This window comes from Microbacterium sp. BG28 (assembly GCF_034044005.1).
Classification (GTDB): domain Bacteria; phylum Actinomycetota; class Actinomycetes; order Actinomycetales; family Microbacteriaceae; genus Microbacterium.
The window spans coordinates 726,928-783,983 of the sequence record NZ_JAXCHA010000002.1 but is presented as its reverse complement, the minus strand read 5'-3'; the positions used below and the strand labels follow the sequence as shown (position 1 = coordinate 783,983).

53 protein-coding genes, 4 tRNA genes and 1 pseudogene (2 of these 58 only partly in view) are annotated in these 57,056 nt (G+C 68.1%); 37 read left to right on the top strand and 21 right to left on the bottom strand.

The genetic code is table 11. The annotated features are described in order from the left end of the window. The 3 genes in view from SK224_RS09695 to SK224_RS09685 are tightly spaced (at most 5 nt apart) and all read left to right on the top strand, a layout consistent with a single transcriptional unit that may run on beyond the window. On the top strand, nt 1-506 hold the 3' portion of the coding sequence (locus SK224_RS09695) for a glutamine amidotransferase (RefSeq protein WP_320434486.1). The gene continues 241 nt to the left of window position 1, outside the view; 506 of the gene's 747 nt are visible here — the last part of the coding sequence; the start codon falls outside the window, past its left edge; the stop codon is at nt 504-506. A 5-nt stretch (nt 507-511) separates the two neighbouring features. Continuing rightward, nucleotides 512-1,165: an alanine racemase gene (locus tag SK224_RS09690; RefSeq protein ID WP_320434485.1), complete on the top strand. Its 654-nt coding sequence runs from the start codon at nt 512-514 to the stop codon at nt 1,163-1,165. A 5-nt stretch (nt 1,166-1,170) separates the two neighbouring features. Continuing rightward, the gene (locus SK224_RS09685) at nt 1,171-2,196 is read left to right on the top strand and encodes an alanine racemase (RefSeq protein ID WP_320434747.1); all 1,026 of its coding nucleotides are present in this window, start codon (nt 1,171-1,173) and stop codon (nt 2,194-2,196) included. Nucleotides 2,197-2,202: 6 nt separating this feature from the next. Here SK224_RS09685 and SK224_RS09680 read toward each other — a convergent pair whose 3' ends face one another. Next, nucleotides 2,203-2,427: a hypothetical protein gene (locus SK224_RS09680; RefSeq protein WP_137416902.1), complete on the bottom strand. Its 225-nt coding sequence runs from the start codon at nt 2,425-2,427 to the stop codon at nt 2,203-2,205. Nucleotides 2,428-2,593: 166 nt separating this feature from the next. On the opposite strand from SK224_RS09680, the gene SK224_RS09675 reads away from it, so the two are divergent. Then, complete coding sequence (locus SK224_RS09675) at nt 2,594-4,672, top strand: DNA gyrase/topoisomerase IV subunit B (RefSeq protein WP_413816775.1); 2,079 nt, start codon at nt 2,594-2,596, stop codon at nt 4,670-4,672. Between the two features lie 121 nt (nt 4,673-4,793). Here SK224_RS09675 and SK224_RS09670 read toward each other — a convergent pair whose 3' ends face one another. Beyond that, nucleotides 4,794-7,253: a DNA topoisomerase IV subunit A gene (locus tag SK224_RS09670; protein ID WP_320434484.1), complete on the bottom strand. Its 2,460-nt coding sequence runs from the start codon at nt 7,251-7,253 to the stop codon at nt 4,794-4,796. 54 nt (nt 7,254-7,307) lie between these two features. Between SK224_RS09670 and SK224_RS09665 the strand changes: the two genes are divergently transcribed. After that, nucleotides 7,308-8,429: an alkaline phosphatase family protein gene (locus SK224_RS09665; protein ID WP_320434483.1), complete on the top strand. Its 1,122-nt coding sequence runs from the start codon at nt 7,308-7,310 to the stop codon at nt 8,427-8,429. A 6-nt stretch (nt 8,430-8,435) separates the two neighbouring features. Here the strand turns inward: SK224_RS09665 and sepH are convergent, their stop codons facing one another. Next, entirely contained in the window at nt 8,436-9,455 is a 1,020-nt protein-coding gene (gene sepH / locus SK224_RS09660) for a septation protein SepH (RefSeq protein ID WP_320434482.1), read from the bottom strand. A gap of 213 nt (nt 9,456-9,668) precedes the next feature. Between sepH and SK224_RS09655 the strand changes: the two genes are divergently transcribed. Next, entirely contained in the window at nt 9,669-9,962 is a 294-nt protein-coding gene (locus SK224_RS09655) for a DUF4193 domain-containing protein (protein ID WP_137416906.1), read from the top strand. Here SK224_RS09655 and SK224_RS09650 read toward each other — a convergent pair. Continuing rightward, on the bottom strand, nt 9,937-10,407 hold the full coding sequence (locus tag SK224_RS09650; RefSeq protein ID WP_320434481.1) for a DUF3093 domain-containing protein: 471 nt from the start codon (nt 10,405-10,407) through the stop codon (nt 9,937-9,939). The genes SK224_RS09655 and SK224_RS09650 overlap by 26 nt on opposite strands. Nucleotides 10,408-10,428: 21 nt before the next feature. Here SK224_RS09650 and dut point away from each other — a divergent pair, with 21 nt between their 5' ends. The 6 genes from dut (at nt 10,429) to dxs (ending at nt 17,680) form a co-directional block, all read left to right on the top strand. After that, nucleotides 10,429-10,884, top strand: coding sequence for a dUTP diphosphatase (gene dut, locus SK224_RS09645; RefSeq protein WP_320434480.1), 456 nt, complete (start codon nt 10,429-10,431; stop codon nt 10,882-10,884). Beyond that, nucleotides 10,881-11,480: a DUF3710 domain-containing protein gene (locus SK224_RS09640; protein ID WP_320434479.1), complete on the top strand. Its 600-nt coding sequence runs from the start codon at nt 10,881-10,883 to the stop codon at nt 11,478-11,480. Before dut ends, SK224_RS09640 begins: the two co-directional genes overlap by 4 nt. Next, complete coding sequence (locus SK224_RS09635; RefSeq protein ID WP_413816774.1) at nt 11,477-12,271, top strand: DUF3159 domain-containing protein; 795 nt, start codon at nt 11,477-11,479, stop codon at nt 12,269-12,271. The genes SK224_RS09640 and SK224_RS09635 overlap by 4 nt, the downstream gene beginning before the upstream one ends. A gap of 140 nt (nt 12,272-12,411) precedes the next feature. Continuing rightward, nucleotides 12,412-15,246 (top strand): aconitate hydratase, encoded by a 2,835-nt coding sequence (locus SK224_RS09630; protein ID WP_320434478.1) that lies wholly within the window; start codon nt 12,412-12,414, stop codon nt 15,244-15,246. 74 nt (nt 15,247-15,320) lie between these two features. Then, nucleotides 15,321-15,692 (top strand): DUF2200 domain-containing protein, encoded by a 372-nt coding sequence (locus SK224_RS09625; protein WP_320434477.1) that lies wholly within the window; start codon nt 15,321-15,323, stop codon nt 15,690-15,692. A gap of 29 nt (nt 15,693-15,721) precedes the next feature. Continuing rightward, complete coding sequence (gene dxs, locus SK224_RS09620; RefSeq protein WP_320434744.1) at nt 15,722-17,680, top strand: 1-deoxy-D-xylulose-5-phosphate synthase; 1,959 nt, start codon at nt 15,722-15,724, stop codon at nt 17,678-17,680. Here dxs and SK224_RS09615 read toward each other — a convergent pair. The 4 genes and pseudogenes from SK224_RS09615 to SK224_RS09600 form a co-directional block, all read right to left on the bottom strand. Beyond that, nucleotides 17,681-19,816 (bottom strand): annotated as a pseudogene (locus SK224_RS09615) (3-hydroxyacyl-CoA dehydrogenase NAD-binding domain-containing protein); the annotation flags it as partial. It abuts the gene before it with no gap. A gap of 8 nt (nt 19,817-19,824) precedes the next feature. After that, a complete protein-coding gene (locus SK224_RS09610; RefSeq protein WP_320434476.1) occupies nt 19,825-21,030 on the bottom strand; it encodes a thiolase family protein in 1,206 nt (401 codons plus the stop codon). A gap of 73 nt (nt 21,031-21,103) precedes the next feature. Then, a complete protein-coding gene (locus tag SK224_RS09605; protein ID WP_320434475.1) occupies nt 21,104-22,300 on the bottom strand; it encodes a ribonuclease D in 1,197 nt (398 codons plus the stop codon). After that, a complete protein-coding gene (locus SK224_RS09600) occupies nt 22,293-22,880 on the bottom strand; it encodes a DUF3000 domain-containing protein (protein WP_320434474.1) in 588 nt (195 codons plus the stop codon). The genes SK224_RS09605 and SK224_RS09600 overlap by 8 nt, the downstream gene beginning before the upstream one ends. Nucleotides 22,881-22,905: 25 nt before the next feature. Here SK224_RS09600 and SK224_RS09595 point away from each other — a divergent pair, with 25 nt between their 5' ends. Then, entirely contained in the window at nt 22,906-24,129 is a 1,224-nt protein-coding gene (locus SK224_RS09595) for an alpha/beta hydrolase family protein (RefSeq protein ID WP_320434473.1), read from the top strand. Here the strand turns inward: SK224_RS09595 and SK224_RS09590 are convergent. The 3 genes from SK224_RS09590 to SK224_RS09580 are packed head-to-tail and all read right to left on the bottom strand — an operon-like array spanning nt 24,098 to nt 26,184. Beyond that, a complete protein-coding gene (locus SK224_RS09590; RefSeq protein ID WP_320434472.1) occupies nt 24,098-24,808 on the bottom strand; it encodes a dihydrofolate reductase family protein in 711 nt (236 codons plus the stop codon). The two genes, SK224_RS09595 and SK224_RS09590, sit on opposite strands and share 32 nt — an antisense overlap. A 2-nt stretch (nt 24,809-24,810) precedes the next feature. Beyond that, nucleotides 24,811-25,251: a SufE family protein gene (locus SK224_RS09585; protein WP_320434471.1), complete on the bottom strand. Its 441-nt coding sequence runs from the start codon at nt 25,249-25,251 to the stop codon at nt 24,811-24,813. Nucleotides 25,252-25,275: 24 nt separating this feature from the next. Beyond that, the gene (locus SK224_RS09580) at nt 25,276-26,184 is read right to left on the bottom strand and encodes a sulfurtransferase (protein WP_413816785.1); all 909 of its coding nucleotides are present in this window, start codon (nt 26,182-26,184) and stop codon (nt 25,276-25,278) included. A gap of 116 nt (nt 26,185-26,300) precedes the next feature. On the opposite strand from SK224_RS09580, the gene zapE reads away from it, so the two are divergent. The 3 genes from zapE (at nt 26,301) to SK224_RS09565 (ending at nt 29,316) form a co-directional block, all read left to right on the top strand. Next, nucleotides 26,301-27,335 (top strand): cell division protein ZapE, encoded by a 1,035-nt coding sequence (zapE, locus tag SK224_RS09575; protein ID WP_320434469.1) that lies wholly within the window; start codon nt 26,301-26,303, stop codon nt 27,333-27,335. A gap of 193 nt (nt 27,336-27,528) precedes the next feature. Then, nucleotides 27,529-28,755: an ammonium transporter gene (locus SK224_RS09570; protein WP_320434468.1), complete on the top strand. Its 1,227-nt coding sequence runs from the start codon at nt 27,529-27,531 to the stop codon at nt 28,753-28,755. Between the two features lie 99 nt (nt 28,756-28,854). After that, on the top strand, nt 28,855-29,316 hold the full coding sequence (locus tag SK224_RS09565; protein ID WP_320434467.1) for a type II toxin-antitoxin system PemK/MazF family toxin: 462 nt from the start codon (nt 28,855-28,857) through the stop codon (nt 29,314-29,316). Between the two features lie 3 nt (nt 29,317-29,319). Here the strand turns inward: SK224_RS09565 and SK224_RS09560 are convergent, their stop codons facing one another. Beyond that, entirely contained in the window at nt 29,320-29,976 is a 657-nt protein-coding gene (locus tag SK224_RS09560) for a pentapeptide repeat-containing protein (RefSeq protein WP_320434466.1), read from the bottom strand. A 78-nt stretch (nt 29,977-30,054) separates the two neighbouring features. Between SK224_RS09560 and SK224_RS09555 the strand changes: the two genes are divergently transcribed. Next, on the top strand, nt 30,055-30,318 hold the full coding sequence (locus SK224_RS09555) for a hypothetical protein (protein WP_320434465.1): 264 nt from the start codon (nt 30,055-30,057) through the stop codon (nt 30,316-30,318). A 54-nt stretch (nt 30,319-30,372) separates the two neighbouring features. On the opposite strand, the gene SK224_RS09550 is transcribed toward SK224_RS09555, so the two are convergent. Further along, nucleotides 30,373-30,448, bottom strand: a tRNA-Val gene (locus tag SK224_RS09550). Between the two features lie 148 nt (nt 30,449-30,596). Between SK224_RS09550 and SK224_RS09545 the strand changes: the two genes are divergently transcribed. From SK224_RS09545 to SK224_RS09525, 5 genes are all read left to right on the top strand, one after another. Next, a tRNA-Gly gene (locus SK224_RS09545) sits at nt 30,597-30,669 on the top strand. 55 nt (nt 30,670-30,724) lie between these two features. Continuing rightward, nucleotides 30,725-30,795: transfer RNA gene (locus SK224_RS09540), tRNA-Cys, on the top strand. Nucleotides 30,796-30,821: 26 nt separating this feature from the next. Next, nucleotides 30,822-30,893, top strand: a tRNA-Val gene (locus SK224_RS09535). A 236-nt stretch (nt 30,894-31,129) separates the two neighbouring features. Beyond that, a complete protein-coding gene (locus SK224_RS09530; protein ID WP_320434464.1) occupies nt 31,130-31,537 on the top strand; it encodes a hypothetical protein in 408 nt (135 codons plus the stop codon). Between the two features lie 196 nt (nt 31,538-31,733). Continuing rightward, entirely contained in the window at nt 31,734-32,039 is a 306-nt protein-coding gene (locus tag SK224_RS09525) for a hypothetical protein (RefSeq protein WP_320434463.1), read from the top strand. A 73-nt stretch (nt 32,040-32,112) separates the two neighbouring features. Here SK224_RS09525 and SK224_RS09520 read toward each other — a convergent pair whose 3' ends face one another. Then, nucleotides 32,113-32,826, bottom strand: coding sequence for an alpha/beta hydrolase (locus SK224_RS09520; RefSeq protein ID WP_320434462.1), 714 nt, complete (start codon nt 32,824-32,826; stop codon nt 32,113-32,115). Nucleotides 32,827-33,063: 237 nt separating this feature from the next. On the opposite strand from SK224_RS09520, the gene SK224_RS09515 reads away from it, so the two are divergent. Beyond that, nucleotides 33,064-34,278, top strand: a complete 1,215-nt coding sequence (locus tag SK224_RS09515; RefSeq protein ID WP_320434461.1) for a cupin domain-containing protein — start codon at nt 33,064-33,066, stop codon at nt 34,276-34,278. A gap of 56 nt (nt 34,279-34,334) precedes the next feature. Here SK224_RS09515 and SK224_RS09510 read toward each other — a convergent pair whose 3' ends face one another. The 4 genes from SK224_RS09510 to SK224_RS09495 all read right to left on the bottom strand — a co-directional run bounded on the left by SK224_RS09510 (nt 34,335) and on the right by SK224_RS09495 (nt 39,806). Continuing rightward, on the bottom strand, nt 34,335-36,023 hold the full coding sequence (locus tag SK224_RS09510; RefSeq protein WP_320434460.1) for an ABC transporter ATP-binding protein: 1,689 nt from the start codon (nt 36,021-36,023) through the stop codon (nt 34,335-34,337). After that, complete coding sequence (locus tag SK224_RS09505; RefSeq protein ID WP_320434459.1) at nt 36,020-37,003, bottom strand: ABC transporter permease; 984 nt, start codon at nt 37,001-37,003, stop codon at nt 36,020-36,022. The genes SK224_RS09510 and SK224_RS09505 overlap by 4 nt, the downstream gene beginning before the upstream one ends. After that, entirely contained in the window at nt 37,003-38,076 is a 1,074-nt protein-coding gene (locus SK224_RS09500) for an ABC transporter permease (RefSeq protein WP_320434458.1), read from the bottom strand. Before SK224_RS09500 ends, SK224_RS09505 begins: the two co-directional genes overlap by 1 nt. Nucleotides 38,077-38,174: 98 nt before the next feature. Continuing rightward, nucleotides 38,175-39,806 carry an ABC transporter substrate-binding protein gene (locus SK224_RS09495; RefSeq protein ID WP_320434457.1) on the bottom strand — a complete coding sequence of 544 codons (1,632 nt, stop codon included), beginning with the start codon at nt 39,804-39,806 and terminating at the stop codon, nt 38,175-38,177. Between the two features lie 256 nt (nt 39,807-40,062). Here SK224_RS09495 and SK224_RS09490 point away from each other — a divergent pair, with 256 nt between their 5' ends. After that, nucleotides 40,063-40,404: a hypothetical protein gene (locus SK224_RS09490; RefSeq protein ID WP_320434456.1), complete on the top strand. Its 342-nt coding sequence runs from the start codon at nt 40,063-40,065 to the stop codon at nt 40,402-40,404. 2 nt (nt 40,405-40,406) lie between these two features. On the opposite strand, the gene SK224_RS09485 is transcribed toward SK224_RS09490, so the two are convergent. Continuing rightward, nucleotides 40,407-41,561 (bottom strand): SLC13 family permease, encoded by a 1,155-nt coding sequence (locus tag SK224_RS09485; protein WP_320434455.1) that lies wholly within the window; start codon nt 41,559-41,561, stop codon nt 40,407-40,409. Nucleotides 41,562-41,624: 63 nt separating this feature from the next. Between SK224_RS09485 and thrS the strand changes: the two genes are divergently transcribed. The 3 genes from thrS to SK224_RS09470 all read left to right on the top strand — a co-directional run bounded on the left by thrS (nt 41,625) and on the right by SK224_RS09470 (nt 44,839). After that, the gene (gene thrS / locus SK224_RS09480) at nt 41,625-43,631 is read left to right on the top strand and encodes a threonine--tRNA ligase (protein ID WP_320434454.1); all 2,007 of its coding nucleotides are present in this window, start codon (nt 41,625-41,627) and stop codon (nt 43,629-43,631) included. Continuing rightward, the gene (locus tag SK224_RS09475; RefSeq protein ID WP_320434453.1) at nt 43,628-44,185 is read left to right on the top strand and encodes an HIT domain-containing protein; all 558 of its coding nucleotides are present in this window, start codon (nt 43,628-43,630) and stop codon (nt 44,183-44,185) included. Before thrS ends, SK224_RS09475 begins: the two co-directional genes overlap by 4 nt. 81 nt (nt 44,186-44,266) lie before the next feature. Further along, nucleotides 44,267-44,839: a hypothetical protein gene (locus SK224_RS09470; protein WP_320434452.1), complete on the top strand. Its 573-nt coding sequence runs from the start codon at nt 44,267-44,269 to the stop codon at nt 44,837-44,839. Nucleotides 44,840-44,845: 6 nt separating this feature from the next. On the opposite strand, the gene pdxY is transcribed toward SK224_RS09470, so the two are convergent. Then, nucleotides 44,846-45,697: a pyridoxal kinase PdxY gene (gene pdxY, locus SK224_RS09465; RefSeq protein WP_320434451.1), complete on the bottom strand. Its 852-nt coding sequence runs from the start codon at nt 45,695-45,697 to the stop codon at nt 44,846-44,848. Nucleotides 45,698-45,704: 7 nt separating this feature from the next. Beyond that, on the bottom strand, nt 45,705-47,051 hold the full coding sequence (locus SK224_RS09460; protein WP_320434450.1) for an aminotransferase class I/II-fold pyridoxal phosphate-dependent enzyme: 1,347 nt from the start codon (nt 47,049-47,051) through the stop codon (nt 45,705-45,707). An 85-nt stretch (nt 47,052-47,136) separates the two neighbouring features. Here SK224_RS09460 and pdxS point away from each other — a divergent pair, with 85 nt between their 5' ends. The 10 genes from pdxS to SK224_RS09410 form a co-directional block, all read left to right on the top strand. Then, nucleotides 47,137-48,027 carry a pyridoxal 5'-phosphate synthase lyase subunit PdxS gene (pdxS, locus tag SK224_RS09455; RefSeq protein WP_320434449.1) on the top strand — a complete coding sequence of 297 codons (891 nt, stop codon included), beginning with the start codon at nt 47,137-47,139 and terminating at the stop codon, nt 48,025-48,027. Beyond that, nucleotides 48,017-48,619 (top strand): pyridoxal 5'-phosphate synthase glutaminase subunit PdxT, encoded by a 603-nt coding sequence (pdxT, locus tag SK224_RS09450; RefSeq protein ID WP_320434448.1) that lies wholly within the window; start codon nt 48,017-48,019, stop codon nt 48,617-48,619. Before pdxS ends, pdxT begins: the two co-directional genes overlap by 11 nt. A gap of 41 nt (nt 48,620-48,660) precedes the next feature. Beyond that, a complete protein-coding gene (locus tag SK224_RS09445) occupies nt 48,661-49,419 on the top strand; it encodes a YebC/PmpR family DNA-binding transcriptional regulator (RefSeq protein WP_320434447.1) in 759 nt (252 codons plus the stop codon). A gap of 61 nt (nt 49,420-49,480) precedes the next feature. Then, on the top strand, nt 49,481-50,047 hold the full coding sequence (ruvC, locus tag SK224_RS09440; protein WP_320434446.1) for a crossover junction endodeoxyribonuclease RuvC: 567 nt from the start codon (nt 49,481-49,483) through the stop codon (nt 50,045-50,047). Nucleotides 50,048-50,093: 46 nt separating this feature from the next. Next, a complete protein-coding gene (gene ruvA / locus SK224_RS09435) occupies nt 50,094-50,708 on the top strand; it encodes a Holliday junction branch migration protein RuvA (RefSeq protein ID WP_320434445.1) in 615 nt (204 codons plus the stop codon). Continuing rightward, the gene (ruvB, locus tag SK224_RS09430) at nt 50,701-51,729 is read left to right on the top strand and encodes a Holliday junction branch migration DNA helicase RuvB (protein ID WP_320434444.1); all 1,029 of its coding nucleotides are present in this window, start codon (nt 50,701-50,703) and stop codon (nt 51,727-51,729) included. Before ruvA ends, ruvB begins: the two co-directional genes overlap by 8 nt. A gap of 80 nt (nt 51,730-51,809) precedes the next feature. Further along, nucleotides 51,810-52,265 (top strand): preprotein translocase subunit YajC, encoded by a 456-nt coding sequence (locus tag SK224_RS09425; RefSeq protein WP_234072905.1) that lies wholly within the window; start codon nt 51,810-51,812, stop codon nt 52,263-52,265. A gap of 38 nt (nt 52,266-52,303) precedes the next feature. Beyond that, nucleotides 52,304-54,049, top strand: coding sequence for a protein translocase subunit SecD (gene secD / locus SK224_RS09420; RefSeq protein WP_320434443.1), 1,746 nt, complete (start codon nt 52,304-52,306; stop codon nt 54,047-54,049). Then, nucleotides 54,049-55,038, top strand: coding sequence for a protein translocase subunit SecF (gene secF / locus SK224_RS09415; protein ID WP_320434442.1), 990 nt, complete (start codon nt 54,049-54,051; stop codon nt 55,036-55,038). The genes secD and secF overlap by 1 nt, the downstream gene beginning before the upstream one ends. A gap of 54 nt (nt 55,039-55,092) precedes the next feature. Continuing rightward, nucleotides 55,093-57,056, top strand: the 5' portion of a protein-coding gene (locus SK224_RS09410; protein WP_320434441.1) for a bifunctional (p)ppGpp synthetase/guanosine-3',5'-bis(diphosphate) 3'-pyrophosphohydrolase. It continues 292 nt past the right edge of the window; 1,964 of the gene's 2,256 nt are visible here — the first part of the coding sequence; it begins with the start codon at nt 55,093-55,095; its stop codon lies off the right edge, out of view.

The window sequence follows — 57,056 nt, the reverse complement described above, 5'->3', positions numbered from 1 at the left end:
CGCTCATCGGAGGCGGGTCTGTCGTGCTCGCCGTGGGCGGGGGGTCCGAGCTGCTCTCCGAGGGGATCGACCTCGTCGACGGCACGCACCTCGACGGCCTCGGACTCATCCCCGCCCGCGTGGGGCGTACGAAGCAGCGCCGGGTGGGTTACGTCGTCGCCGACACCGCCGACGGAAAGCTCGTCGGATTCGAAGACCACGCATCGCTGTGGCGCCTGAGCGATCCCGCCATGGCCTACGGCACCGTGACCGCCGGCAACGGCGGGATCGAGGGCGGGTTCGAAACGGTCCGCATGGGCTCGGTCTACGCGACGAACGTGCAGGGCCCGGTGCTGCCGCTCAACCCCGACCTGGCCGACGCGCTGCTCACGGAGGCGTTCGCGCGTCTCGAGGCGCAGTATTCGCCCGGCCCCGCGCACGCTGAGATCGATGCGCACGCGCGTGCGGCACGCGCGGAGATCGAGCGCCTCGCCGTTGACAAGCGCTTCACCGCGATCCAGCTCTGAGACGCATGAGCGACGACGGCGCACCCGTGGCGCGCATCCGCATGTCGGCAATCGTGACCAACGTGCGATCGGCCGGCGTCGTCGCCCCGGTCGTCGACCTTCGCCGTGACGCATACGGCCACGGTCTCCTGGCGACCGCCTCCGCCCTGCGCGCCCAGACGGACGCTGTGCTGCTCGTCGACGACGCCGCCGAACTCGTCGAGTTCGATCGCACGGTGACGGCGGGGTCCGCGACTCTCGCGCCGGACGTTGTCTTCGGGTGGGATCGGACGCTTCCCGCAATGACACTGGTCGGCACCGTGCTCTCCACCAAGGCGCTGCATGCCGGCGAGGGCGTCTCGTACGGCTACATCCATCGCGCGCCGCAGGATACGCGTGTCGCGCTCGTGACGGGCGGCTACGCGCAGGGCGTGGTGCGTGAGCTCGGCAACCGCGCGCACGTCATGATCGGCGGCGCTCCGCATCCGATCGTGGGCCGCGTGGCGATGGATGTGTGTGTCGTCGACATCGGCGAGGCGCCCGTGGCACGCGGAGACCGGGCGGTGTTCTTCGGCGACGACGGACCGCGTGTCGCCGACTGGGCGCGCGCGACCGGATGGCGCGCGGACGAGATCGCGACCGCGGTGGGACTGCGGGCTCGGCGGGAGGAGACGCGTTGAGCTCCGTGTTGCACGTGGATCTGGATCAGCTTGCTCGTAACATCGCCGTGGTGCGCGACCGAGTGGCGCCGACCGCGCTCATGCTCGTGGTGAAGGACGACGCGTACGGGCACGGAGTGTCGCAGGTGGTGCGTCGTGCCGTGGCGGAGGGAGTCGGCTGGATCGGCGCGTTCGACGTCGCGACGGCGCTCGAGGTGCGACGGGCCGTCGGGCAGGAGGCGCGCATCTTCGTCTGGATGATCGCCGGCGAGAGTGCGATCCTCTCGGCGCTCGATGCCGATCTCGACCTCGGTGTCGGCGACGCGGACCTCCTCGAGGAGGTGGCGGATGCGGCCCGCGCGCGCGGAACTCGCGCCCGCATCCACCTGAAGGTCGACACCGGTCTGCACCGCAACGGCATCCGTCCGGAGGAATGGACGGATGCGGTGAACCGCGTCGTCGCGCTGGCCCGTGACGGCGTGGTGGAACTCGCCGGCGTCTGGAGCCACATCGCCGAGGCGTCCGACGACGAGGACGATCTCTCGCGGGCGGCGTTCGAACAGGCGGTCGTCGCCGTGACGGCCGCGGGTTTCGACCGTCCGCTCCGCCATCTCGCCGCGAGCGCGGCTTCCTCGGCCCGCGCGGAGTTCCGGTACGACCTCGTCCGTGTGGGGGCTTTCTGCTACGGGATCCGCCCCGCGGGCGGTCCAGCCGACGCGGAACTCGGCATCGCGCCTATCGGGTCGTGGGACGCGGAGGTGCTCTCCGTCGACGATGATCGGGTTCGCATCGGCGCGGGCGCGCTGGACGGGCTGGTCTCGGTGCTGGGCGGGCGTGTGGACGTCCAGACGCCGGCGGGTCCGCGGCGTCTGGTGGCGGTGGACGAGGTCAGCGCGGTGGTCGTCGGATGGGACGGTGCGCGCGCGGGTGATCGGGTGCGCATCTATGGCACGGATGCGGCGAGCCCCACCGATCTGGCCGAAACGATCGGCACGATCGGCGAGGAGATCGCGCTGCGGGTATCGCCGCTCGTGGAGCGCCGATACCGCTGAGGCGGATCAGACCGCGTCGACCAGGCGAGCGGTCTCGTCGTGCCAGCTGGTGGCGACGGCGCGGAGCTTCTCTTCATACTTTCGGCCGTGGTGCGCGCAGAACAGCAGCTCGCTGCCGTTGACCTCGGCGGCGATGTAGGCCTGAGCTCCGCAGGAGTCGCAGCGGTCGGCGGCAGTCAGCCGGTGTTCCAGTACGGCGGACTGCTCGGTGGGTGTCGACGTCGTGCTCATCGGAGACCTCCTCGGTGCGTCGGGCGGGTACGGATATGACATGTAACCATGCGTCCCTGTGACCCATGCCCGCTCTGGCGCGCGTTTCGCTGACCGCGTACGGCGGCCCCGGTGGCGTCGTGTCTGTGCAGGGCCGCGGGGGTGGCCCCGGATACCCTTGAGAATTGTGACTGCCGAGTACTCCGCCCACCATCTGCAGGTCCTCGAAGGTCTCGAGGCCGTCCGCAAGCGCCCGGGCATGTACATCGGCTCCACCGACTCCCGCGGTCTCATGCATTGTCTGTGGGAGATCATCGACAACTCCGTCGACGAGGCCCTCGCCGGGCACGGTTCACGCATCGACATCCTGCTGCACGCCGACGGTAGCGTGGAGGTACGGGACCGTGCGCGCGGCATCCCCGTCGACGTCGAACCTCGCACCGGATTGACCGGTGTCGAGGTCGTCTTCACGAAGCTCCACGCCGGCGGCAAGTTCGGCGGCGGCTCCTACGCCGCATCCGGTGGTCTGCACGGTGTCGGCGCCTCGGTCGTGAACGCGCTCTCGGAACGTCTGGACGTGGAGGTCGACCGCGGCGGTAAGACCTACGCCATGTCGTTCCACCGTGGCGAGCCGGGCATGTTCGCCGGCGATTCGCCCGACGCGCCGTTCACCCCGTACCAGCGCTCGTCGGAGCTGCGCGTCGTGGGCAAGGCGCCGCGTGGAGTGACGGGAACCCGCATCCGCTACTGGGCGGACCGGCAGATCTTCACGAAGGACGCGACGTTCGGACTCGACGAACTCGTGCAGCGCGTGCGCCAGACGGCGTTCCTGGTGCCTGGGCTCGAGATCGTGGTGGACGACCAGCGCGGCGAGCAGCGTGTGGAGACGAGCTACCGCTTCGATGGCGGCATCTCCGAGTTCGCCGATTTCTTGGCCCCCGATGCGCCGATCACCGATACCTGGCGTCTGACGGGCGAGGGCACCTTCACCGAAACGGTTCCCGTGCTGCAGCCGTCCGGTGCGATGGTGCCGACGGAGCTCGAGCGCTCCTGCGAGGTCGACGTCGCGCTGCGCTGGGGAACCGGTTACGACACGACGATGCGCTCCTTCGTGAACATCATCTCGACCCCGAAGGGGGGAACGCATCAGGCGGGATTCGAGGCCGGCCTGATGAAGGTCGTGCGCAACCAGGTCGAGCAGAACGCCCGTCGGCTCAAGGTCGGCAACGACAAGCTCGAGAAGGACGACATCCTCGCAGGACTCACGGTCGTTCTCACGGTGCGCCTGCCGGAGCCGCAGTTCGAGGGACAGACGAAGGAGATCCTCGGTACGCCTGCGGTGCGTCAGATCGTCGCCAACGTGGTCTCGCGCGAGCTGACGGCGAAGTTCACCTCCACCAAGCGCGACGACAAGAACCAGACCGCGCAGCTGCTGGAGAAGGTCGTCTCGGAGATGAAGGCGCGCATCTCTGCGCGCACCCACAAAGAGACCCAGCGTCGTAAGTCCGCGCTCGAGTCCTCGTCGTTGCCGGCGAAGCTCGCCGACTGCCGCACGAACGAGGTCGCCGACTCCGAGCTGTTCATCGTCGAGGGCGATTCGGCTCTCGGAACGGCGAAGCTGGCCCGCAACAGCGAGTACCAGGCACTCCTGCCGATCCGGGGCAAGATCCTCAACGTGCAGAAGGCGTCGATCAGCGACATGCTGTCCAACGCCGAGTGCGCCGCGATCATCCAGGTGATCGGTGCGGGTTCCGGCCGCTCCTTCGACATCGACGCCGCTCGTTACGGCAAAGTCATCCTCATGAGCGACGCCGATGTCGACGGCGCCCACATCCGCACCCTTCTGCTGACCCTCTTCTTCCGCTACATGCGGCCGCTGGTCGAGGCGGGGCGCGTCTACGCGGCCGTGCCGCCGCTGCACCGCGTGGTCGTGATGAACCCGGGCACGAAGCCGAACGAGACGATCTACACATACAGCGAGCAAGAGCTGCATACGCTGCTGGCGAAGCTGCAGAAGTCCGGCAAGCGGTGGCAGGAGCCGGTGCAGCGCTACAAGGGCCTGGGTGAGATGGACGCCGACCAGCTCGCGACCACGACGATGGACCGTGCCGGTCGCATGCTCCGACGCGTGACCGTGGAGGACGCGGATGCGGCCACCCGTGCGAACGAGGCCTTCGAGCTTCTGATGGGCAACGAGGTCGCCCCACGCCGCGACTTCATCGTGACTTCGAGCGACCGGCTCTCTCGCGAGTCCATCGACGCCTGAGTCGCCGCATCCGCCGTTCGGCTCTTTCCCCTCCCGCGAGACTGCATCTTTCGCACGAGATCACGGGCAATACCCGTGATCTCGTGCTCGAAACGCGGTCTCGCGGTGTGAGGGAGTGGGATCAGGCGATCGTGGTGCCGACGGCGCCGATCACGTCGTCGAACGGCTGACCGGATGCGTCGCGCTTCGCGCCCGCCTCGGGAAGCGTGCGCACGGCGCCGTCGGGCCCGACCGCGCGCGGTCGGTCGCCGACCCACGCGAGCATGAGGGTGTCTTCGCCCTTCAGGAAGCGCTGCGCTCGCACGCCACCGGTCGCGCGTCCCTTCGCGGGGAATTCGGCGAGCACCGAGACCTTGCCGCTGCCGCCGGCCGTGCCCGCGAGCGCCTGCGACGAATCCGCGATCGTCACGACCACAGACTCCTCGGTCGCGGCGACGGCGGTGAACATGATCACCTTGGCGCCGTCGGCGAGCCGGATGCCGGCCATGCCGCCGGCACTCTTGCCCTGGGGGCGCACCGCGGAAGCGTCGAACCGCAGCAGCTGCGCGTCCGAGCTGACGAAGACGAGCTCGACATCGTCGGGTGCCAGAGCCGCGCCGACGACGCGGTCGCCGGGCTTCAGGGAGATGATCTCCGCATCCGGCTTGCCGGGTGCCAGCTCGGTGACGGCGACGCGCTTGACGACCCCCTGGGCCGTACCCAGTGCGATCGGGGCGGACACGTCGAGCGGGACGAGCGCGAGGATGTGCTCGTTCGCGCCGAGACCCAGGTACTGATCGGCCTTCGCGCCGGCGGCTGGCTGCACGCTGTTCGCCGGAACCGATGGGAGGTCGACGGGGGAGAAGCGCACGAGGCGTCCGGCGCTGGTGACCGCTCCCACGTCGCCGCGGACGGTCGCGTCCACCGCGCTGCGGATGGCGTCGTGCTTGCTGCGCCGCGCGGGCGGCACGATGCCGCCGTCGAGCGCATCCGCGACGAGTTCGGCGCGCAGCATCCGCCCTGTGGCCGTCAGGAACACGCGGCACGGCGCATCGGCGATCTGCAGGTCGGCAGCGGCCGCCGCCTTCGCGCCGCGGGGCGTGACCGGACCGCCGTTCAGCAGCAGCGTGCGACGCGGCGTGCCGTACGTGTCGGATGCGGCCTCCAACTCGCGAGCGACCTGGGCGCGCAGGAGGACGTCGCTGCCGAGCAGCTCTTCGAGCGCCGCGATGTCGGCGCGCAGCTGGTCGCGCTCGGTCTCGAGCTCGATGCGCGAGAAGCGGGTGAGACGTCGCAGGCGCAGCTCGAGGATGTACTCCGCCTGCAGCTGCGAGAGGTCGAACACTTCGATGAGGCGCGTCCGTGCCTGCTCGCTGTCGTCCGAGGACCGGATGACCTGGATGACCTCGTCGATGTCGAGGATCGCGATGAGCAGGCCCTCGACGAGGTGCAGTCGTTCCTGCTTTCGCGCGAGACGGTAACGACTGCGGCGACTGACGACGGAGATGCGGTGGTCGAGATAGACGCGCAGCAGCGGCTTCAGACCGAGCGTCTGAGGCTGACCGTCGACGAGCGCGACGTTGTTGATGCCGAACGAGTCTTCCAGCGGCGTCAGCCGGTAGAGCTGGTCGAGGACGGCCTTGGGATCGAACCCCGTCTTGATCGTGATGACCAGGCGCAGCCCGTGGTTGCGGTCGGTGAAGTCCGCCACATCCGCGATACCGGTGAGCTTCTTCGCGTTAACGGCGTCCTTGATCTTCTCGATCACACGCTCCGGGCCCACCATGTACGGCAGCTCGGTCACGACCAGTCCGGTGCGACGGGGGCCGAGCGACTCGACCGACACCTTGGCCCGGGTGCGGAAGCTCCCGCGACCCTGAGCGTAGGCGTCTTTGATGCCGTCGAGACCGACGATGACTCCGCCGCCGGGCAGGTCAGGACCCGGCACGAACTCCATGAGCTCTTCGAGGGTGGCGTCGGGGTTGTCGAGCAGGTGGATGGCGGCGGCGACGACTTCGTTGAGGTTGTGCGGCGCCATGTTGGTCGCCATGCCGACCGCGATACCGGTCGTGCCGTTGACGAGCAGGTTGGGGAAGGCGGCGGGAAGGACCTCGGGCTGCTGGAACTGGCCGTCGTAGTTGGGAATGAAGTCGACGACGTCCTCGTCGAGATTCTCGGTGAGCGCGAGCGCTGCCGGTGCCAGACGCGCCTCCGTATAGCGGGCGGCGGCCGGACCGTCGTCGAGGGAGCCGAAGTTCCCGTGTCCGTCGACGAGCGGCACCCGCAGCGCGAAGTCCTGCGCGAGGCGCACGAGTGCGTCGTAGATGGGAGAGTCGCCGTGGGGATGGAGCTTTCCCATGACCTCGCCGACCACGCGCGCGCTTTTCACATGCCCACGGTCCGGGCGCAGGCCCATGTCCGCCATCTGGAACAGGATGCGCCGCTGCACCGGCTTGAGCCCGTCGCGCGCGTCCGGGAGGGCGCGCGAGTAGATGACCGAGTACGCGTACTCGAGGAACGACCCCTGCATCTCGGCAGACAGGTCGATGTCTTCGATGCGGCCTTCCTCGGCGGGCGCGGAATCGGACGTGGCTCGGGACATGCAGAACACCTCGGGTCGAAAAGGGCCTGGCGCGGGTATGCGAGACTGGGCCCGATGACCCTCAGCCTACCGGCGGACCCTTCCGGCGCCCCGAGGCTCACCGGTGTGCTGACCGACGCGATCGCGGCCCTAGACGGCGGCTCGGCCCGTTGGCCCACCGTGCAGAGCCTCATCGTGTTCGTCGTCGACGGACTGGGAGCCGCCAACCTCGCCGAGAACCTCGCCTACGCCCGTTTTCTCGCCGAGCATCGCGGCAAGAAGCGCGTCGCGACGTCGGTGTTCCCGAGCACGACCGCAGCCGCCCTGACGAGTCTGCTCACCGCATCCGATGTCGGCGAGCACGGACTCGTCGGCTACCGCGCGCGCGACCCGCTGACCGGACTCGTCCACAACCAGCTCACCGACTGGGGCCCTCGCGCCCTCGACCCGCTCGCATGGCCGCAGGTCGCGCCGCTGAGTGCGAGGGATGGGGTGCACCGCTGGGTCGTCGCGTCCAAGCCCGAGTACGCCGGGACGGGCTTCACCGAGGCGACCCTCCGAGGGGCGGAGAACTTCGGTGAGAAGCGGCTCGACGACCGGGTCGAGCGCGCGATCACCGAAGCCCGCAGCACCCCGGGGACGATCGTGTACCTCTACGCTCCCGAGCTCGATGCGGCCGGCCACCGGCACGGTGTCGCATCCGAGCGGTGGACCGCCGCGCTCGAAGCGGTGGACGCGGCGGCGCGCCGCCTGCATACGGGCGCGGGGGCGAGCGTCGGGGTCGTCGTGACCGCGGACCACGGCATGGTCGACGTTCCGCGGCACCGTCAGATCGTCATGGCGGACGGCGACCCGCGGCTGGAAACGGCCGCGGTGATCGCCGGGGAGCCTCGCATGCTGCACCTCTACGCTCATCCGGGCGACGAAGAGTCCTTGATCGGCGCCTGGCGGGACGAACCGACCGCCTGGGTATTCACGCGGGAGGAAGCGATCGCCGCCGGGCTGTTCGGCGACACCGTCTCCGCCGAGGTGTCCGCGCGCATCGGTGACGTGATGGTGGCGGCGCGGGGTCGCGTCGCCTACTACGACGGTCGCCTCGCCGACACCTCGGCGCAGCACATGGTGGGCCAGCACGGCTCGCTCACCACGGAGGAGCGGGTCGTCCCGCTCATCGGGCTGGGGGGCTTCGCCGGCTGAGAGAACTCAGCTCTCGTCGGAACGGGCTCCGAAGACGATCTCGTCCCACGAGGGCATCGAGGTGCGACCCTTCCGGCGTCCCGCGTCGGACGCCGGTTCGCTGCGAGAGGTCTCCGCGGGGGCAGGCTCGCTCGTCTCGGTGTAGCCCGGCTCCAGGGCGTCGAAGAGGGCGACCGGCGTGGGTGAGCGGGTGGGCTCCTCCGGAGTCTCTGCGGTGGGAGCGGCCGTGCGCTGACCACGCCGGCGACGCAGCGCCTCCAGCAGGTCGGCCGTTTCGGCAGAGGTCTGTACGGCATCGGGGGCACGCTTGATGGCGGCATCCTGCACGGCGGGGCTTGCCGGGGCCGGAAGCGTCGGACGCTCGGCCGCGTCGTAGCGGGGGCCGAACGCGCCGCTGTCGAAGCGCGTGTCGTCCTTGATGCCGGGGGTGTCGAGAGCGCGCAGACGCGGGATGAGACCCTCGGGGAGCGATCCTTGACGGGAGAGCTGTGTGGCGTCGGCGTTCAGCGGCGACAGCGAGCTGCGCCGGGGCTCGAAACTCCATCGCGCGTCGCGTTCGACGTCACCGGCGACGAAGCCTAGCTTGACCACCCACCCGGTGGGCTCCTTCCAGCTGGTCCACCGCTCGCCCGTCGCACCTGCTTCCGCCAGCTTGGCGCGCACGGCGTCGCCGAAGCTCGTCTGGTTGTCGCCGTCGAAATCGGATCCGAGCAGCACCGGCACTGCGAGCGCCTGCCCGACGATGAACTCGCGTTCGGCGAGCACGGGCGGCTCGAACCGGACCACGTCCTCCAGCGTCGTGTCGAGTACCTCCGCGACCTCGCGCGCCGAGAGGCCGGCGCGGATCTGCGCCTGGATCTCGCGGGGGCTGGGGCGGTTCACCTTGGCCGGCTCTTCGCGCTCCTTGCGTGCTCGACGAAGCTCTGCGCGCAGCACCTCATCGATGGCCAGGGAGTAGCGCTGCCCGGACTCGGTGGAGACCACCAGCACACCGTCTTCGGTGCCGATCACTCTGAGTTGTTCCATGCGACACACGCCTCCCATCTGCCGTGTGGGCCCATGCTGACACAGGGCACCGCCGCGGACGGGAATATCCGGGGCGTGGCGCGAGTTTCGATGCGTGCCGACCGCGATGAGAGCACCACGCATCCGCATTTGCTAAATGCCACCGGGTCATGCAAACTATCGCCGCCTGCCCGACGGCGGGAGATCCACAACGCGACAAGAGACACGAGAAGAATGGCTACGGACTACGACGCCCCCCGCAAGACCGAAGACGACAGCGAGTCCATCGAAGCGCTCAAGGAGCGCGTTCCGGACAAGATGTCCGGGGCCGTCGACGTCGAGGACGCCGACAACCCGTCGGGCTTCGAGCTGCCCGGCGCCGACCTTTCGGACCTGGAGCTCGACGTCGTCGTGCTCCCCGCGCAGGAAGACGAGTTCACCTGCGTCAGCTGCTTCCTGGTGAAGCACCGCTCACAGATCGACCACGAGGAGTCGCTCGGCGCTATCTGCGTGGAGTGCGCTGCCTGACCTGCGCTCTGCGCACCGCCGCGGCGAGTCGGTCGGGGGTCCGGGAGGACACCACCCACGCCGGTGTCGGATCGTCCGTATCCTCGACGGGAACGACGACCGCCCCACCGATTCCGCCGCGCACCAGCATCCACGACCGAGGGTCGGCATCCCGGCCACGCGCGAACCGCGCGTCTTCGCCCGAGTAGGCGACCGGCTCTCCCAGAAGGTCGACCGGGATGTGGGCCCTGCCCGCACGAAGCTCCCCATCGCTGACCTCGACACGAGGCGCGGTCGCCATCAGGGCCCAGATGATCACGGCCGCGACCGCGACGCCCGCCACCAGCGCGAGGGTGGTGTCGACAGGGGAAAGCGCGAGCGCCACCATGGGGGCGCAGACCGCGGCGGCGACGAGAGTCCACAGCGAGGGGCTCAGGCGTTCGCGATAGACGACGTCGGAAGTCATGTTCTGCATTACCCTCGTGAGGTGGCCGAAAGCGTGGACATCCCCATTATCGCGCCCGTCGTCCCGGAGTTCGCTCACCCGGGCGACGCCGGTGCTGACCTGATCGCCGCAGAGGGGGTGCGACTCGGGCCCGGAGAGCGTGCTCTCGTGGCCACCGGCGTGCGCATCGCGCTGCCCGAGGGGTATGCGGCGTTCGTCATGCCTCGTTCGGGGTTGGCGGCCAAGCACGGGGTGACCGTGGTCAACGCTCCCGGGACCGTGGATGCGGGCTACCGCGGCGAGATCAAGGTCGCGCTCCTGAACACCGACCGCACGCAGGCCTACGAGGTCTCGGCGGGCGACCGGATCGCACAGCTGGTGGTCCTTCCGATCCCGCCCGTGCGCTTCCTCCCGGTCGATGAGCTGCCCGCCAGCGTGCGCGGCGAAGGGGGCTTCGGCTCCACCGGATACGACACTTCTGCGAGGACGACCCGATGACCGACGCATCTCTGGAACCGAGCGGCAAGAGCGCTCCGATCGACCGCGAGACCGCGGGGCCCTTCGACGAGTCGGAGGTGAATCCGGTGCGCCCCTACATCGATCTGGGTGCGATCAAGGTGCTCCCGCGCGAGGGACTGAATCTGCGGCTCGAGGTCGAGGAGCAGACCAAGCGCATCGTCGCCGTGGGGCTCGACTACGCCGACTCGACGCTCCAGGTGCAGCCGTTCGCTGCGCCCCGCTCGAGCGGGCTCTGGGAGGAGACCCGCGAGCAGATCCGGCAGCAGGTGCGTCAGCAGGGCGGGCGCGTCGAGGAGCGCGAGGGTCCGCTGGGCCCGGAACTGCTCGCCGAGGTCCCGGTCGTCGTGGCCGGTGATGCCACCAGCGGCGCCAAGCGACTCGCGCGCTTCGTCGGCGTCGACGGCCCCCGCTGGTTCCTGCGCGGCGTGATCGGGGGCGCGGCGACGTCGAACGTCGACGCCGCTGCGCAGATCGAGGATCTGTTCCGGTCGCTCGTGGTGGTCCGAGGCGGCACGCCGATGCCACCGCGCGATCTCATCCCGCTGAAGATGCCGGCGACTCCGGGCGCGGCGTGAGTTCCGACGAGGTGCACGACGAGCGCCCGTCGCTCGATCCGCCGGCTCCCGCCGAACCCCGCGCATCCGAGCTCATCGGGTCCGCTCTGGGCGCGGCCGCGCGACGCGCAGGACTGGACCCGGCGCAGCAGGCGAGCACCGGTCATGTGGTGTGGCACGCGATGGGCGGCTGGCGCGGTGTCGTCGAGTCGGTGCTTCCGAGTCTTCTCTTCGTCGTCGTCTACACGGCGACGACGAACCTCGTCCTCTCCCTCGCCACGTCGGTCGGCATCGCCGTGGTCTTCACCGTGGTGCGTCTCTTGCAGAAGTCGCCGGCATCCGCCGCCCTCGGGGGACTGGTCGCCGCCGCGGCAGCCGCCGTTCTCGCTCTGATCACGGGGAATCCCTCCGACAACTTCGTGCCGGGCCTTCTGACGAACGCCGGCTACGGCCTGGCGATGCTCGTCTCCGCGCTCATCGGCTGGCCGATCATCGGCCTGGCAGCCGGCTATCTGATGGGCGAGGGCACGTCCTGGCGACAGGTGAAGGCGAAGCGCCGCGCCTACTTCTGGCTCACGATCGCCTGGGCGGCACTCTTCGTGGTCCGGCTGGGCGTGCAGCTTCCGATCTACTTCTCCTCGCTCGACCCGGCGAACCGGGAGAGCGCGGTGGCGCTGCTGGGGACACTCAAGATCGCGATGGGCCTGCCGCTGTTCGCGCCGCTCGTGGCGGTCACTTGGCTCACCGTCCGCGCCGTGCACGCGCGGGTCTCGCAGGGCGGCGCGTCCGCCGAGGAGTCCGACCCCCGGTGATACTATTTATCTCGACATCGAGATAAATTTCCGGGCGACGGGGTAAGGCTTACCTTCCTAGCAACCCCTTCCGGACGCGGGGAAGATGGGCAGATCGGGCCCCGCGACGACGCCCGTGAACGCCGACGAAGGAGACAAACGTGTCCACGGTTGACAGCTTCGGTGCGAAAAGCACCCTGACGGTCGGCAGCACCGACTACGAGATCTTCCGTATCGACACGGTCGCCGGTTACGAGAAGCTCCCCTTCAGCCTCAAGGTCCTCCTGGAGAACCTGTTGCGCACCGAAGACGGCGCCAACGTGACGAAGGAGCAGATCCAGGCCCTCGGCTCGTGGAACCCGGATGCGGAGCCCGACACCGAGATCCAGTTCACGCCCGCTCGTGTCGTGATGCAGGACTTCACGGGTGTGCCCTGCATCGTGGACCTCGCCACGATGCGTGAGGCCGTCACCGCCCTCGGTGGCGACCCGAACCGCATCAACCCGCTCTCGCCCGCCGAGATGGTCATCGACCACTCGGTCATCGCCGACCTCTTCGGTTCCGAGAACGCGCTCGAGCGCAACGTCGAGATCGAGTACGAGCGTAACGGCGAGCGTTACCAGTTCCTGCGCTGGGGCCAGACGGCTTTCGACGACTTCAAGGTCGTCCCGCCGGGCACCGGCATCGTGCACCAGGTGAACATCGAGCACCTCGCCAAGGTCATCTACGACCGTTCGGTCGACGGCGTGCTTCGCGCGTACCCCGACACCTGCGTCGGAACCGACTCGCACACCACCATGGTCAACGGCCTCGGCGTGCTCGGTTGGGGCGTCGGCGGCATCGAGGCAGAGGCCGCCATGCTCGGTCAGCCCGTCTCGATGCTCATCCCGCGCGTCGTCGGCTTCAAGCTCACCGGCGAGATCCCTGCGGGTGTCACCGCGACCGACGTCGTCCTGACGATCACCGACATGCTGCGCAAGCACGGCGTCGTGGGCAAGTTCGTCGAGTTCTACGGCGAGGGCGTTGCTTCCGTCCCGCTGGCCAACCGCGCCACCATCGGCAACATGAGCCCGGAGTTCGGCTCCACGGCCGCCATGTTCCCGATCGACGACGTGACCCTCGACTATCTGCGCCTCACCGGCCGCAGCGACGAGGCGATCGCGCTCGTCGAGGCGTACGCCAAGGAGCAGTCGCTCTGGCACGACCCCTCGCGCGAACTGGTGTTCAGCGAGTACATGGAGCTCGACCTCGCCACGGTCGTCCCCTCGATCGCCGGCCCCAAGCGTCCCCAGGATCGCATCCTGCTGTCGGAGGCGAAGGCTCAGTTCGAGAAGGACATCCTCAACTACGCGACCGCGTCCACCTCGGACTCGATCGTCGACCTCGAGGGCGACCAGTCGTTCCCCGCATCCGACCCCGGTCCCGTGCCCGGCGAAGAGCACGTGCACACCGGCGAGATCCTGATCTCCAGCGGCGGACCGGCGGCGGCGTCCAAGCCCGTCAAGGTGACGCCTCCGGAGGGCGCCCCCTACATCCTCGACAACGGCGCTGTGACCCTCGCGGCGATCACGTCCTGCACGAACACGTCCAACCCGTCGGTCATGATGGCGGCGGGCCTTCTTGCCAAGAAGGCCGTCGAGAAGGGCCTGAAGCGCAAGCCCTGGGTCAAGACGACGCTCGGCCCCGGCTCGAAGGTCGTCACCGACTACTACGAGAAGTCGGGTCTCGACAAGTCGCTCGAGGGACTCGGCTTCTACACCGTCGGCTATGGCTGCACGATCTGCATCGGCAACTCGGGTCCGCTCATCGAAGAGGTCTCCGAGGCCATCAACGAGAACGACCTCGCCGTGACGGCCGTCCTCTCGGGCAACCGCAACTTCGAGGGACGCATCAGCCCGGACGTGAAGATGAACTACCTCGCGTCGCCGCCCCTGGTGGTGGCCTACGCGCTGGCGGGTTCGATGAACTTCGACTTCGACAACGACCCGCTCGGCAAGGACCAGAACGGCGAGGACGTGTTCCTCAAAGACATCTGGCCCTCCACCGAAGAGGTGCAGGCCGTCATCGACACCTCGATCTCGCGTGAGCAGTTCATCAAGCAGTACGCGACCGTCTTCGACGGCGACGACCGCTGGCGGAACCTGCCCACGCCCACCGGTCCGGTCTTCGAATGGGATGCGGACTCCACCTACGTGCGCAAGGCTCCGTACTTCGACGGCATGTCGATGGAGCTGACCCCGGTCTCCGACATCACCGGCGCACGCGTGATGGCGACCCTGGGCGACTCGGTCACGACCGACCACATCAGCCCGGCCGGCAACATCAAGGCGGGCACCCCCGCCGCGCAGTACCTGACCGAGCACGGTGTCGCGCAGAAGGACTTCAACTCCTACGGCTCGCGCCGTGGAAACCACGAGGTCATGATCCGCGGCACGTTCGCGAACATCCGCCTGAAGAACGCGATCGTCAGCGCGGTCAACGACGGCGCGGTCGTCGAGGGCGGTTACACCCGCGACTTCACTCAGCCCGGCGGTCCGCAGTCGTTCATCTACGACGCCTGCCAGAACTACGCCGCAGAGGGCACGCCGCTCGTGGTGTTCGGCGGCAAGGAGTACGGCTCCGGCTCGTCGCGCGACTGGGCGGCCAAGGGCACGAGCCTTCTCGGCGTCAAGGCGGTCATCACCGAGAGCTTCGAGCGCATCCACCGCTCGAACCTGATCGGCATGGGCGTGGTCCCGCTGCAGTTCCCGGAGGGCGAGAGCTGGTCCTCGCTCGGGCTCGACGGCACCGAGATCGTCTCGATCACGGGCCTGGAGAAGCTCAACGAAGGCGTCACGCCCAAGACGGTGACCGTCACGGCCGAGCCGAGCGAGTTCTCGCCGGAGGGCAAGCAGACGATCACGTTCGAGGCGAAGGTGCGCATCGACACCCCCGGTGAGGCGGACTACTACCGCAACGGCGGCATCCTGCAGTACGTGCTGCGCTCGCTCGTCTGAGTATTCGCACCCGAGACGGGTCGGTCCCGACAAGGGACCGACCCGTCTTCTGCTGCAGCGGCTAACCTGTGGAGATGAGCCGGATCTTCGCGACGCCGTTCGCTGACATCTACCCGCTCTACGTGACCAAGATCGAGCGGAAGGGGCGCACCAGCGCCGAGCTCCACGAGGTCATCCAGTGGCTTACCGGATTCGATCACGAGGAGATCTCCCGCCACCTCGACGCGCGCACGAGCCTCGAGGAGTTCTTCGCTCTGGCGCAGCTCAACCCGCGGGTCGATCGGATCACCGGGGTGATCTGCGGTGTCCGGGTGGAGGAGATCGACGATCCCCTCATGCAGCGGATCCGCTATCTCGACAAGCTCGTCGACGAACTCGCAAAGGGGCGCCCGCTGGTCAAGGTGCTGCGGCAGGAACCCGCCGATGCCGGAGGGACCCGATCGTGACGGCCTCGCCCGAGAGGAAGGGAACTGATATGTCGTTGTTGTCCGACGTGACCCAGCCGAGCGATCTGCGCACCCTCACGACTGCGCAGCTCGAGGAGCTCGCCGGAGAGATCCGTGCGTTCCTCATCGAGAACGTGGCCCGCACCGGTGGGCACCTCGGACCGAACCTCGGGGTCGTGGAACTCACCATCGCCTTGCACCGCGTGTTCGACTCCCCGAACGATCCCATCGTCTTCGACACGGGCCACCAGTCGTACGTGCATAAGCTCCTCACCGGTCGTCAGGATTTCTCGGAGCTGCGCTCACGCGGCGGCCTCGCCGGATATCCGCAGCGGTCCGAGAGTGAGCACGACATCGTCGAGTCGTCCCACGCCTCCAGTTCGCTCAGCTGGGCCGACGGCATCTCTCGCGCCTTCGCCCAGACGGGTCGTCGTGACCGTCATGTCGTCGCCGTCGTCGGCGACGGTGCCCTCACAGGCGGAATGACCTGGGAAGCGCTCAACAACATCTCCGACGACAATGATCGGAACCTGGTCATCGTCGTCAACGACAACGGCCGCTCGTACGCGCCGACGATCGGCGGCATGGCGCGCTACCTCAACCGCGTGCGGACCGCCGACGCCTACCAGAGCCTGCATCGCGGTTCCCGCAACCTCATCACCCGTCTGGGGCCGGCGGCACGAGCGTTCTACCGCGGTGTGCGCGGTGGCACGCGCGGCTTCCTCTCGCGGTTCACCAACAACGAGGCGCTGTACTCCAACCTCGACATCAAGTACCTGGGCCCGATCGACGGTCACGACATCCGGGCGCTGCTCGAGACGCTCGAGCTCGCGAAGAACTACGGCGCTCCGGTGATCGTGCACACGATCACCGAGAAGGGTCGCGGTTACCAGCCCGCCGTTGACGACGAGGCCGATCAGTTCCACGCGGTGGGCCGGATCGACCCCGTGACGGGTGCGACACTCGGCGTGGATGGCGGAACCGCGTGGACAGACGTGTTCGCGGAGGAGCTCACACGCATCGGAGCGGAGCGATCCGATGTGATCGCCGTCACGGCCGCCATGCTGCGCCCTACGGGCCTCCTGCCGTTCGCGCAGCAGTTCCCCGACCGGGTCTACGACGTCGGCATCGCCGAGCAGCATGCGGCCACGTCGGCTGCTGGTCTCGCGTACGGCGGGCTGCATCCTGTCGTCGCGATCTATGCGACATTCATGAACCGAGCGTTCGACCAGGTGTTGATGGACGTGGCGCTCCACCGTGCCGGTGTCACGTTCGTCCTCGACCGCGCCGGTGTCACGGGTCCCGACGGTCCGAGTCACCACGGCATCTGGGACCTCGCGATGCTGCAGCTCGTACCGCGCATCCGGATCGCCGCGCCGCGTGACGCAGCGCGGCTGCGGGAGGAGCTGGCCGAGGCGGTGGCGGTCTCGGACGGGCCTACCGTGCTGCGCTACCCGAAGGGGGCGGTGGGAAAGGAGCTCCCGGCCGTCGAGCGTCTGGACGACGGCGTCGACGTGCTCGTGAAGCCCCAGGCGGCCGACGTGCTCGTCATCGGTATCGGGCCCATGGCGCACACCGCGCTGGAGGTCGCCGAGCGACTCTCCGCGCAGGGCATCGGTGCGACGGTCGTCGATCCGCGATGGGTCGTCCCCGTGGCAGGCTCCATCGTCGACCTGGCGGCGGCGCACAGACTCGTCATCACGATCGAGGACGGTATCCGGGTGGGCGGGATCGGCACCCGGATCCGTCAGGTGCTTCGCGAGAACGGCGTCGACACGGCCGTCGACGAGCTCGGGGTCCCGGATGAGTTCATCGACCATGCCTCCCGCGATCAGATCCTGGCGGATGCCGGCCTCACCGCCGCGAAGATCGCGCAGGACGTCGTGGCGCAGGTCCTGGGCACGCGGATCCCTGTGGCCCGGGGGTCCAAGGACGCAGCGGACCTCCGCGTTCCTGATGACGAGGGTGTCGGTACGCGCAACTCCTGACACAACGCGGATCGGCGGGTTATGGAACGTCGCGCCGAACACGCGCTCCGAGGCGCCCTCTCGATCGAGGTAGGGCGATGCCCCGCCGTCGATGAACGGCCACCCCGCGCCGAGGATGAGACACAGATCGATGTCCTGCACCTCCGGCACGACCTCGTCGTCCAGCATGATGCGGATCTCTTGCGCGAGGCCGTCCTGCACGCGGCGCAGGATCTCCGCCTCCGCGACGGGTGTCGTGCCCAGAGCGGGCTTCAGGACCTTCTCGGCCGCCTTCGTCCAGCCGGTGACCCGTCCGGTCTTGTCCTTTTCGACGACCTCCGGCAGTTCGGCCAGCTGGTGGAAGTTCTCGGATGCGAAGAACCGGTCGGGGAACGCGTGCGCCATCGTGTCCTGCACGTGCGCCGCCACCTTCCAGCCCACCAGATCGATGAGCTGGAACGGTGTCATCGGCAGCCCGAGCGGAGCGAACGCCCTCTCTACGGTGAGCAGCGGTGTGCCCTCGTAGACGGCGCGCGCCGCCTCGCCCATGACCTTCGCCAACAGTCGGTTGACGACGAAGCCGGGAGCGTCTGCGGTGAGAACGGCGTTCTTGCCGAGGCCCTTGGCCACGACGAAAGCCGTCGACAACGCCGCATCCGAGGTCGCCTCCGTCTTGACCACCTCGATGAGCGGCATGACGGCCACCGGGTTGAAGAAGTGGAAGCCCACCAAGCGCTCCGGGTGCGCCAGCTTGGACCCGATCTCGGTGACCGAGAGCGACGAGGTGTTGGTCGCGAGGATCGCATCCTCGGCCACGATCGACTCGATCTCCGCGAACACCTGCTGCTTGACGCCGACCTCCTCGAACACGGCCTCGATGACGAAGTCGCAGTCCGCGTACTGCGACTTGTCGGTCGTGCCGGTCACGAGTCCGCGCAGCTGGTTGGCGGCGTCCGCATCCAGACGGCCCTTCGCCTCGAGCTTGCCGATCTCCTCGTGGATGTGCGCCACCCCCTTGTCGACCCGAGCCTGGTCGATATCGGTGATGAGCACGGGTACGCGGAGCTTCCGCACGAACAGCAGCGCGAACTGGCTCGCCATGAGTCCCGCGCCGATGACGCCGACCTTGGTGACCTTCTTCGCGAGCGCCTTGTCCGGCGCGCCCACGGGGCGCTTCGCGCGCTTCTGCACGAGATCGAAGGCATACATCGAGGCCGCGAACTGATCGCCGACGACGAGATCCGCCAGCGCCTCGTCCTCGCGCGCGAAGCCCTCGGCCCTGGTTCCCCCCTTGGCCTTGTCGAGGAGCTCGAGCGCGACGTAAGGCGAGCGCGGGACCGTGCCGATACGGCTCTCCAGCATGCCCCGCGCCATCTTGATCGCGATCGGCCACTTCGTGAGACGCTCGATCTTGCCGGGCTCGTTCCTGCGCTCGACCTTGATCGCGCCACCGATGACACCGTCGGCCCAGGCGAGCGACTCCTCGAGGAAGTTCGCGGGCGAGAAGATGGCGTCGAACATCCCGAGTTCGTACGCCTGGCGGGGCTTGAGCGTGCGGTTCTGCTTCAGCGGGTTCGAGATGACGACCTCGAGCGCCTTCTCGATGCCGATGAGGTTCGGCAGCAGGTACGAACCGCCCCAACCCGGGATGATGCCCAGGAAAACCTCGGGCAACGCGATCGCGGCCGCGGACGCATCCACCGTGCGGTACGTGGAGTTGAGCGCGATCTCGACGCCACCGCCGAGCGCGAGGCCGTTCACGAAGGCGAAGGACGGCACGCCGAGCTCCGCAAGGCGACCCAGCACCTGGTGACCGCGCTGCGCAATGAGCTTGGCGGCATCCCGTGACGGGACCTTCGAGACATCGGACAGGTCGGCCCCGGCAGCAAGGATGTACTGCTTGCCCGTGATGCCGACGGCATGGATCTCGCCGGCCGCTGCGCGCGAGGCGAGCGTGGACAGCGTCTCGCCGAGCTCCTTGAGCGTCGCGGGGCCGAGAGTGTTCGGCCGGGTGTGATCCCGGCCGTTGTCGAGCGTGATGAGCGCCAGCACCCTGCCCGAGGGCAGCCGGATGTCGCGCACGGGGGAGTGGGTGACGACCTCGTCACCGCTGAACTGGTCGAGCGGGGAGAAATCGATCGCTTCGTAATCGGTCATGGTCGCGCTCACTTCCGCTTCTTGCCGTCGAAGAACGGGTTCTCCCAGATGACCGAGCCGCCCTGGCCCAGCCCCACGCACATCGCTGTGAGCCCGTAACGGACATCCGGCCGCTCACGGAACTGCGCGGCGAGCTGGATCATCAGACGAACGCCGGATGCGGCCAGCGGGTGCCCGAGGGCGATGGCACCGCCCCACGCGTTCACTCGGGGGTCGTCGTCGGCGATGCCGAAGTGATCGAGGAGCGAGATCACCTGGATCGCGAAGGCCTCGTTCAGCTCGAACAGGCCGATGTCGTCGATCGTGAGTCCCGCCTTGCGCAGGGCCTTCTCCGTCGCAGGGATCGGCCCGATGCCCATGATCTCCGGCTGCACGCCGGCGAAGGCGAAGGAGACCAGGCGCATCTTCGGCTGCAGGCCGAGTTCCTTGACCGCGCCGCCGCCGGCCAGCAGGCCCATCGTCGCGCCGTCGGTGAGCGGCGACGAGGTGCCGGCCGTGACACGGCCGTGCGGGCGGAACGGGGTCTTCAGAGTCGCGAGCTGCTCGAGCGTCGTCTCGGGGCGGCGCCCCTCATCTTCGGTCGCCAGTCCCCACGCGCCGTCGGCGCCCTTGATCGCCACCGGCACGAGGTCGGGCTGGAACTTGCCGTTCTCGTACGCCGCCTGCGCCTTGTGCTGGCTGAGCATGCCGAACATGTCGCTGCGCTCGCGCGTCAGGTGCGGGAAGCGGTCGAAGATGCGCTCTGCGGTCACGCCCATGTTGAGCGCCCCCGGGTCCACCATCCGCTCGGCGACGAATCGCGGATTCGGATCGGCGTTGGCACCGATGGGGTGACGTCCCATGTGCTCCACACCGCCGGCAAGGGCGACGTCGTACATGCCGACGCCGATCGAGCCGGCCATCGTCGTGACGCTGGTCATGGCGCCAGCGCACATGCGGTCGATCGCGAAGCCGGGCACCGTCATCGGCAGGCCTGCCAGAATCGCCGCCGAACGGCCGAGCGTGAGGCCCTGGTCGCCCGTCTGGCTGGTCGCGGCGATGGCGACGTCGTCGATGCGGTCCGCGGGGACCTGCGGATTGCGCTCCATGACGCCGATGATCGTCTTGACCACCAGATCGTCCGCGCGGGTGTTCCAGTACATGCCCTTCTCGCCGGCGCGCCCGAAGGGCGTACGCATGCCGTCGACGAAGAAGACGTCCGAAATCTCGGCCACTCTGCCTCCAATGATCGGGGTTTCCTCCAACGTAGGAGGGGCTCGGGGCCGGAAAAAACCGGTTGGATCGAACCTACGAAGCGTCCTCCGCCGCGTTCTCGACCGATTGCACGGAAGCCACAAAAGCATCGGCGATCACCTGTGCGGTTTCTCGCACCTGCCAGCGGCGGGCGCCCAGGGAGAGGAGGGCTTCCCCCACGGTGTCCGCGTCGATCGGCGTCGGCGGCTCCCACGCGACGCGCCGCAGCAGCTCCGGGGTGAGCAGGTTCTCGGTCGGCATCGTCAGTTCCTCGGCACGCGCCTCGACGATCGGGCGCGCGGCCTTCAGACGGGCGTCGGCCTCGGGGTTGCGGTCGATCCACGCGCGGGGCGGGGGCAATGCGTCACTGCCGACGCGCTCGAGGGGAAGATTCGTGGTTGCGCGCCCCTCCTCGATGGCCGCCCACCACCGGTCGAGCTCCGAGCGGCTCGCGCGACCGGTGAACTCCTTCACCGCCGCGAGAGCTCGCTTGCTATCGGGTGCCGCCGCCACGGCCGCCACGAGCGCACGGTCGGGTACCAGACGGCCGGGGGACACATCCTGCGCCACGGCGAGATCTTCGCGCGCCTGCCAGAGCGCGCGGGCCACGGCCAGGTTGCGGCGCCCGCGGAGCGTGTGCAGGCCGCTCAATCGTCGCCACGGATCCGCGCGCGGCGGCTTGACGGGCCGGTCGAGGACGGCCTGGAACTCCTCTTCGGCCAGTTCGGTCTTGCCCTGCTCCGCCAGCTCCGACACGAGTGCGTCACGCACATCGATCAGGTGCACCACGTCCAGCGCGGCGTACTCGAGCCATGACTGGGGGAGCGGCCGCGTCGACCAGTCCGCCGCGGAGTGCGCCTTGGCGAGGGTGATGCCGAGCGTGTCCTCGACAACGGCCCCGAGCCCCACCCTGGCGTGCCCGAGAAGCCGCGAGGCGAGCTCGGTATCGAAGATGCGCGGCGGCTCCAGCCCCAGTTCCCGCAGCGACGGCAGGTCCTGGCTGGCCGCGTGGAGCACCCAGTCCGCCGTCCCGAGGACGGCTTGCAGCGCGGAGAAATCGGAGAGGGCCGGCGGATCGATCAGGAACACGCCCGACCCGCGCCGATAGATCTGCACCAGATATGCGCGCTGCGAGTAGCGGAAACCGGATGCACGTTCCACGTCGACAGCGAACGGACCTTCACCCTCGGCGAGTCTCTCGATCGCCGACGTGAACTCTGCTTCGTCGGCGATGACGGAGTACTCAGGCACGGGATGAACCCCTTCCCCGGATCTGCGCGATCCCTTCCGAGCCGGGCGGAAGCCCGGCGAGCATGCATACCAATTCTGCCCACGCTTCGACGTGTCGTTGGATCTCGCCCTCCGGAGACCACGACGCACGCAGCTCGATCTGGGCACCGTCCCCCTCGGCGGCGAGCGAGCCGAACCCCTTGGACAGCGTCTTCGTCGCTGTACCCGATGCGGCGTGGTAGCCCGCATCGCGGGTCTGCAGGGCGTCGACGAGCCAGGACCAGGCCACGTCGGCGACCAGCGGATCGGTGCCGATCTCGGTGTCGAGGGGCGCTTGTGCGAAGCACACGATGCGCCACGGCGATTCCCAGGGCTCCGGCTCGGACGCGTCATGCAGGAGCAGGAACCGACCGGTGCCGAAAGCGGACTCGTGCTCACCGGGTTCGGGGCGCACATCGCCGGCCAGCGCGAACGAGGCGGGGGCGATTCCGGAGGGAGCGGGAATCTGACGCACGACGAGGTCCTCGCGGAACGACACCTCGAGGATCCGCGCGACGGCGTCGTCGAGTGCAGACGCGGGTGCGGCTGGGTCGGAGGGCACGGCGACAGACTAGAGTGAAGCCACGATGTTGGACTCCAGGCGCGCCGCCCGCCATGGCGCCTCACCCACCGCCTTCGCCCTCTTCCGCGGCGCAGCCGTCGCTCTCGCGACCGCGACCGCGCTGTGCTCCGCGCTGATCGGGGCCGTCGCCATCCGCGTCGCGCGTCAGGTCGTGACGCCCGCCGGGCGTCGCGCCGACACCCGCATCCTCGCGCTCGATCCGGCGTCGCAGACCATCACCCTCGAGCGCAACGACGACACCGGGCTCCCAGGGCGCTACGGCCTCTTCACCCGCGGCACAGAGGACTACGTCAAGCTCGGCAGCGTGCTGGCCGAGAACGAGGCCGGCGTCAAACGCAAGCTGCTGACGCACGTCGGACAGGATGCGCGGCTCTCCGCCGAAGCGGCCTTCAGCGGCTGGTACTTCGACCGTCCGGAACAACTGCAACTGCCCTTCAGCTCGCAGCTCATCGGTTCGGCGGTCGGGCCGTGCCCCGCGTGGCTCTTCCCGGCCGAGCAGGACACGGATCTGTGGTGCATCCAGATCCACGGCCGCGGGACGACCCGGGCGGAGTGCCTCCGTGCCGTTCCGCTCATGCACAATCTCGGCATCACCACGCTGGTCGTCTCTTACCGCAACGACGGCGAGGCGCCGCGCAGCCGCACGGGCACGTACGGGCTCGGTGCCACGGAGTGGCGCGACGTCGATGCGGCGATCGGCTTCGCCCGCCGCAACGGCGCCCGCCGCATCCTGCTCATGGGATGGTCGATGGGGGGTGCGATCGCGCTGCAACTGGCACTCAGTTCGGCGCACCGCGACATGATCGCCGGTGTCGTGCTGGACTCGCCCGTCATCGACTGGCGCGTCGTGCTCGACTACCAGGCAGGACTCATGAAGCTGCCAGCCACCGTCACCAAGCTCGCCATCTCGGCGCTGGAGTCGGACTGGGGCACGGCCTTCACCCGCACCGGCGCACCGATCCCGTTCGACCGACTGGACGTCGTCGCGCGCGCGGGCGAACTGCGTGATCCGATCCTCATCCTGCACAGCGACGACGACGGCTTCGTCCCCTCGGACGCATCGCACGATCTCCGTCAGGCACGGCCCGATCTCGTCGAGCTCGAGGTCTTCGAGGTGGCTCGCCACACCAAGCTGTGGAATTACGACGAGCAGCGGTGGAGTGCCCGCATCCGCGACTGGGTACGCGCGCAGGGACTCACGCCGACGGCCGCGCCCGCAGATAGCTGAAGCCGGAGTCGTCGACGAGCAGACCGTGCGGCGCCGCCAGCGTGTGACCGTCGGGAACGCGGATGAACGGTGCGGTGGCGGGCACGAGTTGCGGAGCGACGGAAACGCAGAACTCGTCGATCACGCCCGCTCGAGCGAACTGCGACGCGAGCGTGGGTCCGCCTTCGCAGACGACACGCCGCCACCCGCGATCGGCGAAGGCCGAGATGACGCGGGACGGCTGGAGAACGTCGCCGGGTACGGCGATGACGTCGAGCCCCAGACTCTCGCTGTTGCTTCTCACGGTGTCGGCATCGCTCTCGGCGCAGACGAGGAAGACGCGGGCGGTGTCATCGTCCGGCGCCAGCTGGTGGCCTTCGAGCCGTCCCGTTCGTGTGACGATCGCCAGTCGGGTGCGTTTGGGCACGACATATCGCTCGGCGCGCACGCTCTGCGCACCCACCACCACGACATCGCTCCACCCCCGGATCACCCCGAGGATGCGTCGATCGACGGGGCTCGAGAGCGTATCGCTCGTCCCGTCCGTGCCTGTCGCCGAACCCGTCAACGACGTGATCATGTTCAGCCGCACCGACCGCTCTGCATCCGGCTCGTACTCGGCGCGGAGCCAGGCCAGCCCGGCGTCATCGCCGGCGTCTATGCGTTCGATGGGGCGGGGGATCACACGCGTGAGGTGCATCGTCAGGCGCCGCTCTTGCGTTGGATCTGTCGCTTGGCGCGCAGGAGCATCCCCGTCATCCCGGCGATGCGCAGGGGAGAGACCGCGCGGGTGAGGCCCAGGCTCTGCGGGTAGTCGTCCGGAACGGCGAGGGCGTCCGCGACGGTGAGGCCTGTCAGCCCCTGAGCGAGGATGCTGGCGAAGCCGCGGGTCGTGGGAGCCTCCGCCGGAGCGGTGGCGTGCATCGCGACGATGCCGTCCTCATCCACATCGACGACGATGTACACGGGGGACTGGCACTCGGCCACGCGCTCGCACAACTCCGGATGCCCCTCGTACTCCACCGGGATCGGCGGGAGCTCCTGCGAGAACTCCAGAAGCAGCTGCAGGCGTTCGGGTTCGGCGAGGGCGAGGAAGTCCTCGCGGATCTCGGCGAGCTTCTCGGGGAGGGCGCTGTCGGTCATCCGCGACATTCTCGCACGCGGCGTCTAGCGGCCAGGCACCTCGCCCGGCTCGGCACCGGTGACGATGGGCACGCGCACCGCGCTGCCCCACTCGGTCCAGGACCCGTCGTAGTTGCGGACATCCTCGAAGCCGAGCAAGTGCTTCAGGACGAACCAGGTGTGACTGGAGCGCTCCCCGATCCGGCAGTATGCGACGATCGGCTCGCCGTCGGTCAGGCCCGCCTCACCGCGGTAGATCGCATCCAGGTCCGTGCGCGTCTTGAACGTGCCGTCCTCGGCGACCGCGCGTGCCCACGGCACACTCTGCGCAGAGGGGATGTGGCCGGCACGCAGTGCGCCCTCCTCCGGGTAGGCGGGAGCGCTGGTCCGCTCACCCGAGTACTCCTCCGGTGACCGAACGTCGATCAACGGATGCCCCAGATGCGCGAGGACGTCCTCCTTGTAGGCGCGCAAGACGCTGTCGTCGCGCTCGGTGACGGGATACTCGGTGCGCGCGCGGTCCGCCGGCTCGGTCGTGATCTCCCGACCCTCTGCGATCCAGCGGTCACGGCCGCCGTCGAGCAGACGCACATCCTCGTGGCCGAACAACGAGAACACCCAGAGCGCATAGGCCGCCCACCAGTTGTTCTTGTCGCCGTAGATGACCACGGTGTCGTCACGCGAGATGCCCTTGCGGCCGAGGAGCTCGGCGAAGCCGTGGCCGTCGACGTAATCGCGCACGACGGGATCGTTCAGCTCGGTGTGCCAATCCACCTTGACCGCGCCGGGGATGTGCCCGGTCTCGTACAGCAGCACGTCCTCATCCGACTCGACGACCACGAGTCCGGGCGTCCCGAGCCGCTCCTGGAGCCACTGGGTTGTGACGAGCCGCTCGGGGTGCGCGTAGGCGGCGAACTTCTCGGACGAGGCATCGAGGTCGACGGGCACGGGGATCTCCTGTTCAGTCGGGGCGCGAGCGAGCACGTAAAGTGAGCACGTCGCCTGACCGAGCCTAGGTTCGCGTCGCCGCGCCCGCATCCGCTCCGTAACCGTGTGACACAGGATCCCGCATGACTTCGCCCGCTCATCAGAACGCATTCGTGCACCTCGCCGAGCGGTCTCCGCAGGTGACCGGTGCGGACATGGTCGCCGCTCTGACGCCTCCGCCGCAGTTCACCGATGCGACCTTCGACACGTACCGCGCGGATGACGCCTTCCCCTCGCAGGCCGAGGCCAAGCAGACGCTCCGCGAGTTCGCCGGTGCCGTGGTCGAGACGCCCAAGCGCGGTCTGTTCCGCCGCGCTCCCCGCGCTCCCGAGCGGAAGCCTGGCGTCTACCTCGACGGTGGTTTCGGCGTCGGCAAGACCCACCTGCTGGCATCCGTCTATCACGCGATGCCTGCGCGCAGGAAGTACTTCGGTTCGTTCATCGAGTACACGGCTCTGGTGGGCGCCCTCGGCTACCAGCAGACCGTCGAGCTGTTCCGCGGATCCGACCTCCTCTGCATCGATGAGTTCGAGCTGGATGACCCGGGCGACACGATGGTGATGACGCGGCTGCTCGGCGAACTCGTCGCCTCCGGCACCAAGCTCGCGGCCACGTCCAACACGCCGCCGAACGCCCTGGGCGAGGGACGTTTTGCCGCGCAGGACTTCCTTCGGGAGATCCAGGCGATGTCGGCGTCGTTCGAGACGCTGCGGATCGACGGTGTCGACTACCGTCAGCGCGCGGTGGACGGTCATGCGGTCATCCTGGATGCGGACGCCTACGACGGCGCTCTCGCCGAGGCCTCCGGAGCCGGCGTCGTCTCCGATGATGAGTTCTCGGCCCTCATCGCCCACCTGGCGAAAGTCCACCCGTCGCGTTACATCCGCCTCATCGACGGCGTGACGACCATCGGGCTGCGCGACGTGCACCAGCTGACCGACCAGTCCGCGGCCCTTCGCTTCGTCGCCTTCGTCGACCGCGCCTACGATGCGCAGATTCCCGTGAGGGCGACCGGCACGGCGCTGGACCAGGTCTTCGGCGACGAGATGCTCGCGGGCGGCTACCGCAAGAAGTACCTGCGCGCCATCTCACGTCTGATCGCCCTCACCCACTCCTGAGCCGCGATCCCTGGCGGGTTCCCGGTGTGGGGAAACCTGTTGTTTACCGTGGCGGGCGCGCTGTAACACAGCCGAAACACCATTCGCGCACCGCTGGAACTCCTTCTCGACAAACTGTGGACGTCCTGAAGCACCGCTACCCGATCTGCGGTCCTCGGACACCTCGAGTAACACGACATGGATGAGGAATTTCATGGATAGCGGAAATCTCGCCTGGGCCGTCACTGCGACGGCATTGGTGCTCTTCATGACGCCGGGCGTCGCGTTCTTCTACGGAGGACTCGTCAAGGCCAAGAGCGTCGTCAGCATGATGATGATGAGCTTCGGCGCGCTCGGCCTGGTCAGCGTTCTGTGGATCCTCTACGGGTTCAACATGAGCGCGGTCACCGACGTAATGCAGTTTTCGGGCAACCCCTTCTCCGACTTCGGTATGGGGTCGGTGGGAGACAACAGCCTCGTGGGCGCCACCTACGGCGCGACGTTCGCGATCATCACGGTCGCCCTGATCTCGGGAGCGATCGCCGACCGCGCCAAGTTCGGTGCCTGGATGATCTTCGCGGGTGTGTGGGCCACCGTCGTCTACTTCCCCGTCGCGGCCTGGGTCTGGGGCGGTGGCTGGATTATGCAGCTCGGCACGACCTTCGGTTTCTCGACGGAGGTCATCGACTACGCCGGTGGTACTGCCGTGCACATCAACGCGGGTGCTGCAGCCCTCGCGCTCGCGCTCGTGCTCGGCAAGCGCATCGGCTTCCAGAAGGGCATCACCAAGCCCCACAACGTGCCCCTGGTCATGCTCGGCGCGGCAATCCTGTGGTTCGGCTGGTTCGGCTTCAACGCCGGTGCGCAGGGCACCGCGGGTCTGCTGGGCGCTGAGGACTCCTCGGTCGGTCTCATCATCATCAACACGCTCGGTGCTACCGCGGCGGCGATCATCGGTTGGCTCGTGGTCGAGAAGCTCAAGGACGGCAAGGCCACGTCGGTGGGTGCGGCCTCAGGTGCCGTCGCCGGTCTCGTCGCCATCACGCCAGCGTGTGCCAACCTCACGCCCGGCTGGGCGCTGCTGCTCGGTGTGCTCACTGGTGCCGTCTGCGCCCTGGCGATCGAGCTGAAGTGGAAGCTCGGCTACGACGACTCGCTCGACGTGGTCGGCATCCACCTCGTCGGTGGTCTGATCGGAACGATCTACCTCGGCTTCTTCGCGACCGAGACGGGCCTGTTCGTCGGCGGCAACTACGAGCAGCTCGTGGTGCAGGTCATCGCGGCGCTGGGTGTTCTGGTCTACTCCTTCGTCGTCGCCTGGATCATCGGCTTCGCGATCGAGAAGACGATGGGCTTCCGCATCAAGAACGAGGACGAGCTCGCCGGCGTGGACTCCACGGTTCACGGCGAGGAGGGCTACTCGCTCGCCGAGCAGTCCTGACACATCGTTTCCAGCAGGAGAGGGCGTCGCGGGTCACCGCGGCGCCCTCTCCTTTCGCCGTCTGTGGCCGCCCGCCGTCGACCTGGATAGGCTGGCGCGATGGGTCTGCTCTGCCGCCTCGGCCGCGGTGTCCTGCGCCTGGTGCGCCCCGCCGCATCCGCTCGGACGTACGAGGTGGAGCCGCGTTCCGTAGGCCGTCTGAGGCTCGCGTACGCGCCGCGCCCCGACGGGATCCCGGATGCGGGGGAGATCGTGTGGACGTGGGTGCCGTACGCCGAACGTGACGGGCGCGGCAAGGACCGTCCTGTGCTCGTCGTCGCGCGTCAGAGCCGCGACCGCGTCTACGCGGTCAAGCTGACCAGTCGCGCGCATCCGGGCTCCGATGCCTACGTCGCTCTGGGGGCGGGTGCGTGGGACCCGAAGCGCCGACCGTCGTGGGTCGACATCGATCAGCTCTATAGCGTTTCCCATGCGGGACTGCGCCGTGAGGGAGCCACGCTGGACGCGGGGCGCTTCGCCCGCGTCGCCGACGCTCTGCGCGCGCGCTTCGGGTGGCGATGATCGTCAGTCGTCGCTGACCGAGATCCCGGCGTGCGCCGCGAGGAGTGGCGTCAGCTGAAACGCCTGGTCATGGGTGATCGTAGCGCCGGACAGATGGCCGATGCCCGAGACGGCTGAAAGGGTCGCGCCCCTGAGATCCACATCCACGAGGACTGCGCGGGGCACTTCGAGCGAGGCGATCCGGGTGTTGGTGAACCGCACCCGGCGGCATCGCGTCTCGCCCAGATCGAGTTCGTCGATCGAGCAGTCCGTGAATTGGACATCGAGCAGTTCCGAGCCGCGCAGATTGACGAAGCCCAGGCGGCATCCGGTGAAGTGGACGCTGCGCAGCGAGCTGTCGTACACGGTGAGGGCCCCCACGCGGCCGCTGAGGCGGGCGTCGGACCAATCTGTGCGGGCTGCGTCCATGACGGGGACGTCTACCGCATCGAGCGCGACCTCGAGCAGGCCCGCGTCGCGGAGGCGCAGCTCAGGGGCGACGAAGCGGTCGAAGTGGACGCCGTCGAGCCTGGCGTCGGTGAGATCGACGGGGAAGCGGTGGTCGACGACGAGGCCTATGCCCGTCAACGTCGCGCTGGGACGCAACTGTTCGAGGCTGCCCTCGGTGAGATCGGAGAGGTGCAGCGTGTTCAGCTGCGGGGGCTTCGGCGGAGAGGCCATGCTTCCATCCTGACGTGTGTCATACGGATGCGCGAAGGGGGATGTCGCTCCGCATGTGTTCGTCGATAGCCTCGGATCATGAGCGAGAGCATCCGCGGAAGACGGAGGTCGCTCATTCGCGGATTGATCTGGGGAGCGCTCGTCCTCATCGCCGCCGCGGTGATCTCGCTCATCACGAACTCCATTCAGGGAGCGTGCTACGACTCGGGCGCCGACCCCAGTGCGAGTTACTGCACAAGCGCGCCTGTCGTGGGCGTGGCCGGCGTATGGGTCCTCTGGGCCCTGTGGGCGCTCCTGGCCGCTGCCAGCGGATACCGGGTTCTTCGACGACGGACCCGGTGACAGCAGCACCGGTCTGACAGCGAACAAAACCCCCGGCTTAACCGGGGGTTTTCATGGTGGGCGATACCAGACTCGAACTGATGACCTCTTCCGTGTGAAGGAAGCGCGCTACCAACTGCGCCAATCGCCCGTGACCCGTGGGGCCGAGAATCGAGCATACCGGATGCGGGCGTGCTTTGTTGACCAGACCGAGAGACACGCGCGGGCCTGTCTCGGTTTTGCGAAGCGTCGGAGTTGGGATAATGTTTTCCAAGTGCCCGAGAGATCGGGAACGAAATGCGGATGTAGCGCAGTTGGTAGCGCATCACCTTGCCAAGGTGAGGGTCGCGAGTTCGAGTCTCGTCATCCGCTCGAGTGCGGGGATCTCCCTCCGGGGAGATCACGTCACGTGGGTCGAACCACACACGGTGGCGTGGCCGAGCGGCTAGGCACCGGCCTGCAAAGCCGTTTACACGGGTTCGAATCCCGTCGCCACCTCGCCCATAACTGAACAGCCTGTATAGGCGCGATTGGCGCAGCGGTAGCGCGCTTCCCTGACACGGAAGAGGTCACTGGTTCGATCCCAGTATCGCGCACCGAAGAACCCCCGGTCATCCGGGGGTTTTCTCGTTTCCGGGGTCGATCGTGCAACATGCGTGCGCGGAATTCGGGCAACATTGCTCGCGGAACTTGCGGGCCTCGCAGCGGACTTGGTATCGACTGCGCAACGGACGCGTCAGCGGAGTGAATCAGCCCCTAGTGTGGCGGCGTGAATCGACCCCGTTGGGTACGGCCGTCTCGCCTCGCGGTCGCAGTGTCTCTCATTGCCGCTGTGCTCCTGATGACGGCTTGCTCGCCGGTCGAACGCACGGTGATTCGCCTGAATGCCGACGGTTCCGTCGACTTCGCTCTGTGCACCCCGGCGAGTCGAATCACGAACCTTGAGCTCGTCGCTTCGCCCCGCAACGACCAAGGCAGGATTGACGAGGACGCGGAGGTTTCTATCCATTCGGATGAGACCAAACTCGCCGTTGGTCAGGTCGTGCACTTCGACGGTCTCCCGGATGAATGGGACCGCCTCGACTTCTATGTCGAGCCGGGTCGCACCTCCGCGTGGCGTGCGTCGGTCGAGGCCGATCAACTGACATTGGGTGAATGGCACTGGGGGGACGGCGCGCCCCTCGCGGACTACGTACCCAAGGAGCGATGCGAACTCATCGGCAGCAGAGCGTCCGGCTAGCGCTCGCGGAATTCGGGCAGCAGCTCGGCCACGCGGCATCTGCTCGTCGTGTGAGGGTACTGGTGCGACGTCTGCACGGCGCGTGGTGCGCATGGGCGCTCCTGTGACCGCTGAGGCGCGACACCGCCCATTCGCCGTGCAGATGTCTCGATGTCGGGTCCATAGGGTCGCGGTGCCGGACCGATACAGTCGGACCATGGATGCCGCACCGACGACGACACGCCGTGACGCCCTGCCCTGGGTGGGCTTCGGGCTCGCCGTGGCGCCTCTGGCGTTGATTCTGCTCACCCTCACCACAGGCATTTCGACGGGCGGCCTGAGCGCGATCTTCGTCCCCGCCATCATCGCGGGACTGGTTCTGTCGATCGTCTCGCTCGCGAAGAAGAAGCGACCGCGGTGGCCCGCGATCACGGCGATCGTCCTGATCGGCGTCGGATTCGTCGCGTGGGGCGCGTTCGCCATCTGGGCCATCGCCGGGTTCGTTCAGATCATGATGCTCTGAACCGCTCCATCTGGTTCGGATGCGGCGAGCCCGCCCGGCGCGGCGGATGCCGGGCGCCGGACGGGCTTGAGAGTCAGGCGAGCTCGGCGAGCGCGGTCTTGATCAGCTCGGCGACGGCGCCGGGGTTCGAGACCATCACCGAGTGCGACGCACCGTCGATCACACGGGTGCCGCGCGATCCGGCACGCTCCGCCATGAATGCGAGCCCTGCCTCGGGGATGTTCTTGTCGCCCGTGCCGTAGACGAACCACGACGGCAGGGTCTTCCACGCGGGCGTCTCGGCCGGAAGCCCCTCGCCGAGCGCGAAGTCCCGGATCGGCCGCTGGGTGAGCGCGGACAGCTTTGCGATCTCGAGCGGCACGTCCGCGGCGAACTGGTCGGGGAACAGCGCACGGTCGACGACGAGGTCGTTCGTGCCGTCGCCCAGAGGATACGGACGGACGCGCTCACCGAGCGTGCTGCCGGGGAACTGACCGGTCAGCTCGAGCGCGTTCTCACCGTGGTCGGGCGCGAAGGCCGCCACGTAGACGAGGCCCTTGACCTTTTCGTTCCCGCCACCGGCTTCGGTGATGACCGCGCCGCCGTACGAATGGCCCACCAGCAGCACGTCTCCGGGGAGCGCGTCCACGAGACGACGCACGTTCTCCGCGTCCGTGGTCACGCTGCGCAGGGCGTTCGGGGTCGCGATCGCGTCGATGCCCGCATCCTGCAGCAGGGTCAGAACGCCGTTCCAGCTCGAGGACTCGGCGAACGCGCCGTGGACGAGGACGACAGTGATATCGGACATGGGTGGTTCTCCTCAGGTTCCTGTGCTCGCTTGCGAGGCGCCCGGCGGCGCGGCGGGTACGCGCAGACGCTACAAGCGGTGCGAAGTGTCCGCATCCGCTTTGAGTCGGAAGCCGCCCCGCTCCCTGACGAGGCTCGACGCGCGTCGAAGCGGCTTGCGTCACCACGCGGTGCCGAACCGGGGTGCGGCTCGATGAGACTCGCCGTCATCCACCTCATGCGACCAAGGAGCACCATCATGGAGACCCCCGACAGCACAGCGCCACATCACGAAGCTGCGTCATTCGGCAACCCCGACCTTCCGCCGGAGGGCGAGGTCAACACGGTCGACCGGCCGCAGAGCGCCGTGATGACGGGCCCGCAGAACCCGGCGATCGCATCGCAGTTCCCCAACCAGATCGACGCCCCGGCCACCGACATCTCGACGCAGCCGTTCTTCTGGTCCTCGTTCAACATCTCGCCGCGTCGCGTGCAGCGTGGAGGATGGGCGCGTGAGGTGACCAGCAGCGACTTCCATATCTCGGAAGAGATCGCCGGGGTCAACATGTATCTGGAGGCGGGCGGCATCCGGGAGCTCCACTGGCATCAGACCGCCGAATGGGCGGTGATGACCCGCGGTAAGGCACGCGTGACGACGCTCAGCCGATCCGGACTGCCCTCGGTCGAAGACGTGGAGGAGGGGGATCTGTGGTTCTTCCCCGCAGGGACCCCGCACTCGCTGCAGGGACTCGGACCCGACGGCGCGGAGTTCGTGCTCGCGTTCGACGACGGGCAGCAGTCGGAGTCCAACACGCTGCTGCTGACGGACTGGTTCGCACACACCCCGCCGGAGGTCCTGGCGAAGAACTTCGGGGTCGCGCAGGAGGTGTTCTCCGACATCCCGCTGCACAACCTCTGGATATTCCCCGGCGACGAGCCGCCCGAGCTGGAGGTCGACCAGGCCGCGGCCGGTGTCGAGTGGGGGATGGAGCCGGTCATCTTCCGCCTCTCACGCTCCCAGCCCCGGTATCAGAACTCCGGAGGCAGCGTGCAGATCGCCGATTCGACCAACTACGCATACTCGAACACCGTGGCGGCGGCGCTCGTGACCGTCGAGCCGGGGTCGATGCGCGAGTTGCACTGGCACCCCAACGCGGACGAGTGGCAGTACTATCTGCGCGGCTCCGCCCGCATGACCGTGTTCACCACCGGTCCGCACGCCAACACGACGGACTTCCGTCCGGGTGATGTCGGGGTGGTCAAGAAGAACTACGGCCACTACATCGAGAACACCGGAGACGACGTCCTGCAGTTCCTCGAGGTCTTCCGCGCCGACAGGTACGAGGAGATCAGCCTCGCCAACTGGCTGGCGCACGTGCCGCCCCAGCTCGTCTCCGCCCATCTCAACATCGACCCCGCCGTGCTCGCCACCTTCCCCCGGACGGCGCAGGGCATCACCCCCCTGCGCGGCTGAGCGGATGCGTGCGCCGGGATCGGCCCTGCGGGGGCCCGGGCCCCCGCACACGCCGTTCAGCGCTCGGCTTCGGGCGGCAACGCCAACCAGGCGGCGCGACGTTGTGCCTGCGCCACCGGGTCCGGCACCGGCAGCGATGTCAGGAGCCGCTCGGTGTAGGCGTCCTGGGGATGCAGGAGCACCTGCGCGGTTGTTCCCTGCTCGCGCACCTCGCCCTGACGAAGCACGACCACGCGGTCCGCCACGGCGTCGATGACGGCCAGGTCGTGGCTGATGAACAGCGATGCGAAGCCGAGCTCCCGCTGGAGCGCCGCGAACAGCTCCAGCACCGTCGCCTGCACAGACACGTCGAGCGCACTTGTCGGCTCGTCCGCGATGAGCAGCTTCGGGTCGAGCGCGAGGGCGCGAGCGAGCGACGCGCGCTGGCGCTGCCCGCCCGACAGCTCGTGCGGGAAACGGTCCCCGTAGGCAGCAGGCAGACGCACCGCATCCAGCAGCTCGTCAACGCGCTTGCGCGCCTGAGCGGCACTGCGCACCCGCTGGTGCACCACGAGCGGCTCGGCGATGCACTCCGCGATCGTCAGCAGAGGATTGAAGCTGGTCGCCGGGTCCTGGAAGACAAATCCCACCCGCGGGCGTAGCGCCGTGAGCGCACGGGGCCTCACATCGCGCATCTCGGTGCCGAGGACCTCCAGCGACCCGTCCACGACGGAGGTCAGACCGACGATCGCGCGGCTGATCGTGGTCTTGCCCGAGCCGGACTCTCCGACGAGGCCGAGCACCTCGCCCGGTCCGATCCAGAAGTCGACGCCGTGCACCGCCACGACGCCCGTACGGCCGAAGCGGCCCGGGTAGGCGATGTGGAGGTTGCGAGCGACCACGAGGCTCCCCGCCGGTGGCTCCGTCGGTGCGGGCGTTGCCGGGTCCTGCGCCGCGCTCTTGCCGGCGCCAACATGGGGCACGGCCGCGAGCAGTTCGCGCGTGTAGGGCTGCCGCGGAGCGTCGAAGAGCTCGCGCACGGGAGCCTGCTCGACGATCTCGCCGCGATACATGACCACCACGCGATCCGCGAGGTCGGCGACGACTCCCATGTTGTGGGTGATGAGCACGATGGTCGCGCCGAACTCGTCGCGGCAGGCGCGCAGCAGCTCGAGGATCTCCGCCTGCACGGTCACGTCCAGCGCCGTCGTCGGCTCGTCGGCGATAATCAGACCCGCGTTGAGCACGAGCGCCATCGCGATGACGACGCGCTGCTTCTGCCCCCCGGAGAACTGGTGGGGGTAGTCGTCGACGCGCTTCTCCGGGTCGGGGATCCCGACCTTACGGAGGATCTCGACAGACCGGCGCCGCGCCTCTGCGCGCGTCACGCGCTCATGGGCCCGGATGCCCTCGGCGATCTGCCACCCCACGGTGAACACCGGATTCAGCGCCGTCGACGGCTCTTGGAACACCATCGCGGCATCCCGGCCGCGCATGGCGCGCAGCTGGGATGCGGATGCGTGGACGATGTCCGTCTCGCCGCCGTCGCGAGCCTGGATCACCACAGCCCCGGATGTGGTCGCGTTCTCCGGGAGCAGGCCGAGCAGGGTGTTGGCCGTCACGGTCTTCCCGGAGCCGGACTCGCCGACGATGGCGAGGACCTCGCCGGCGTGCGCGGCGAGCGAGATGCCGGCCACCGCGACGACGGGATCGCCGTCGGTCGCGAAGGTGACCTTCAGGTCGTCGACACGTGCGATGTCGCTCATGCGAACGCCCCCTTCGTGCGTGAGCGCCCCACGCGGCGTCGGGTGCGCAGCCGTGGGTCGCTCAGATCGTTGAGGCTCTCACCGACGAGCGTGATGCCGAGGACGACGAGGACGATGGCGATCCCCGGTGGGATGGCCGTCCACCAGATGCCGCTCGTGACGTCCGAGACGGCGCGATTGAGGTCGTAGCCCCACTCCGCAGCAGCCGTCGCCTCGATTCCGAATCCGAGAAAACCGAGGCCGGCGAGCGTCAACAGCGCCTCCGAGGCGTTGAGGGTGATGACGACGGGTAGCGACCGGGTGGAGTTGCGCAGCACGTGTCGCAGAAGGATGCGGGAAGTCGGCACCCCGATGACCTGGGCGGACTCGACGAACGGTTCCGCCTTGACCCGCACCACCTCGCTGCGGACGACGCGGAAGTACTGCGGGACGAACACGACCGTGATGGCGATGGCCGAAGCGAGGATGCCGCCCCAGAGCGTCGACTGCCCCTGGCTGATGACGATCGACATCACGATCGCCAGCAGCAGCGAGGGGAAGGCGTAGATGGCGTCGGCGAGGACGACGAGAATGCGGTCGAGCCAGCCGCCGAAGTACCCGCCGAGCAGGCCGACCAGCACGCCGAGGAAGATCGAGAAGGCGATCGCGCACACGATCGCGAGCAGCGCCGTCTGCGCGCCCCAGATCGTCCGCGACAGGACGTCGAAGCCGCTGACGGTCGTTCCGAGCAGGTTGACGGCGTTCGGTGCTTGGAGGGTGCCGAAGTCCTGGCCGTCCACCGAGCGCTGGGCGAAGCCGTAGGGTGCGATCCACGGAGCGAGCGCGGCGGTGAGGACGAACACGGCCGTGATGACGAGTCCCGTCACGAGCATCCCGCGCTGGAGCCCCACGCTCCGGCGGAGCTGCGAGAGGACCGGCAGCCGGTCGGCCAGTGGGCGGCGGCGGTCAGTGACGGCGGCCGGAGAAGGGGCGGTGGACATCAGTACCTCACTCGGGGGTCGATGAGGGCGGCGACGACGTCGACGATGAAGTTCGTCACCGCGACGACCACGGCGATCATCACGACGATGCCCTGCACGGCCACGAAGTCCCGCGCTTTCAGGTACTCGGAGAGCATGAAGCCGATGCCCTTCCACTCGAAGGTGGTCTCGGTGAGGACGGCGCCCGAGAGGAGCACGGCGATCTGCAGACCGATGACGGTGACGATCGGGATGAGGGCCGGGCGGTAGGCGTGCTTCGTGACGAGGCGGTACTCGCCGACACCCCGGGCACGTGCACTCGTGACGTACTGGGAGCCGAGGGTGCCGATCACGTTCGTGCGCACGAGACGCAGGAAGATCCCGGCCGTGAGGATGCCGAGGGCGAGTGCCGGCAGCACGGCGTGCCAGAGGACGTCGCCCACCGCATCCGCTCTGCCGAGTCGGATGGCGTCGATGAGGTAGATGCCGGTCTGGCCGTCCAGGCTCTGCAGGGCGAGCTCGGTGCGCGTCCCCGCGCGTCCGGATGCGGGAAGCACGCCGAGCGCGACGGAGAAGATGAGCTTGAGCACCATGCCGAGGAAGAAGATCGGCGTCGCATACCCGAGGATCGCGGCGATCCTCAGGGCCGCATCCTGCCAACGGTCGCGACGGTAGGCCGCGAGCAGCCCGAGCGGGATGCCGAGGACGAAGGCGACGATCAGCGCGTACAGAGCGAGCTCGAGCGTCGCGGATCCGTACTGCAGGAGGATCGTGACCACCGGGCGTCCGTCGGTGATCGTGTTCCCGAAGTCGCCCCGGAAGACGCCGCCGATGTACTCCGCGTACTGCACGATGAGCGGGCGATCGTATCCCGCCTCGTGGATGCGCTCGGCGAGTTGATCGGGTGGGAGCTTGCCGCCGAGTGCGGCCGTGATCGGGTCCCCGGTGACCCGCATCAGGAGGAAGACCACGGTGACGAGGATGAAGACGGTGGGGATGATCAGAACGAGTCTGATCAGGATGTAGCGCCAGAGCCCACCCCGCTGGGGAGCGACGGGCTTGACGACGGCGGCGGCGTCTACCGCTGTGACCATGCGCGAACCTCTGAACGGTCGGAGTCCTCCACCCGCGTCCGGGTGACGCCGCCGCGATGCGGCAGCGTCACCCGGAGCGATGGGGGACCGGTGGGGTCTTACTTGTGGAGCGGGGCGTAGCGGAACTTGAACGAACCGTCGAGCACGGCGCCGTCCACGTCCTTGCCGACGACGGCGACCTGCGTGCCCTGCAGCAGCGGTAGCGTCGAGAGGTCGGTGGCGACGAGCTCCTGGATCTTCTCGATGTCCGACTGGCGCGCGGCCGCATCCGTTTCGGACGCCTGAGCCGTGATGAGCTCCTGCACCTCGCTGTTGTCGTAGTGGTTCACGAGGAAGTTGTCGGCGCTGAAGAACGGCGTGAGGTAGTTGTCGGCGTCGGAGTAGTCGGGGAACCACCCGAGCTGGTACATCGGGTAGACATCCGCGGTGCGGTCCTTGGAGTACTGGACCCACTCGGTCTGCGCGAGGTTGACCGTGAACAGGCCGCCCTCTTCCAGCTGCGACTTCACCGCGGCGTACTCGTCGCCCGACGAGGGGCCGTAGTGGTCGCCGTTGTACTGAAGGTTCAGCGTGACCGGGGTCGAGACGCCCGCGGCCTCGAGCGCGGCCTTCGCCTTGTCGAGATCGGGCGCTCCCGCGCCGTCGCCGTAGAGGTCCTTCAGCGGCTCGGTGGCGCCGGTCAGTCCCTGGGGCACATAGGAGTACAGCGGCGTGTAGGTGCCCTTGTAGACGTCCTCGCTCAGCTCCGCGCGGTCGATGAGGTCGGCCATCGCCTGCCGCACCGCGAGCGACTTGGCCGGGTCTGCCTCGGGCGTCGCGGCGCCGAAGGGCATCGTGTCGAAATTGAACACGATGTAGCGGATTTCGCCGCCGGGGCCGTCCACGACCTTGACCGCGTCGTTCTTCGACAGGTCGTCGACGTCGGTGGCGGAGAGGCTGCGGAAGGCGACGTCGATGTTGCCGCCGGCGACGTCGAGCTTCAGATTCGAGGAGTCGGCGTAGTACTTGACGGTGACGCTGCTGTTCTCCGCGGCGCCGAGAGCGCCCTTGTAGTCAGGGTTCGGCTTGTAGGAGATGAGCTCGTTGATCTTGTACGAGTCGATCACGTACTGGCCGCCGAAGGCGTTCCCGGCGACGATGTCGTCGTCGCTGGTGAGGGCATCGGCGGAGAAGACCTCTTCGTCGACGATCGGACCTGCGGGACTGGAGAGGATCTGCTCCCACGTCTGGTCGTTGCCGTTCTTCAGGGTGAAGACGACGGTCGTGTCGTCGGGAGCGTCGACGGACGCGAGATTACCGAGGAGCGAGGAGGGGCCGTTCGGGTCCGCGATCTTCAGCTGCCGGTCGAAGCTGAACTTCACATCGGACGAGGTGAGCTTGTGTCCGTTCGCGAAGGTGAGTCCCTCCTTGAGCGTGACGGTGAACTCCGTCGGCGAGGTGAACTCGCCGGACTCGGCGATGTCGGGGGTCACATCCGCGGTGCCGTACTGACTGTTGAAGAGGAACGGATAGACCTGGTTCATCACCGCGAACGAGCCGTTGTCGTAGGAGCCCGCCGGGTCGATGAAGGTGATCTTGTCGGTGGTACCGATGATGAGATCGCCGCCCGCGCCGCCGCCGCTCGAGTCGTTGCCGCCCCCGCCCGAGCACGCGGCCAGCATCACTGCCGAGCCGGCCAGAGCGGCGACTGCGAGACCGACACGGCCTCGCCTGATGTGAACAAGAGACATAGTGGTATCCCTGCTGTGATTGGTCGCCAGGCGCACTTCGCCCGGCGTATGCAGGTCATTCTCACCTGCTCCTGAGCGAACACACAGGAACATGGCGATCTTTTAACGCACCCGAAACGCCTCGCCTTGTGCGTCGTCGGTCAACAGATCGCTCAGATCACCGCTCCGCGATCGTCGGTTCTGCGCGTGCCTAGACCACGACGGGGGTCGTCGCAACCGCCCCGCCCCGCGGTGGGCGGGCGCACATGGTGGATGCATGAGACGCATCACCTATGCAGGCGAGAACGTTCTGACCACCGACGACGTGGCACGCCTCCTCGTCGAGCTGACGGCGGAGCTCGCAAAGCGTGGAGAAGCGGCCGCGGTTCGGATCCCCATCGATCCGGAGGGCACAGCCGAACTCGTGGTCGGCCTCGGCAACGACGTCCTCTCGGTACCCGTCTCGCGGGATGGCGACGACCCGGACTTCGACAGCTCCGACCTCGAGGCCCACCTCCAGCGGGTCCGCCCGACGCCCGAGCGTCATCTGCGCGCGGTCGAGAGTTCCGATGCACCGGACGACGGATACGACCCTGATTACGACATCACCGAGGCGTGAGGTCATCGCATCCACAGCAGCGGAAGTGCGGCGAATCCGACGACCAGGGGGGCGGCGAGCGCGCCCCACAGGATGAAGCGGCCCCATGACACCTCGATGCCTTCCGACTGCAGCCGCTCGTGCCACAACAGCGTCGCCAGCGATGCCCACGGCGTGATGAGCGGTCCGGCGTTGACGCCGATGAGGAGGGCCGCGAGATGGACCGGGGATGTCGCGACCGCCGGTTCGAGAGCCAGGTAGGCGGGCAGGTTGTTGATCACGTTCGCGCCGACGGTGCCCGCACCGGCGACCGCGAACACCGTCCACGGCTCGTCCGACGCGTTGAGGACGGCCGAGACCGGGTCGAGCAGCCCCGCCGCATCCGCCGCGGAGGCGACCAGAAGCAGACCGCTCGCGAACACGAGCAGCTGCCAGGGGATCAGGCGCAGCGAGAGCAGCCGGGGCGAGCGCCACGAGACGAACCCGACGAGCACGACAGCCGCGGCCGTCGAGGGAATCCACGGCTCGAGGCCGGAGACCAGCAACGGCAGCATCACGGCGACGATCGCTCCGGCTGCGATCAGCATCGTCTTGTCGGCGACCTGCGGTGATCCGGCAGGGGAGAAACGGCCCCTAAGCCGACGACGATCGCGCAGCCACAGCACCACCACGGTGACGACGACGGCGATCAGCGCGGATGGTCCGAGCAGGCCTACGAACGCTCCCGTGCCTCCCTCGAGATTGTGGGCGGCCAGCAGGTTCGTGAGATTGGACACCGGAAGGAACAGCGACGCCGTGTTCGCCAACCACACGGTTGCGAACGCGAACGGCAGCGGGGGAAGTCCGTTCGCTCTCGCAACCGCGACGACCACGGGTGTCAGCAGCACGGCGGTGGTGTCGAGCGAGAGGAACGCGGTGGACACGAGCGCGAGGGCCACCACGAGCAGCCAGAGCACGATCGTGCGGCCGCGGGAGAGGCGGGCGAGAAAGGCACCCAGCACGTCGAACAGGCCGACGCGGGTCGCAAGCTCGGCGACGACGGTGATTGCAGTGACGAAGCCGAGGACCGGCAGGATGCGTTCGGTCACCGCGACGGCCGCATCCGGGGGGAGGACGCCGAAAAGGACCGCGGCGCTGCCGATCAGCAGCAGCGCGCCGCCGATGAGGGCCAGCTTCACGACACCATCTTGCCGCCTCACAAGCTCGATAGGATCGATTGAGACCCACTTCAGGAGCGTCCTTTGACTGATCTGACCCCGGCAGCCGTCGCCTACCCCGCAGACGGATTCGCCCTGTTTCCCGACCGCTCCGTCATCGCGTTGCGCGTGAACGGCGAACTGAAGGACTTGGCGACGACGATCGCCGAGACCGACGTCGTCGAGCCGGTCACGATCTCGTCCGAGGACGGCCTTGCCATCCTCCGGCACTCCACTGCGCACGTGCTCGCACAGGCGGTGCAGCGGATCAAACCGCAGACGAACCTCGGTATCGGTCCGCCCGTCACCGACGGCTTCTACTACGACTTCGGCACCGACACCCCTTTCACGCCGGAGGACGTCAAGGCCATCAAGAAGGAGATGGAGCGGATCGTCCGCGAGAACCAGCGTTTCGTTCGTCGGGTCGTCGCCGACGACGAGGCGCGTGCGGAGCTCGCCGACGAGCCCTTCAAGCTCGAGCTGATCGGTCTGAAGGGCGGCAAGAAGGAAGCGGCCGAGGGGGCGTCGGTCGAGGTCGGCGCGGGTGAGCTCACGATCTACGACAACGTGAATCGTGACGGCGAGACGGTCTGGAAGGACCTCTGCCGCGGGCCTCACGTGCCGAGCACCCGCATCATCGGCAACGGCTGGGATCTGCAGCGCATCGCCGGTGCGTACTGGCGCGGCAGCGAGAAGAACCCGCAGCTGCAGCGCATCTACGGCACCGCGTGGGCGACCAAGGACGACCTGCGTGCCTATCAGCACCGGCTCGAGGAAGCGGCCAAGCGCGACCACCGCAAACTCGGCAAGGAACTCGACCTGTTCTCGTTCCCCGACGAGATCGGCTCCGGGCTCAGCGTCTGGCATCCCAAGGGCGGCATCGTCCGCGGCGAGATGGAGCAGCACGCCCGACGTCGGCACGTCGAAGGCGGCTACACCTACGTCTACACGCCGCACATCTCCAAGGAAGACCTGTTCATCACCTCCAACCACCTGGTGACCTACCGGGAGGGCATGTTCCCGCCGATCACCATGGACGAGGAGCGCGACGCGGAGGGCAACGTCACGAAGGCCGGCCAGGAGTACTACCTCAAGCCGATGAACTGCCCGATGCACATCCTCATCTACAAGGAGCGGGGCCGCAGCTACCGCGACCTGCCGATGCGGCTCGCAGAGAACGGCACCGTTTACCGCAACGAGCTCTCGGGGGCGCTGCACGGCCTCACGCGCGTGCGCGGGTTCACACAGGACGACTCACACCTGTTCGTCACCCCCGAGCAGCTCGAAGCCGAGGCGACCCGCGTCCTGGAGTTCGTCATCTCGATGCTCCGCGACTTCGGCCTCGAGGACTTCGAGCTCGAGCTCTCGCTGCGCGACGACGAGAAGTCGAAGTGGATCGGCTCCGACGAGTTCTGGGAGTACTCGACGAACGCGCTGCGCCACGTTGCCGTCGCGAGCGGTCTGAAGCTCACCGAAGTGCCCGGCGAGGCCGCGTTCTACGGGCCGAAGATCGACCTCAAGACGAAGGACGCCATCGGTCGGACCTGGCAGCTGTCTACGGTGCAGGTCGACGTCAACCTCCCCGAGCGGTTCGGCCTCGAGTATACGGGTCCCGATGGCGAGAAGCACCGCCCGATCATGATCCATCGTGCGCTGTTCGGTTCGATCGAGCGCTTCTTCGCCATCCTGCTCGAGCACTACGCGGGGGCCTTCCCGGTGTGGCTGTCGCCGGTGCAGGTCGTCGGCATCCCGGTCGCCGAGCAGTTCGCGGACTACCTCGACGGCATCGTTGACCGTCTCAAGCTGTCGGGCGTTCGGGCGGAGGTCGATCACTCCGACGACCGGATGCAGAAGAAGATCCGCACTCACACCACGCAGAAGGTTCCGATCCAGTTGATCGCGGGCGAGCAGGACCGCGGCGCCGGCACCGTCTCCTTCCGCTTCCGTGACGGGACGCAGACGAACGGCATTCCCGTCGACGACGCGATCGCGATGATCCAGCGTTCGATCGCCGAGAAGACCCTGGTCAACACCGCGGAGGACCTCGCGTGACGACCGAGCCGGAGCAGACGGATGCGGCGCTGATCGCCGCATCCGATCTGCCCGGTGTGCCGGATGAGTTCCAGCGGCTGTGGACTCCGCACCGCATGGCCTACATCCAGGCGGGCCCCGAACCGCACTCCGAACAGTGCCCGTTCTGCGCCGCCCCGGACAAGAGCGACGAGGACGGACTCATCGTTCATCGCGGGGTACGCGCGTACGTCCTGCTGAACCTGTTCCCGTACAACTCCGGCCATCTCCTCGTGTGCCCGTACCGCCACATCCCGACCTACGACCAGGCGGATGCGGAGGAGGTCGCGGAGATCGGTGCGCTCACCCAGACCGCGATGCGCGTGTTGCGCGAGACGTCCCGGTGCGACGGGTTCAACATCGGCATGAACCAGGGCGCTGTCGCCGGCGCGGGAGTGGCGGGACATCTCCACCAGCATGTCGTGCCGCGGTGGGCGACCGACGCGAACTTCTTCCCGATCATCGCGCGCACCAAGGCGCTGCCGCAGTTGCTCGGCGATGTGCGCCGCTCGCTCGCGGACGCCTGGCCGCTCTGAGCGTTCTCCACAAGCCCCCGACGCGAGCTGCGACCTGTCGATAGCGTGGCGGGCATCGTTCCACGAGCTCGGGGGTCTCTCATGCGCACACGTTCCGTCCGCCTCATCGCACCCATGCTGCTGGTTGCTCTGGTGCCGTTGGCGGGGTGCCAGTTCACTCCACTGCCCGCATCCAGCGAGCCGGGCGAGGCCCTCGCTCCCTCGGGTGAACCGACGGAGAGCACCGGCGAGTCCGGATCCGATGATCTGATCGACGGCGACGTCTTCGCCGAGCGCGATGCCTTCTTCGAGGCCCAGCAGCAGATCCCCGGCGACCCGATGCTGACGCCGAAGACCCCCGAGCAGCAGGAGTTCATCTCGCAGCAGCGGGCCTACACCGAGTCACAGGGCGGCACGTGGTCCCCGGAGCTCGAGAGCATCACCCTCGCTCTCGCGCTGGACGCCTGCGAGACCTCGATCCTCAACGGTCACGACGTGGACGCCGATCTCTACGCCACGCACATCGCAACCTCCCCGTTGATCTCGGCCCTCGCGAACGGCGACCCGACCACGGAGCGCAACGTCGTGAGCATCATGGTCTTCGGAACAGGATTCCTGTGCCCCGCGGACGCTCCGCAGTGGGAGAGCGCTTTCCGTGCCGCTGCCGGTGGCTGAGGCGCCTCACCGGACCTGACGCACGGCGAACTGCATCCGAGGGTTCGCGTACGCCTCCTGCGACTCGACGAGCTGGAGCTCGCGCTCGCCCGAGCGGTGTGTCGCCTCGAGCAGGTCGAAGACGCTGGATGCGGTGCGAGCCAGCGCGTCCGCGGCATCGCCGCTGCCCGTGTAGTGCGCCGTGAACAAGGCGGCGGTCACATCGCCGGAGCCGTTCGCCTTCATGGGAAGCAGGGGAGTGGTCACGATCCACGCGCCTCGAGGCGTGACGGCCATCATCTCGATGGTGCCCTCCTCGCGGTCGGGGCGCTCGACGCTCGTGACCAGCACCGTATCCGGGCCCATCGCGCGGGCGGCATCCGCCGAGGCGAGTGTCTCCTCGATCGTGTGCGGATCCGTGCCGGTGAGAAAGCCCAGCTCGAACTGATTCGGCGTGATGATGTCCGCCACCGGAACGACCTTCTCGCGGAGGAGCTCGGGGATGGCAGGGGCGACGAAACAGCCGGACTTGGCGTTGCCCATGACGGGGTCGCACGCATAGACGGCCCTCGGGTTGGCCGCCTTCACGCGCGCCACCGCGTCGACGATCACGTCGGCGATGCCCTCGGAGCCCTGGTATCCGGAGAGGACCACGTCGATCTTGTCGAAGACACCGCGCTCCTCGATGCCCGTGATGACCTCGCGCACGTCGTCCGGTGCGATGAGCGGTCCTCGCCAGGCGCCGTACCCGGTGTGGTTCGAGAAGTTCACGGTGTACACCGGCAGAACCTCGACACCGATGCGCTGCAGGGGAAAGACCGCTGCGGAGTTGCCGACGTGGCCATAGGCGACGGCGGACTGGATCGAAAGTACCTTCACAGTGGAGTCATCCCATCTTCGAGGTGGCGGCGACCGCATCCACGGCCGCGACGAGGTCGGTGATGAGCCGATCGGCGTCATCGTCGGAGAGATCATGCACCGTCAGGCGCAGGTGGTGCGTGGCACGCGCGTCGGCGAGCACGAACTCGTCGCCGGTGCGTGCCAGCCAGCCGCGGCGCATGAGCTGCTCGGCGACGGAGCGAGCAGGGACGCCGAGGGGGACCCACAGATTCAGTCCGTCGCTCGACTGGACGGCGAGGCCGTGCGTGCTCGCCCGGGCGGCGAAGGCGCGGTTGCGTTCCGCGTAGTGCCGTCCTGTCGCTCGAATCGCGCGTCGAACCGTGTCATCGGCGAGCAGGGCGATGGCGAGGCGCTGCAGGAGGTGGCTGACCCAGGTGGTTCCGGGGCTGAGCCGCAGTGCGAGACGGTCGGCGGTCTCGGGGTCGGATGCCGTGACGGCCAGACACATGTCGGGCCCCAGGAACTTCGAGACCGACCGGACAAGTGCCCACCGTCGGTGGTCTCTTCCGATGATCGAGTGGTAAGGCTGCGAGGACAGGAGCGAGAAATGGTCGTCCTCGATGATGAGCACGTACGGGTGGTTCTCGAGCACCGCGCGCAGCTCGGCGGCGCGGCGCGCACTCAGACTGGCGCCGGTCGGGTTCTGGGCGCGTGGCGTGCAGACGATGGCACGGACGCCCGCAGCGAGAGCCGCACGAAGCCCGTCGACGGTCATCCCCTCGGCGTCCACCGGAACCGGAACGGCGCGATAGCCGCCGAGGCGCACGGTGTGGATGCTGGCCAGGAAGCAGGGGTCTTCGAGAGCGACGGCATCGTCTCTCGTCAGCGCCTGCGCGAGCAGGCGCTCCACGGCATCGACCGCGCCGCTCGTGATCGTCAACCGCACGGTCGACGGCGCGACGTCGGCGCCCACCCACTCTCGGGCCCAGGCCTCGAGATCGGGGTCGATGACAGGCTCGCCGTAGAGGACGGGGCGGCGGGCGATGCGTGTCAGCGCCGGAACAGCGTCCGGGATGCGGTCGGGATCGGGATTGCCGGTGCCCACGTCGCGGAGCACGGTGCCGGCGGCGAAGCCCTCCTGCGCGACGGGTGCGGCTTCGGCGACGAGCGTGCCGCCGCGCCCGCGGGTGACGACGGTGCCCGCCTGGGTAAGCAGCCGATAGGCCGCCGCGACCGTGTTGCGGTTGACCTCCAGCGCCTCGGCGAGTGCCCGGACCGGGGGAAGCGACTGTCCGGGGGCGAGCTCGCCGCGCTCGACGAGCGCACGGACGCTGTCGGCGATCTCCGCGGCGGAGGAACCGCGGATCCCGGAACGCGTGTCAGACAGAGACATCGGCACCAGCCTACGCCGTAGGACATGCTACTTTCTGGCCTAGGACAAAACGTCGCACGACGCGGCGTCGACGAAGGAGCACTCGATGACCGATTCCCTCACCGGTTCCACGCGCGTCAAGCGTGGACTCGCCGAGATGCTGAAAGGCGGCGTGATCATGGACGTGGTCACCGCCGAGCAAGCCCGAATCGCCGAGGATGCGGGGGCCGTCGCCGTCATGGCGCTCGAGCGCGTCCCGGCCGACATCCGTGCGCAGGGCGGAGTGGCGCGGATGAGCGATCCCGACCTGATCGACGAGATCATCGCCGCGGTGTCGATCCCTGTCATGGCGAAGGCGCGGATCGGTCATGTCGTGGAGGCCCAGGTTCTCCAGGCGTTGGGAGTGGACTACGTCGACGAGTCCGAGGTGCTCTCGCCTGCGGACTACGTGAATCACATCGACAAGTGGGGCTTCACCGTTCCGTTCGTGTGCGGTGCGACGAATCTCGGTGAGGCGCTGCGGCGCATCACCGAGGGCGCGGCGATGATCCGCTCCAAGGGCGAGGCGGGCACGGGCGACGTGTCGGAGGCCACGAAGCACATCCGCACGATCCGCGGCGAGATCGCGGCTCTCGGCGCGAAGAGTTCCGACGAGCTGTATGCCGCGGCGAAGGAACTCCAGGCGCCGTTCGAACTGGTGGCCGAGGTCGCCCGCACCGGCACGCTGCCGGTGGTGCTGTTCACCGCAGGCGGCGTCGCAACCCCCGCGGACGCCGCGTTCATGATGCAGCTGGGAGCCGACGGCGTGTTCGTGGGGTCCGGGATCTTCAAGTCCGGCAACCCCGCCCAGCGTGCTGCCGCCATCGTGAAAGCGACCACGTTCTTCGATGATCCCGCCGTCATCGCCGAAGCCTCACGAGGGCTCGGCGAGGCGATGGTCGGCATCAACGTGGCCGATCTCCCCGCTCCGCATCGTCTCGCCGACCGTGGTTGGTGACGCCCCGCGCATCGGGGTGCTCGCCCTACAGGGCGACGTGCGCGAGCACGCCCGCATCCTTCGCCTGCTCGGCGCGGCGGTGCGGCCGGTTCGACGGCCGGCGGAACTCGACGAGGTCGACGGTCTGGTGATCCCCGGCGGCGAGTCGAGCGTGATCGACAAGCTCAGCAGAGCATTCGGGATGCGTGACCCGCTCCGCCGGGAGATCGCTGCGGGGCTCCCGGTCTACGGCACGTGCGCGGGTCTCATCCTCCTCGCCGACGAGATCCTCGACGGCCTCCCCGGGCAGCAGGGCTTCGGCGGTCTTGATGTGGCCGTGCGGCGCAACGCCTTCGGTTCGCAGCTCGACTCCTTCGAGAGCGACGTGCGTGTCGATACGCTCGGCGGGCCGCCGGTCAGGGCCGTCTTCATCCGCGCGCCCGTGGTCGAACGGGTCGGTGCGGGCGTCGCGATCCTCGCGTCCCTCGACGACGGGCGCGTGGTCGCGGTCGAGCAGGGGAACGTGCTGGGAACCTCGTTCCACCCCGAGGTCTCCGACGAGACGCGGTTCCACGAACGCCTCCTCGAGCGGGTCCGCGCGCGGCTGAACTAAGATCGACGCTGGACTTTCCAGCCGCTGAACACGGGAGACTCATGTCCGGTCACTCCAAATGGGCCACCACGAAGCACAAGAAGGCCGTCGTCGACGCGCGTCGTGCGAAGTCGTGGGCCAAGCTCATCAAGAACATCGAGGTCGCCGCAAAGCTGGGCGGCGCCGATCTGGCGGGCAACCCGACGCTCTTCGATGCGGTCCTCAAGGCCAAGAAGACCTCGGTGCCCAAGGACAACATCGATCGCGCGATCAAGCGCGGAGCCGGCATCGGCGGCGAGTCGGTCGAGTACTCCTCGATCATGTACGAGGGCTACGGCCCCAACGGCGTCGCTCTCATGATCGAGTGTCTCACCGACAACAAGAACCGAGCCGCCGCTGAGGTCCGCACGGCGCTGTCGCGCAACGGCGGCACTCTCGCCGATCCCGGGTCGGTCGCCTACAACTTCACCCGCAAGGGCGTCATCGTGGTGTCCGAAGAGGGCACGAGCGAAGACGACGTCATGATGGCGGCGCTCGAGGCGGGGGCGGAAGAGATCGAGCCGCACGCGCAGGGCTTCGAGGTGATCACCGAGGCGTCCGACCTCGTGTCCGTGCGCACCGCGCTCGCGGACGCCGGTATCGAGTACGAATCGGCCGACGTCGAGTTCGTGCCGAACCTCAAGGTCGAGGTCGACGCGGACACGGCGCGGAAGGTCTTCCGCCTGATCGACGCGCTCGAAGACAGCGACGACGTGCAGAACGTCTTCAGCAACTTCGATCTGACGCCCGAGGTGCAGGCGGAGCTCGAAGCCGACGAGTGAGCATCCCTCGTTGCGGGCGCGTCGGGTGCCCGGTGCGTCCCGAGGCACGTAGCGTGGCGGAGTGGGTTCTTCTCTGCGCGTCCTCGGTGTCGACCCGGGCCTGACGCGCTGCGGCGTGGGCGTCGTGGACGTCGCGGCCGACCGTCGCGCGAATCTCGTGCATGTCGGCGTCATCCGCACATCGCCCGACCTGCCGATCGCCGAGCGGCTGCACCTCATCGCGCAGGGGCTCCGCGACGCCGTGCGGGAGCACCGCCCCGAAGTCGTCGCCGTGGAGCGGGTGTTCGCTCAGCAGAACCGCAGCACCGTGATGGGCACGGCGCAGGCCAGCGGCATCGCCCTGCTCATCGCAGCCGAGCACGGTCTGCGCACCGCGACCCACACGCCCAGCGAGGTCAAGGCGGCGATCACCGGGTACGGCTCCGCCGAGAAGCTGCAGGTACAGACCATGGTGGCGAGGGTCCTTCGACTCGACGCGCTCCCTCAACCCGCCGATGCCGCTGACGCGCTCGCGCTCGCGCTGTGCCACGCGTGGCGCGGGGGCAGCGCCGGGGGAGCGGCGGTCGTGGACGCGAGCCTCACACCGGCTCAGCGTGCATGGCGGGCGGCAGAGAAGGCGCGCCGCTGAGCGTGTCGAATCGAACAAAGGTGCGAAGCGGGATAGGCTCGCAGCCATGATCGCCTCGCTACGCGGCTCCATCGTGCACGCATCCTCCGACGGCCTCGTTCTCGAGGTCGCCGGCGTCGGCTACAGCGTGGCCGTGACCCCGGACGTCTCGCGCACGGCGCACCTGGGCGACGACATCCTGCTGCACACGCACATGATCGTCCGTGAGGACGCCCTCTCTCTCGTGGGCTTTCGCACGCGAGAGGAGCTGGCGGTCTTCGCGGCGCTGATCGCCGTGTCCGGAGTCGGCCCGAAGTCCGCGCTCGGCGTGCTGGCCGAGCTCAGCATCGACCAGATCGCTCAGGCGGTAGCAAACGAGGCCGATGGCCCCTTCCGCAAGGTATCTGGGATCGGACCCAAGACAGCAAAGCTGATCGTGGTCCAGCTCGCCGGAAAGCTGGCGCCGCCCACCGCGTCCGCCGCCGGCTCCTCGGCGGCGTCCACCGGTCTCGTCGATCAGCTCGCACAGGCGCTCGTCGGCCTGGGCTGGTCCGAGCGCGTCGCCGCAGAGACGGCCGCGGTCGTGGTCGCCGAGGCGCCCGACGAGCGGACGGTCGCGGCTCTCCTGCGCAGAGCGCTCGCGGCACTGGGCCCGGCTCGCGGGGAGGCCGTGCGTGGATGAGCTGAGGGATGCGGCTACGCCCGCGGACGACAGCGAACTCGCCATCGAAGGCGCGCTGCGTCCCGACTCGCTCGCTGACTTCGTCGGACAGCAGAAGGTCCGCGGACAGTTGCAGCTGCTGCTCGATGCGGCGCGCATCCAGCAGCGCCCGCCCGACCACATCCTGCTCTCGGGGCCTCCCGGGCTGGGCAAGACGACGCTCGCGATGATCGTCGCGCATGAGAGCGGACGCGCGCTGCGCATGTCGAGCGGACCTGCCATCCAGCACGCCGGTGATCTGGCAGCGCTCCTGTCATCGTTGACGCCCGGCGAAGTGCTGTTCATCGACGAGATCCACCGCATGGCGCGCTCGGCCGAAGAGATGCTCTATCTCGCCATGGAGGACTTCCGGATCGACATCATGGTCGGCAAGGGTGCCGGCGCCACGAGCATCCCGCTCGACCTCGCGCCCTTCACCCTCGTGGGGGCCACCACGAGGTCCGGGCTGCTGCCCAACCCGCTGCGCGACCGCTTCGGCTTCACCGCGCACCTCGAGTACTACGAGCCCGACGAGCTCGAGCGGGTCATCGCCCGCTCGAGCTCGATGCTCGGCGTCGAGCTGCCCGCTATGGCCCGCTCCGAGATCGCCCGCCGCTCGCGCGGCACCCCGCGCATCGCGAACCGACTGCTGCGGAGGGTGCGCGACTATCTCATCGTCTACGCCGACGGCGGATCGGGCAGCCTCGCCAGCGTGGATGCGGCGCTCGAGCTGTACGACGTCGACCCTATCGGCCTCGACCGGCTCGACCGCGCCGTGCTGGACGCGCTCATTCGTCGCTTCCGCGGCGGTCCCGTGGGCCTCAGTACGCTCGCCATCGCGGTGGGTGAGGAGGCGGACACGATCGAATCGGTCGTCGAGCCGTACCTGGTGCGGATCGGATTCATGGGCCGCACGCCACGGGGGCGTGTGGCAACCCCTGAGGCGTATGGGCACCTGGGCGTACCGCATCCGACCGGAGCGCTGCGCTTGGATGACCTATAATCGCTGAAGGCTTTCGCCGCAACTGACTCGACCAGCGCTGGACCCGGTTCGCGCTGCCCCGGAAAGGGCTCCTCCTCTTCATGGACTTCGCGACCTTCTTCGCCAACTACGGTCTGATCATCCTGCTGGTGATCCTCCTGATCTTCATGTTCTGGAGCTCGCGTCGCCGCATGCAGAAGGCGAAGGCCGAGCAGGAGCAGAAGGCCCGCCAGACAGTGCCGGGTGCCGAGGTTCTTCTGCAGGGCGGCCTGTACGGAACGATCGTCGAGTTCGACGCCGACAACCTCGACCAGCCGGCCCTCATCGAAATCGCCCCTGGTGTCGAGATCAAGGTGCACAGCCAGGCGATCCTCCGTGTCGTCGACCCCGCTGAGGGTGTGGTGACCGAGGACGAGTTCATCGAGGCCGAGGCGAGCGAGGCCGAGTACATCGCCGGTGTCGCCGATGGTGACATCACCTCGATCAGCGACGACCACAAGTACTCGTCGCACAGCGACGAGGTCGAGAACGACAAGAAGGACAAGCCCGAGGCCTGACGCCTCCATCCCTTCCTGCACGAGAAAGCTGATCGTTCGTGGCGACATCCACTCCCGTCCGTCACGCCTGGCGCGCCCTCATCGGGCTCCTCGCGGTGACCGCTGTGCTCTTCGGCGTGAACGCCTTGGGCGTGTACGTCTTCAAGACCTCCGCGGGGGCACCCGCGAGCTCCTGGTCCCCTGAACTCGCCCTGGATCTTCAGGGCGGGACGCAGATCATCCTTGCCGCGCAGACCGCCGATGGCGCTGCTCCGAGCAGCGACCAGATGACGCAGGCCGTCACGATCATCCGCCAGCGCGTCGACGCCTCCGGCGTCGGCGAGGCGGACGTCACGACCGAGGGCGGACGAAACGTCGTCGTCCAGATCCCCGGTGAGGCCGATGAGGAGACGCGTCAGCGCATCCAGGACTCGGCGCAGCTGCAGCTGCGTCCCGTGCTCGTCGAGTCGGGCGAGGTCAGCGGCAGCTTCATCGGTCAGGACGGCACGGCGACGCCGTATCCGACGCCCGATCCTTCGCTCGAAGCCACGCCGACCGCGTCGCCCACGAACGGCAGCGACGTCAGCTGGATCACGCCGAAGCTGCAGGCGGAGTTCCAGGCGTACGACTGTGCCAACCCCACGAACGATCCCGCGAATGCTCCCGACGCCGATCCGCTGATCACCTGTTCGACGGACGGTACCGCGAAGTACATCCTCGGCCCGGTCGAGATCAAGGGTGATGACGTCGCAGACGCGAGCTCGGGGGTCGTGCAGAACAACGGCCAGTGGGCGGTCAACCTCGTCTTCAACGCTGAGGGCACCGAGAAGTTCACCGAGATCAGCCAGCGGCTGTACCCGCTGCAGCGCCCGCTGAACCAGTTCGCGTTCGTGCTCGACGGCACGGTGCTCTCCGCTCCGTCGATGAACGGCATCATCACCGACGGCAAGCCGCAGATCACGGGCTCCTTCACGCAGGAGAGCGCGAAGACGCTGGCGGACCAGCTCAAGTACGGCGCCCTGCCGTTGAGCTTCACGGTGCAGAGCTCGGACACGATCTCGGCCACCCTCGGTTCTCAGCAGCTGATGATCGGTCTGATCGCCGGCCTGATCGGCCTGGCCCTCGTCGCGGTCTACTCGTTGACCGTCTACCGCGCGCTCGGCACGGTGATCATGGCGTCGCTCGTGGTCATGGGCGTGCTGACCTACATCACCCTCTGCATCCTGGCCTGGCGCATGGGCTACCGGCTGTCGCTGGCAGGTGTCGCGGGTGTCATCGTGTCGATCGGATTCACGGCCGACTCGTTCATCATCTACTTCGAGCGCATCCGCGACGAGCTGCGCGACGGCAAGTCGATCACGGCCGCGGTCGAGGATGGCTGGAGCCGTGCCAAGCGCACGATCTACATCTCGAAGTCGATCAACGTGCTCGCCGCCGTCGTGCTCTACATCCTGGCCGACGCGACCGTGAAGGGCTTCGCGTTCACGCTCGGCCTGACGACGGTCATCGACGTGCTCATCTTCATCCTGTTCACCCACCCCGTGATGCAGCTGCTGGCCCGTACCCGATTCTTCGGCTCGGGACACCCGCTGTCCGGCCTCGACCCGACAGCGCTCGGAGCGGTCTACCGCGGTCGCGCGCAGTTCCGCGCTCCCGTGGCCCAGACCGGTCGCGTCGCCCGCTCGCGCGGCGAGGCGGAGCGTCGTCAGACCATCGCCGAGCGCAAGCGCGCCGCGCAACAGGGCGATGCCGGCTCCTCATCCACGGACGAACCCGTGTCCCCGTCGAAGGGCGGCCGCAACTGATGCGCTCGATGTCCCAGGTCGGTAACGACCTCTACACCGGCAAGACCTCCTTCCCGTTCGTCGGGCGTCGCCGGCTCTGGTTCCTGATCGGCGCCCTGCTCGTCATCGCCTCTGCACTGGTGCCGCTGTTCCGACCGATCGAATTCTCGATCGAGTTCACCGGGGGGTCCCAGTTCACGATCAACGAGCTGTCCAACCCCGACCAGGCCATCGCCACCGACGCCGTGCAGTCCGTCGTCCCGAACGCGGAGACGCGCGTCACGACGGTCGGGGCGGACTCCGTCCGGGTGCAGACCGACCAGATGTCCAACGACGACACGCAGCGCGTGTCTGAGGCTCTCGCGGAGGCATACAACGTCCCCGCCGCCGACGTCACGTCGTCGTTCATCGGCCCGAGTTGGGGCGAGGGGGTGACGCGCCAGTCCCTGTGGGGCCTGGCGATCTTCCTCACGCTGACCTTCGTGATCCTGGCCCTGTACTTCCGCACTTGGAAGATGTCCGCGGCTGCCATCATCGGCGTGGTCGACGTGCTCGTCGTCACAGTAGGTATCTACGCGGTGTTCGGATTCCCGATCTCGCCGGCGGCCGTCATCGGATTCCTCACGATCCTCGCGTACTCGCTCTACGACATCACCGTCGTCTTCGACAAGATCCGAGAGAACACGAGGGATGACGGGGAGATCTCTGCCCGCACGTTCGGTGAGTCAGTGAACCTGGCGGTCAACCAGACCCTCATCCGCTCGATCAACACGACCGTCGTCGCCATCCTGCCGACTGGCGCGATCCTGTTCATCGGCGCGTTCTGGCTCGGTGCACAGACCCTCACGGACATCTCGCTGTCGATCTTCGTGGGCACGATCGTTGCCGCGTACTCGACACTCTTCCTCGCGGCGCCGCTGTACAGCCTGTTCCGCGAGGGCGAGGCGAAGGTCAGAGCGAGCGACGCGCGCGTGCTGTCCGCGCGCGAGCGCGCGGTCGTCGAAGCCTGATCGGATCGCACACGCGTAAAATGATCCGACCGGGCGAAGGGTGGTGATCGAGGCATGGCCGAGACGCTTCCCGCGGGCGCCCAGAGTTCTTCTCTGCGACGCCTGATCCCGCGCATCTTCTCGCGCGCCGCCCGCCGTGACGACGTCGACAAGCTCGTCCGTACGGTCCGCACCCACCATCCGAAGGGCGATCTCGCGATCGTCGAGCGGGCCTACGTGGTGGCGGCCAGGGCACACGAGGGACAGAAGCGGCAGAGCGGCGAGCCGTACATCACGCATCCGCTCGCGGTGGCGCAGATTCTCGCGGATCTCGGCCTCGGGCCGAAGGCGGTCGCCGCGGCTCTCCTGCACGACACCGTCGAGGACACGGGGTACCGGCTCGACGAGCTGAGCGCCGAGTTCGGCGACGAGGTCGCGATGCTCGTGGACGGCGTCACCAAGCTCGACAAGGTCAAGTACGGCGAGAGCGCGCAGGCAGAGACTGTCCGCAAGATGATCGTGGCGATGTCGCGCGACATCCGCGTGCTCGTCATCAAGCTCGCCGATCGGCTGCACAACGCCCGCACCTGGGGCTTCGTGCCGCCCGAGAAGGCGTCCAAGAAGGCCACCGAGACGCTCGAGATCTATGCCCCGCTGGCGCATCGGCTCGGTATCCAGGCCATCAAGTCCGAACTCGAAGACCTCTCCTTCGCGGTGCTCCACCCGAAGCTCTATGTCGAGATCGACAGCCTGGTCAAGCAGCGCACCCCCCAGCGGGAGCAATACCTGCAGAACGTCATCAACGCGGTCGAAGAGGACCTGCGCGAGCTGCGGATCCGCGGGCGCGTGGCGGGTCGACCGAAGCAGCTCTACTCCGTCTACCAGAAGATGGTCGTGCGAGGTCGCGAGTTCGACGACATCTACGATCTGATCGGCATCCGCGTGATCGTGGCGACCGTTCGCGACTGCTATGCCGTGCTCGGCGCGCTGCATGCGCGATGGACGCCGCTTCCCGGGCGTTTCAAGGACTACATCGCGACGCCCAAGTTCAACCTCTATCAGTCGCTGCATACCACCGTCATCGGCCCCAACGGACGCACGGTCGAGATCCAGATCCGCACGAACGAGATGCATCAGCAGGCGGAGTTCGGTGTCGCGGCGCACTGGAAGTACAAGGAGCGGATGGCGGGGGCCAAGACGGACGCGAAGGCCGTCGACGCCGACATGGCCTGGCTCGCCCACATCTCCGACTGGCAGGCGGAGACGGCGGATCCGGGGGAGTTCCTCGACTCGCTCCGGTTCGAGATCGGCGCGAAAGAGGTCTACGTCTTCACGCCCAAGGGGCGCGTCATCGGCCTGCCGGCTGGCGCGACTCCGGTGGACTTCGCGTACGCGGTGCACACCGAGATCGGCCATCGCACGATGGGCTCGAAGGTCAACGGCCGCCTCGTGCCGCTCGAGTCCGAGCTTCACTCCGGCGACGTCGTCGAGGTCTTCACCTCCAAGAACCCGGATGCGGGGCCGAGTCAGGACTGGCTCGGATTCGTCAAGAGCACCCGTGCGCGCAACAAGATCCGCGGGTGGTTCACCAAGGAACGCCGTGAAGAGGCGATAGAGCAGGGGCGCGAGTCGATCGCGCGCGCGATGCGACGCCAGAACCTGCCGCTGCAGCGCCTGATGAGTCAGGACTCGTTCACGCAGGTCGCGCAGCAGCTGCGCTACGAGGATGTGTCGGCGCTCTACGCCGCTGTCGGTGAGGGACACGTCTCCACCCAGTCGGTGATCGAGAAGGTGACCGCTCTCGTCGCGGCGGACAACGACACCTCCACCGGCCCCATCGACATCCCCCACATCGGTCGAGGTCGTGCGCCGCGCGACGGCGACTCCGGAGTGCTCGTTCGCGGTGCGCCCGACATCCTCGTCAAGCTCGCCAAGTGCTGTACCCCCGTTCCGGGCGATGAGATCGTCGGATTCGTGACCCGCGGCAGCGGTGTGTCGGTGCACCGCGCCGACTGCACCAACGTCAAGGCGCTGGAGTC

Bases quoted from the DNA above. Each gene is read 5' to 3' on its own strand.
- SK224_RS09690 (WP_320434485.1), top strand. From the start codon at position 512: ATGAGCGACGACGGCGCACCCGTGGCGCGCATCCGCATGTCGGCAATC.
- SK224_RS09680 (WP_137416902.1), bottom strand. From the start codon at position 2,427: ATGAGCACGACGTCGACACCCACCGAGCAGTCCGCCGTACTGGAACAC.
- SK224_RS09670 (WP_320434484.1), bottom strand. From the start codon at position 7,253: ATGTCCCGAGCCACGTCCGATTCCGCGCCCGCCGAGGAAGGCCGCATC.
- SK224_RS09665 (WP_320434483.1), top strand. From the start codon at position 7,308: ATGACCCTCAGCCTACCGGCGGACCCTTCCGGCGCCCCGAGGCTCACC.
- sepH (WP_320434482.1), bottom strand. From the start codon at position 9,455: ATGGAACAACTCAGAGTGATCGGCACCGAAGACGGTGTGCTGGTGGTC.
- SK224_RS09655 (WP_137416906.1), top strand. From the start codon at position 9,669: ATGGCTACGGACTACGACGCCCCCCGCAAGACCGAAGACGACAGCGAG.
- SK224_RS09650 (WP_320434481.1), bottom strand. From the start codon at position 10,407: ATGACTTCCGACGTCGTCTATCGCGAACGCCTGAGCCCCTCGCTGTGG.
- SK224_RS09640 (WP_320434479.1), top strand. From the start codon at position 10,881: ATGACCGACGCATCTCTGGAACCGAGCGGCAAGAGCGCTCCGATCGAC.
- SK224_RS09625 (WP_320434477.1), top strand. From the start codon at position 15,321: ATGAGCCGGATCTTCGCGACGCCGTTCGCTGACATCTACCCGCTCTAC.
- dxs (WP_320434744.1), top strand. From the start codon at position 15,722: ATGTCGTTGTTGTCCGACGTGACCCAGCCGAGCGATCTGCGCACCCTC.
- SK224_RS09595 (WP_320434473.1), top strand. From the start codon at position 22,906: ATGTTGGACTCCAGGCGCGCCGCCCGCCATGGCGCCTCACCCACCGCC.
- SK224_RS09590 (WP_320434472.1), bottom strand. From the start codon at position 24,808: ATGCACCTCACGCGTGTGATCCCCCGCCCCATCGAACGCATAGACGCC.
- SK224_RS09585 (WP_320434471.1), bottom strand. From the start codon at position 25,251: ATGACCGACAGCGCCCTCCCCGAGAAGCTCGCCGAGATCCGCGAGGAC.
- zapE (WP_320434469.1), top strand. From the start codon at position 26,301: ATGACTTCGCCCGCTCATCAGAACGCATTCGTGCACCTCGCCGAGCGG.
- SK224_RS09570 (WP_320434468.1), top strand. From the start codon at position 27,529: ATGGATAGCGGAAATCTCGCCTGGGCCGTCACTGCGACGGCATTGGTG.
- SK224_RS09565 (WP_320434467.1), top strand. From the start codon at position 28,855: ATGGGTCTGCTCTGCCGCCTCGGCCGCGGTGTCCTGCGCCTGGTGCGC.
- SK224_RS09560 (WP_320434466.1), bottom strand. From the start codon at position 29,976: ATGGCCTCTCCGCCGAAGCCCCCGCAGCTGAACACGCTGCACCTCTCC.
- SK224_RS09555 (WP_320434465.1), top strand. From the start codon at position 30,055: ATGAGCGAGAGCATCCGCGGAAGACGGAGGTCGCTCATTCGCGGATTG.
- SK224_RS09525 (WP_320434463.1), top strand. From the start codon at position 31,734: ATGGATGCCGCACCGACGACGACACGCCGTGACGCCCTGCCCTGGGTG.
- SK224_RS09520 (WP_320434462.1), bottom strand. From the start codon at position 32,826: ATGTCCGATATCACTGTCGTCCTCGTCCACGGCGCGTTCGCCGAGTCC.
- SK224_RS09515 (WP_320434461.1), top strand. From the start codon at position 33,064: ATGGAGACCCCCGACAGCACAGCGCCACATCACGAAGCTGCGTCATTC.
- SK224_RS09510 (WP_320434460.1), bottom strand. From the start codon at position 36,023: ATGAGCGACATCGCACGTGTCGACGACCTGAAGGTCACCTTCGCGACC.
- SK224_RS09505 (WP_320434459.1), bottom strand. From the start codon at position 37,003: ATGTCCACCGCCCCTTCTCCGGCCGCCGTCACTGACCGCCGCCGCCCA.
- SK224_RS09500 (WP_320434458.1), bottom strand. From the start codon at position 38,076: ATGGTCACAGCGGTAGACGCCGCCGCCGTCGTCAAGCCCGTCGCTCCC.
- SK224_RS09495 (WP_320434457.1), bottom strand. From the start codon at position 39,806: ATGTCTCTTGTTCACATCAGGCGAGGCCGTGTCGGTCTCGCAGTCGCC.
- SK224_RS09490 (WP_320434456.1), top strand. From the start codon at position 40,063: ATGAGACGCATCACCTATGCAGGCGAGAACGTTCTGACCACCGACGAC.
- SK224_RS09470 (WP_320434452.1), top strand. From the start codon at position 44,267: ATGCGCACACGTTCCGTCCGCCTCATCGCACCCATGCTGCTGGTTGCT.
- SK224_RS09460 (WP_320434450.1), bottom strand. From the start codon at position 47,051: ATGTCTCTGTCTGACACGCGTTCCGGGATCCGCGGTTCCTCCGCCGCG.
- pdxS (WP_320434449.1), top strand. From the start codon at position 47,137: ATGACCGATTCCCTCACCGGTTCCACGCGCGTCAAGCGTGGACTCGCC.
- SK224_RS09445 (WP_320434447.1), top strand. From the start codon at position 48,661: ATGTCCGGTCACTCCAAATGGGCCACCACGAAGCACAAGAAGGCCGTC.
- ruvA (WP_320434445.1), top strand. From the start codon at position 50,094: ATGATCGCCTCGCTACGCGGCTCCATCGTGCACGCATCCTCCGACGGC.
- SK224_RS09425 (WP_234072905.1), top strand. From the start codon at position 51,810: ATGGACTTCGCGACCTTCTTCGCCAACTACGGTCTGATCATCCTGCTG.
- secF (WP_320434442.1), top strand. From the start codon at position 54,049: ATGCGCTCGATGTCCCAGGTCGGTAACGACCTCTACACCGGCAAGACC.